We start from the raw sequence: 54,381 nt of genomic DNA, 5'->3' as shown, positions 1-54,381 counted from the left end.
CGCCACCCCGACCTTCGACAGCTCGCAGCTCTCCAGCGAGATCTCCAGCCTGGAGGCCGAGCTGGCCAACGAGCAGCAGCTGTACGCCAAACGCCCACGCATCCATCGCCTGAGCGCTGCCTCGACGATGCGTGACAAGGGCGCCTGGTACAAGGACGAATGGCGCAAGAAAGTCGAGCGCATCGGCAACCTCAACTACCCCGAGGAAGCCCGGCGCAAGCAGATCTACGGCAACTTGCGGCTGATGGTCTCGATCAACCGCGATGGCTCGCTGTACGAGGTGCTGGTACTGGAATCCTCTGGCCAGCCGCTGCTGGACCAGGCCGCTCAGCGCATCGTGCGCCTGGCCGCGCCGTTCGCCCCCTTTACCGGCGACTTGTCGGACATCGATCGCCTGGAAATCATCCGCACCTGGCGCTTTGCCCGCGGCGACAAACTGTCCAGCAACTGATCGCACGGCCTGCTCGTTTGCCGCGCCGCAGGCGCATGCCCAGCGCCCCGACCGGTCCATAGGCGACCTCGCCAGCCCGCTAGCGACAACCTGGCGCGATGACGTCCCGAAGGCAACATCGCCAGCTTGTCAGCAGGGCTCGCCACCGCCACACTAGCGTTCATGAAAAATGTCAGCCCCAGCTACCTCAAGCATCACTTCCTGATCGCCATGCCCCATATGGTCGATCCGAACTTTGCGCAGACGGTGACCTACATCGTCGAGCACAACGCCAATGGCGCCATGGGCCTGGTGATCAACCGGCCCCAGGACCTGAACCTCGCCGATATCCTCGAACAACTGCGCCCCGACGAAGAAGCGCCGCTGCTGTGCCAGCATGTGCCGGTCTTCAGCGGCGGTCCGGTACAGACCGATCGCGGTTTCGTCCTGCACCCCAACGGCCTCACCTACCAGGCCACGGTCGAACTCGAAGGCGTATCGTTGTCCACCTCCCAGGACGTGCTGTTCGCCATCGCCGACGGCACAGGGCCAGCCAAGAGCCTGATCGCCCTGGGCTATGCCGGCTGGGAAGCCGGGCAGTTGGAAGCAGAACTGGCCGACAACGTCTGGCTGACCTGCCCCTTCGACGCGGACATCCTGTTCAATACCAGCAGCGAACTGCGCCTTGAGGCAGCCGCTCGCCACCTGGGAGTCAACCTGAGCCTGCTCACCAGCCAGGCGGGCCACGCCTGATGGCTCTGAAGCTGATTCTCGGTTTCGACTACGGTACCCGGCAGATCGGCGTTGCCGTGGGCCAGGCCATCACCGGCCAGGCTCGCGAGCTGTGTACCTTGAGGGCGCAGAACGGTGTTCCGGACTGGAACCAGGTCGAAGCCCTGTTCAAGGAATGGCAACCCGATGCGGTGGTGGTGGGCCTGCCCCTGAACATGGACGGCACGCCCAGCGAGATGTGCCAGCGCGCCGAGAAGTTCGCCCGGCGCCTGAACGGGCGCTTCAACGTGCCCTTCTATACCCACGATGAGCGCCTGACCACCTTCGAGGCCAAGGGCGAACGCCTGGCCCGGGGCGGCCAGAAGGGCAGCTATCGCGACAATCCGGTGGATGCCATTGCCGCCGCCCTGCTGCTGCAGGGCTGGCTCGACGAGAACACCAGCCTGCTGAATACCTAGTAACCCCGAATCCTGAGGATGCGCGGCCTGCGGCTGCGCGCCTCCTGGCCCGACACCAGCCACAAGAACCTGCCAACGATCCAGCGAGCGATGCTCGGGCGAGTCAGGAATGGCGCAGAAAGCGGAGTTTAGGCACCTAAATGAGCATTTCGAAGCCATTTGCAACGCCCCACGAGCCAAGCGCAGCAGATCCCGGGCAGGTTCCAAGTCACCGCGCCCCGCTACCGGACAACAAGGCGCGAGCCCACGAAGGAGCCACCATGAGCCTGCCCAATCCCGCCGCCCTGATCAGCCAGATGGCCATCGATCTCAAAGCCCACCTGGCCCAGCGCGCCATCAACGAGCCTCGCTTCATCGGTATCCGTACCGGCGGTGTCTGGGTGGCCCAGGCCCTGCTGGAATCCCTGGGCAGCGACGTCCCCCTGGGCACCCTGGACGTCTCCTTCTACCGCGATGACTTCAGCCAGAACGGCCTGCATCCTCAAGTCCGCCCGTCCGAGCTGCCGTTCGAGATCGAAGGCCAGCACCTGGTGCTGATCGACGACGTGCTGATGAGCGGCCGGACCATCCGCGCGGCCCTCAACGAGCTGTTCGACTATGGCCGCCCGGCCAGCGTGACCCTGGTCTGCCTGCTGGACCTGAACGCCGCCGAACTGCCGATCCGGCCGAATGTGGTGGGCGCGACCCTGTCGCTGGCAGCCCACGAGCGGGTAAAATTGTCCGGTCCTGCGCCGCTTCAACTCGAGCTCCAAGACCTCGCCCTCTAAACCTGCCCTTTTAAAGAGTCCATTGCGATGACGCCTCTAGACGCCAAGCGCCCGCTGCAGCTCAACGATCAGGGCCAGCTGCGCCACTTCCTCTCCCTCGACGGCCTGAACCGCGAGCTGCTGACGGAAATCCTCGACACCGCCGACTCCTTCCTCGAAGTCGGCGCCCGGGCGGTGAAGAAAGTCCCGCTGCTACGCGGCAAGACCGTATGCAACGTGTTCTTCGAGAACTCCACCCGCACCCGCACCACCTTCGAACTGGCTGCCCAGCGGCTGTCGGCGGACGTGATCACCCTGAACGTGTCCACCTCCTCGGCGAGCAAGGGCGAGACCCTGCTCGACACCCTGCGCAACCTCGAGGCCATGGCGGCCGACATGTTCGTGGTACGCCACGGCGATTCCGGCGCCGCGCACTTCATCGCCGAGCACGTTTGCCCACAGGTGGCGATCATCAACGGCGGCGACGGCCGCCATGCCCACCCGACCCAGGGCATGCTCGACATGCTGACCATCCGCCGGCACAAGGGCGGCTTCGAGAATCTCTCGGTGGCCATCGTCGGCGACATCCTGCACTCGCGGGTCGCACGCTCCAACATGCTGGCGCTCAAGACCCTGGGTTGCCCGGATATCCGCGTGATCGCGCCCAAGACCTTGCTGCCCATCGGCATCGAGCAGTACGGGGTGAAGGTCTACACCGACATGGCCGAAGGCCTGAAGGACGTGGATGTGGTGATCATGCTGCGCCTGCAGCGCGAGCGCATGCAGGGCGGCCTGCTGCCCAGCGAAGGCGAGTTCTACCGCCTGTTCGGCCTGACCACCGCGCGCCTGGCCGGCGCCAAGCCCGACGCCATCGTCATGCACCCGGGCCCGATCAACCGTGGCGTGGAGATCGAATCGGCAGTGGCCGATGGTCCGCACTCGGTGATCCTCAATCAGGTGACCTACGGCATTGCAGTGCGCATGGCCGTACTGTCCATGGCCATGAGCGGGCAGACCGCCCAGCGACAATTCGAGCAGGAGAACGCCCAGTGAAGCTCAGCATTCTCGGCGCCCGCGTCATCGATCCAAGCAGCGGCCTGGATCAAGTTACCGATCTGCACCTTGAAGCCGGCAAGATCGCCGCCATCGGCGCCGCCCCGAAAGGTTTCAACGCCGTCACCGTGATCGACGGCAAGGGCCTGGTGGCCGCGCCTGGCCTGGTGGATCTGAACGTCGCCCTGCGCGAGCCGGGCTACAGCCGCAAGGGTACGATCGCCAGTGAAACCCGTGCCGCCGCCGCAGGTGGCGTCACCAGCCTGTGCTGCCCGCCCCGCACCAAGCCGGTGCTGGACACCTCGGCCGTAGCCGAGTTGATCCTCGACCGTGCCCGGGAAGCCGGTAACAGCAAGGTGTTCCCGATCGGCGCCCTGAGCAAGGGCCTGGACGGCGAACAACTGGCCGAACTGATCGCCCTGCGCGACGCCGGTTGCGTGGCCTTTGGCAATGGCCTGGAGGGTTTTCGCAGCACCCGGACCCTATGCCGCGCCCTGGAATACGCCGCCACGTTCGACCTGACGGTGATCTTCCATTCCCAGGACCGCGACCTGGCCGAAGGCGGCCTGGCCCATGAAGGCGCCACCGCCAGCTTCCTCGGCCTGCCGGGAATTCCCGAAAGTGCCGAGACCGTGGCCCTGGCCCGTGACCTGCTGCTGGTGGAACAAAGCGGGGTGCGTGCGCACTTCAGCCAGCTGACCAGCGCTCGCGGCGTGGAACTGATCGCCCAGGCCCAGGCCCGGGGCTTGCCGGTCACCGCCGATGTCGCCCTGTATCAGCTGATCCTGACCGATGAGGCGCTGATCGACTTCTCCAGCCTGTATCACGTACAGCCGCCCCTGCGTTCGCACGCCGACCGTGAGGCCCTGCGCGCAGCGGTGAAGTCCGGCGTGGTACAAGCCATCGCCAGCCATCACCAGCCCCATGAGCGCGATGCCAAGCTGGCCCCGTTCGGCGCCACCGAGCCCGGGATCAGCAGCGTCGAACTGTTGCTGCCGCTGGCCCTGACCCTGGTACAGGACGGCCTGCTGGACCTGCCGACCCTGATGACGCGCCTGAGCGCCGGCCCGGCCGAAGCCCTGCGCCTGCCAGCCGGCAAGCTGGTGGTGGGTGGCGCGGCGGACCTGGTGCTGTTCGACCCGGCCAGCTCAACCGTGGCTGGCGAGCGCTGGCTGTCCCGTGGCGAGAACTGCCCGTTCCTCGGCCATAGCCTGCCGGGCGCAGTACGCTACACCCTGGTGGATGGCCATATCAGCCACCAGGGCTGATTGACCCTGTAGCCGCTGCCACAGGCGGCGGCTACAAGGATCGTCATCACCCATGCGCCGATGAAGGGATCAAAGGCGCTTGGCGTTCTCCAGGGATACCTGGTCGTTCAGGGTCCAGAAGTCATACAGCACCCCAATGAAGAACAGGCCACCGGTGAACAGGTAGAGCACCCCGCTCAACCATTTGCCCTGGTACATGCGGTGCACGCCGAACACTCCGAGGAAGGTCAGGAGTATCCAGGCCACGCTGTATTCCAGCGGGCCCGAGGTAAAGCGCTGGTCTGCTTCACGGTCCATGGACGGGATCAGGAACAGGTCGATCAGCCAGCCAATACCCAGCAAGCCGAACGTGAAGAACCAGATCGTCCCGGTCACAGGCTTGCCGTAATAGAAGCGGTGGGCCCCGGTAAAACCGAAGATCCATAGCAGGTAGCCGATCACCTTGCTGTGGGTGTCATGGGCAGGCATGCCCTGTTGATAGGTGTTCATTGGATACCTCTTGGCGGGTGATAGATAAAAATTCTCAAAAATTTTGTGACTTTTTTACAGGCGCTCGACATGCGACCGATGCTACCTTGTCGTCCGTCAAAGCCTTGTATTGCCTGACTTCTGACGGTTTTCTGCGTCAAGTTGCCGCCTCTTTGCCGAAGTTGACCCCAAGGTTGAATCGACAAACGGCCTCGGAAATGACCTGAAAGCTGTTATAAAGTTGCGCGCTAACCAATAAGAGCCTTGCCTAATGCGTCCATTTTTCAAGACATGGCTAACCATTTGCCTATTAATGCCACTGGCCGCCCACGCCACCAACCGTGAGCAACGACTTCCCAACATCAACGGCTATACCCCGAAATCCCATGTTTCGACGGTCTCGGCCAAGCACAAGACCACCAGCCGACATTCCACCCAACTGGCCAAGGTCGACAGCAAGCTGGTGCCCCAAATGGGTACCAAGCAGAGCAGCAACGTACTCAGCCGCGCCGTCAATGCCCTCGGCACGCCTTATCGCTGGGGCGGCAGCAGCCCAAGCAAGGGTTTTGACTGCAGCGGCCTGGTGAAGTATGCCTTCAATGACGTCGCCGCCGTAGACTTGCCACGCACTTCCAATGCCATGGCCAGCGGGCACGGGCAAAAGGTCGAGCGCAAGGACCTCAAGCCCGGCGACCTGCTGTTCTTCAACATCAAGAGCCGCAAGGTCAACCATGTCGCCATCTACCTGGGCAACGATCGTTTCATCCATGCCCCACGACGCGGCAAGGCGGTGACCATCGATACCCTGAAGAAGCCCTACTGGGACAATCACTACGTGGTCGCCAAGCGGGTCCTGCCCAAGGAACAGAAGGCCCTGCGGGTCGTCCAGCGCTGATTGCGCTTCGCCGCCAGGCCAACCTGGCGGCGAATGCCTTTCCTTCAAAAACCCTCCGGCACCCGTGCCTTCTCCCGCGCTTGCTCGCGGCTGATCAAACCCTGCCCCACCAGCACTTTCAGGCTCATGTCCAGGGTCTGCATCCCCTGTGCGCCACCGGTCTGGATTGCCGAATACATCTGCGCCACCTTGTCCTCGCGGATCAGGTTCCGGATCGCGGCGGTCCCCAGCATGATCTCGCAAGCCGCCACTCGCCCACCGCCCACGCGCTTGAGCAATACCTGGGCAATCACCGCCTGTAGCGACTCGGCCAGCATCGAGCGCACCAGCGCTTTCTCCTCCCCCGGAAACACATCCACCAGGCGATCGATGGTCTTGGCCGCCGATGACGTGTGCAGGGTGGCGAACACCAGGTGCCCGGTTTCCGCAGCGGTCAACGCCAAACGAATGGTCTCAAGATCCCGGAGCTCTCCCAGCAGGATCACATCCGGATCTTCGCGCAAGGCCGCACGCAAGGCGCTGGCGAAGCTTCGGGTATCGCGCTGGACTTCACGCTGATGCACCAGGCATGCCTGTTGCGGATGGATGAACTCGATGGGGTCCTCGATGGTGATGATGTGCTGGCGGCGGCTACGGTTCAGATGATCGATCATCGCCGCCAGGGTGGTGGACTTGCCGCTACCGGTAGGCCCGGTGACCAACACCAGCCCCCTGGGCACCTCGGCGATTTGCCGGAGCACCTGGCCCAGGCCCAGCACCTCCAGGCTCTGCACCTGCGAAGGCACCAGGCGCAACACCGCTCCCGCGCCCCGGGCATGCTGGAAGGCATTGACCCTGAATCGGGCCACGCCCGGCAGTTCATAGGCGAAGTCCAGATCCTGGAGGCTGGCAAAGGCGTCACGTTGCGCCTGGCTCATCAGGGCGTGGATCATGGCCAGTACTTGCGGCCCTTCCAGGGCCGGGCTATCCAGCGGGCAGATATCGCCATCGATGCGCAACCGCGGTGCCAGGCCAGCCGATAGGTGCAGGTCGGAAGCGCCTCGGGAAACGCTCAAGAGCAGCAGCTCGGTGATGTCCATAGTGCCCTCCAATTCCAGTAGAATGCCGCGAGCTTCAGCCCCCGTTCGCCCCATCGGTTCGCTTGCGAGTGCCAGGCGATGTCCGGCGCGACCCTCGAGCAAGGCCAGGGTCGATGGACAGAGGGGCTGGTGGATTCAGCGGCGCATGGCGGCCCGGGCGGTAGACGCCCGGTCGCAGGTACTTTTGAGACGGAATCGAATGTCCACGATAGCAGACAACATTGCCCTGGTAGCCGAACGCATCCGCAGTGCCTGCCAGGCCGCACAACGTGCCCCGGACAGCGTTCGACTGCTGGCCGTGAGCAAGACCAAGCCCGCCGCGGCCCTGCGCGAAGCCTATGCCGCCGGCCTGCGCGACTTTGGCGAGAACTACCTGCAGGAAGCCCTGGGCAAACAGCAGGAACTGACGGATTTGCCCTTGAGTTGGCACTTCATCGGCCCCATTCAGTCGAACAAGACTCGCGCCATTGCCGAGCATTTTGACTGGGTGCATTCCGTGGACCGCCTGAAAATCGCACAACGCCTGTCCGAACAACGCCCGGCCGACCTGGCTCCATTGAACATCTGCATCCAGGTCAATGTCAGCGGCGAGGCCAGCAAGTCCGGCTGTACCCCTGATGAGCTACCGGCCCTGGCCAGAGCCATCGACGCCCTGCCAAACCTGCGCTTGCGCGGGTTGATGGCGATTCCCGAACCTACCGAGGATCCTGCGGCCCAACACGCTGCGTTCGCTGCGGTACAGAACCTGAACAACCACCTGCGCGGCAGCCTTGGGCTGTCCCTGGATACCCTCTCCATGGGCATGAGCCACGATCTCGAAGCGGCCATCGCCCAAGGCGCCACCTGGGTGCGGATCGGTACCGCCCTGTTTGGCGCCCGCGACTACAGCCAGTCCTGACGGAACTGGCCCTGACCCTGATAAGGACCTGTCATGAACACGACTCGTATCGCTTTTATCGGTGCCGGCAACATGGCGGCCAGTCTCATCGGCGGCCTGCGGGCCAAAGGCCTCGACGCCTCACAGATCCGCGCCAGTGACCCTGGCGCCGAGACCCGGGCCAAGGTGGCCGCCGAACACGGCATCCAGGTCTTCGCCGACAACGCCGAGGCCATTGCCGGGGTCGATGTGATCGTCCTGGCAGTCAAGCCACAAGCCATGAAGGCCGTTTGCGAAGCCCTGCGTCCGAGCCTGCAACCCCAGCAACTGGTGGTCTCCATCGCTGCCGGCATCACCTGCGCGAGCATGGGCGCCTGGCTCGGCGAGCAGCCGATCGTGCGCTGCATGCCCAACACCCCGGCCCTGCTGCGCCAAGGTGTCAGCGGCCTGTATGCCACCGACCGGGTGAGCGCCGAGCAACGCCGCCAGGCCGAAGAACTGCTGTCCGCCGTGGGCACCGCCCTGTGGCTGGAACAGGAACAGCAGCTGGATGCGGTAACCGCGGTATCCGGCAGCGGCCCGGCGTATTTCTTCCTGTTGATCGAGGCCATGACCGCCGCAGGCGAAAAGCTCGGCCTGCCACGGGAAACCGCCGCCCAACTGACCCTGCAAACGGCCCTTGGAGCAGCCCACATGGCGGTCTCCAGCGATGTCGATGCCGCCGAGCTGCGTCGTCGCGTGACCTCGCCCGCCGGTACTACCGAGGCGGCGATCAAATCGTTCCAGGCCGACGGTTTCGAGGCTCTGGTGGAAAAAGCTCTGGGTGCCGCCGCGCACCGTTCGGCAGAAATGGCCGAACAACTCGGCCGCTAATTCGCCCCTACAAAGGAATCGATAATGTTCGGACTCAACGACGCTGCCATTTTGGTGATCCAGACCCTGGGCAGCCTTTACCTGCTGGTCGTCCTGCTGCGCTTCATGCTGCAAGCGGTGCGGGCCAACTTCTACAACCCGATCTGCCAGTTCATCGTGCGGGCCACCCAACCCCTGCTCAAGCCGTTGCGCCGGGTGATCCCCAGCATGTTCGGCCTGGACATGTCCTCGCTGGTACTGGCGCTAGTGGTGCAGATGGTGCTGTTCGCCATCGTCCTGACCCTCTATGGCATCCCCTTCAACGTGCTGGGCCTGCTGGTCTGGGCACCGATCGGTATCTTCGCGCTGTTTCTCAAGGTCTGGTTCTTCGCCATGATCATCAGCGTGATCCTGTCCTGGGTCGCCCCAGGCAGCCAGAGCCCAGGTGCTGAACTGGCCTACCAGCTCAGCGAGCCGCTACTGGCGCCGTTCCGCCGCTTCGTGCCCAACCTGGGCGGCCTGGATATCTCGCCGATCCTGGCCTTCCTGGTGATCCAGCTGCTGCAACAAGGGTTGATCCCACGGCTGGCGTACTACACCTTCATGCCTCGCGAGCTGTTCGGGCTGATCTGATGAGCTATTTCCGCTGGGACGGTGACGATCTGCTGCTCGATTGTCACCTGCAGCCCAAGGCCAGCAGCGATGAGTTCGCTGGCCTGCATGGCGATCGCCTGAAAATCCGCCTCACCGCCCCACCCGTCGAAGGCAAGGCCAATGCGCACCTGATGGCGTTCCTGGCCAAGGCCTTCGGCATTCCCAAGAGCCATGTGAGCCTGGTCAGCGGTGAACTGAACCGACAGAAGCGGGTGCGCCTGCAGACGCCGAAGAAACTGCCGGAACTGCCTGGCCTGGCGCGCCCCAGCTGATTCACAGGCCGGCCATTTCCAGCAACGAATGCCGGCCTGGGCTTTGCTTGCCGCTGGGCACAGCGGTCTTTAGACTTACGCCTCATTTGAATGAGAGCAGGGTCGATGCCAACTGCCTTCCCCCCCGATTCCGTCGGTCTGGTCACACCTCAAGTTGCGCACTTCAGCGAGCCCCTGGCCCTGGCCTGCGGGCGCTCGTTGCCAGCCTATGACCTGATCTACGAAACCTACGGCCAGCTCAATGCCAGCGCCAGCAACGCGGTACTGATCTGCCATGCCCTGTCCGGCCACCATCACGCTGCCGGCTACCACAGCCCCGACGACCGCAAGCCCGGCTGGTGGGACAGCTGCATTGGCCCGGGCAAGCCGATCGACACCAGCAAGTTCTTCGTGGTCAGCCTCAACAACCTCGGTGGTTGCAACGGCTCCACCGGCCCCAGCAGCCTCAACCCGGAGACCGGCCGCCCATTCGGCGCCGACTTCCCGGTGCTGACCGTGGAAGACTGGGTGCACAGCCAGGCTCGCCTGGCCGACCGCCTGGGCATTGGCCAGTGGGCTGCGGTGATCGGCGGTAGCCTCGGGGGCATGCAGGCCCTGCAATGGACCATCACCTACCCGGATCGGGTCCGGCATTGCCTGGCCATCGCCTCGGCGCCCAAGCTGTCGGCGCAGAACATCGCCTTCAACGAAGTGGCGCGCCAGGCGATCCTCACCGATCCGGAGTTCCACGGCGGCTCCTTCCAGGAACACCAGGTGGTCCCCAAGCGCGGGCTGATGCTGGCGCGGATGGTGGGGCATATCACCTACCTGTCCGACGACTCCATGGGCGAGAAATTTGGCCGCGGCCTCAAGAGCGAAAAGCTCAACTACGACTTCCACAGCGTGGAATTCCAGGTGGAAAGCTACCTGCGCTACCAGGGCGAGGAGTTCTCCGGACGTTTCGACGCCAACACCTACTTGCTGATGACCAAGGCCCTGGACTACTTCGACCCGGCGGCCAACTTCGACGATGACCTGGCCAGGACCTTTGCCAACGCCACGGCCAAGTTCTGCGTGATGTCCTTCACCACCGACTGGCGCTTCTCCCCGGCTCGCTCGCGAGAGCTGGTGGACGCACTGATGGCTGCACGCAAGGATGTCTGCTACCTGGAGATCGATGCCCCGCAAGGCCATGACGCCTTCCTGATCCCGATCCCCAGGTATCTGCAGGCATTTGGTCACTACATGAACCGCATCACGCTGTGAGGACACGATGAGAGCCGATCTGGAAATCATCCAGGAATGGATCCCCGCCGGCAGCCGCGTCCTCGACCTGGGCTGCGGTAACGGCGAACTGCTGAGCTGGCTGCAAGAACACAAGCAAGTGACCGGCTACGGCCTGGAAAACGACGCGGACAACATCGCCCAGTGCGTGGCCAAGGGTATCAACGTGATCGAACAGGACCTGGACAAGGGCCTGGGCAACTTCGCCAGCAACAGCTTCGATATCGTGGTCATGACCCAGGCCCTACAGGCCGTGCACTACCCCGACAAGCTGCTCGACGAGATGCTGCGGGTCGGCCGCCAGTGCATCATCACCTTCCCCAACTTCGGCCACTGGCGCTGCCGCTGGTACCTGGCCAGCAAGGGCCGGATGCCGGTGTCGGAATTCATGCCGTACACCTGGTACAACACGCCGAACATCCACTTCTGCACCTTCGAGGATTTCGAAGCGCTGTGCCGCGAGCGCCAGGCCCGGGTGATCAACCGTCTTGCGGTCGATCAACAACACCGCCATGGGTGGGCCAGTAAGCTATGGCCTAATCTCTTAGGGGAGATCGGTATCTACCGCCTCAGCAGTCCCGGCCTGCAGGAGCACAAGGTCGCGGTTTAACCCACGTTGCGTCGAGGAGAACGATCATGGGACGTCTGGTTACTTTTCTACTGGCTGCCTGCCTGAGCTTCACAGCCCTGGCAGCGGACCCGATCAAGGGCGAACGCCAGGAGGTGTTCGGCGATATCACCGTGCACTACAACACGTTCAACTCCACCTACCTGCAACCTGACATCGCCAGGGCCGCGGAGCTGGTTCGCAGCAAGAACCAGGGGGTGATCAACGTTTCGCTGATCAAGGACGGCAAGCCGTTGGTCGCTCAAGTCAGCGGTACGGTCAAGGACCTGACCAGCAAGAGCATTCCGCTGAAGTTCCGCCAGATCACCGAACAGGGTGCGATCTACTACATCGCCCAGTTCCCGGTGGAACAGCAGGAAAACCGTACGTTCACCATCAGCGTCCAGACTGGCGGTGACACCAACAGCTTCAGCTTCAACCAAGAGCTATTTCCGGGCGAATGATGAATCTCACGCAACTCGTATTGGCCAGCCATAACGCTGGCAAACTCAAAGAACTCCAGGCCATGCTCGGCGCCTCGGTGCAGCTGCGCTCGATCGGCGAGTTCAGCAGCATCGAGCCCGAGGAAACCGGCCTGTCGTTCGTCGAGAACGCCATTCTCAAGGCGCGCAATGCCGCGCGCATCTCCGGCCTGCCGGCGCTGGCGGATGACTCCGGCCTGGCAGTGGACTTCCTCGGCGGCGCCCCGGGCATCTATTCGGCGCGCTACGCCGATGGCCAGGGCGATGCGGCGAACAACGCCAAGCTGCTAGAAGCCCTCAAGGACGTGCCCGAGGACCAGCGCGGTGCGCAGTTCGTCTGCGTCCTGGCCCTGGTGCGCCACGCCGACGACCCGCTGCCGATCCTCTGCGAAGGCCTCTGGCACGGTCGCATCCTCACCGCTGCCAGTGGCGAACACGGCTTCGGCTACGACCCGCTGTTCTGGGTACCGGAGCGCAATTGCTCCAGCGCCGAACTGAACCCGGTGGAAAAGAACCAGCTCAGCCACCGCGCTCGCGCCATGGCCATCCTGCGGCAACGCCTGGGCCTGCAATGAACCACGATCCAGCCGCGTCGCCACTGATCCTCGGTGGCGCGCACGCTCCCCGGGCGGCACTGCCCCAGCTGCCGCCCCTGGCGCTGTACATCCACATCCCGTGGTGTGTACGCAAATGCCCCTACTGCGACTTCAACTCCCATGCCGCCAGCCCGACGCTGCCGGAGCAAGAGTATGTGGACGCCCTGCTGGCCGACCTCGACCAGGACCTGCCCGCCGCGTACGGCCGGGAACTGAGCTCGATCTTCTTCGGCGGTGGCACCCCGAGCCTGTTCAGCGCCCAGGCCCTGGGCCGGTTGCTAGCCGGGGTACAGCAGCGTATCCCGTTCGCCAGTGACATCGAGATTACCCTGGAGGCCAACCCCGGGACCTTCGAGCAGGAGAAGTTCACCGCCTATCGCGCCCTCGGGATCAACCGCCTGTCCATCGGTATCCAGAGCTTCCAGGAGCAGAAGCTCGAGGCCCTGGGTCGCATACACAGTGGTGCCGAAGCGGTGCGGGCCGCCGACATGGCGCGCCAGGCCGGGTTCGACAACTTCAACCTGGACCTGATGCACGGCCTGCCGGACCAGTCCCTGGAGGATGCCCTGGGCGACCTGCGCCAAGCCATCGCCATGAAGCCGACCCACCTGTCCTGGTACCAGCTGACCCTGGAACCCAACACGGTGTTCTGGAACCAGCCGCCGACGTTGCCGGAAGACGACATCCTGTGGGACATCCAGGAAGCCGGCCAGGCACTGCTGGCCGAGCACGGCTACGCCCAGTACGAAGTCTCGGCCTATGCCCAGCCCGGCCGTGCGGCACGACACAACCTGAACTACTGGAGCTTCGGTGACTTCATCGGCATCGGCGCCGGCGCCCATGGCAAGCTCAGTCATCCGGACGGACGCATCCTGCGGACCTGGAAAACCCGCCTGCCCAAGGACTACCTGAACCCGGCCAAGTCGTTCAAGGCCGGTGAAAAGGCCCTGGGCAACGATGAGCTGCCGTTCGAGTTCCTGATGAACGCCCTGCGCCTGACCGATGGCGTGGATGCCGTGCTGTTCGCCCAGCGTACCGGCCTGGACCTGGCCAGCCTCGCCGAAGCCCGGCGCCAAGCCGAACAAAGCGGCTTGTTGCAGGTCGAACCGTCACGCCTGGCGGCCACGCCCCGTGGGCAACTGTTCCTCAACGACCTGCTGCAATACTTTCTGATCTAAGGAAATCACATGGATCTGGTACTCGACCTGCTTGCCACCGTGTCCCGCTGGAGCCGCAGCAATCTCTCGGAAATCTCCCTGGCGCTGGTGGGCTGCCTGTTGGTGCTGTTCGGTGCCGACATCAAGGGCTGGGTGGAGGCACGCCTGGGTGGCCTCGCCGGCGCCCTGCGGGTACCCCTGATGGCCCTGCTGTGCATGATCGGCAGCGGCCTGGCATTGATCTATGCCACGCCGTGGATCGTCCGCGGCCTGAGCCAGTTCAACAACTACAGCCTGGCGCCCGTGCTGCTGGTGGTACTGGTGCTGATCGGCGTGGTCGCCGATCGCCGCTGATGCGGGCTTGTAGCTGAACAAGGACATGTATGAGCAAGAACCCCATGGAAACCACCAGCAAGTTCCTCAGCTATGTGCTGCGCCATGAACCCCAGGCCATCGGCCTGGAACTGGACAGTGAAGGCTGGGGCGAGGTCGATGCGCTGATCGCCGGCGCGGCCAGCGAAGGCCGGCCGCTGACTCGGGAACTGATCGAGCAGGTGGTCCGCGATAGCGACAAGAAACGCTTCACCCTGTCGGCCGACGGCCAGCGCATTCGCGCCGCCCAGGGTCACTCCAACAAGGCCGTGCAGCTGCAACTGCAAGAGCGCCAGCCGCCAGCCGTGCTCTATCACGGCACCGCCACGCGCTTCATGGACTCGATCAACCAGCAGGGCCTGGTTCCGGGCTCGCGCCATCACGTACACCTGTCCCATGACCCAGACACTGCCCGCTCGGTGGGCCAGCGCTACGGCCAGGTGGTGTTGCTGCAGGTCGATACCCAGGCCATGCAGGCCCAGGGCTGCAAGTTCTACCAGGCGGAGAATGGCGTGTGGCTGACCGACCAGGTGCCGGCCAGCTGCATCACCGAGGTGTAGCGGCCGGGCCACTGCAGGGCCCGGCAAGAACCCCTCGGGAAGAGGGGCGGCAGGTCAGTCCAGCTTCTCGAACTTCAAGTCCCAGACACCATGGCCCAGGCGCTCGCCGCGGCGCTCGAACTTGGTGATCGGACGCTCGGCCGGACGCGGCACGCACTTGCCGTCCTCGGCCAGGTTGCGATAACCCGGGGCGACGTTCATCACTTCCAGCATGTACTCGGCGTAGGGCTCCCAATCGGTGGCCATGTGCAGGATACCGCCAACCTTCAGCTTGCTGCGCACCAGCTCGGCGAAGGTCGCCTGGACGATACGGCGCTTGTGGTGCCGGCTCTTGTGCCACGGATCGGGGAAGAACAGCATCAGGCGATCGAGGCTGTTATCGGCCACGCAGCGGTTGAGCACTTCGATGGCGTCGCAGTCGTAGACCCGCAGGTTGGTCAGGCCCTGGGTCAGCACGCCGTTGAGCAGCGCACCAACGCCCGGACGGTGGACTTCCACGCCGATGAAATCCTGCTCCGGGGACGCCGCGGCCATTTCCAGCAGCGAGTGACCCATGCCGAAACCGATTTCCAGGGAGCGTGGCGCCGAACGACCGAACACCTGGTCGTAATCCACCGGGGCATCGGCCAGGGGCAGCACATACAGCGCAGCCCCCTGGTCCAGGCCGCGTTGCTGGCCTTCGGTCATGCGCCCGGCGCGCATCACGAAGCTCTTGATACGGCGGTGCTGGCGTTCGTCGCCAGCTTCCGGCTCGATTGGCGTGTCGTTTGATTCAGTCATCAATGGCTCTTACTTGATCAGACCATCCAGCGGCGAGGATGCGCTGGCATAGAGTTTCTTCGGCATGCGACCGGCGAGGTACGCCAGGCGGCCCGCGACAATCGCGTGTTTCATGGCTTGCGCCATCATCACCGGCTGCTGCGCGTGGGCGATGGCCGAGTTCATCAGCACCGCCTCGCAGCCCAGCTCCATGGCGATGGTGGCATCGGAGGCGGTGCCGACACCGGCATCCACCAGTACCGGGACCTTGGCTTCTTCGAGAATGATCTGCAGGTTATAGGGGTTGCAGATTCCCAGCCCGGTACCGATCAGGCCGGCCAGCGGCATGACCGCGATGCAGCCCATTTCCGCCAGCTGGCGGGCAATGATCGGGTCGTCGCTGGTGTAGACCATCACGTCGAAACCTTCCTTGACCAGCACTTCGGCGGCCTTGAGGGTTTCCAGCACGTTGGGGAACAGGGTCTTCTGGTCGGCCAGGACTTCCAGCTTCACCAGGTTGTGGCCATCGAGCAGCTCGCGGGCCAGGCGACAGGTGCGCACGGCTTCCACCGCGTCATAGCAACCGGCGGTGTTGGGCAGGATGGTGTAGCGGTCCGGCGGCAGGATATCCAGCAGGTTCGGCTCACCCGGGTTCTGGCCGATGTTGGTCCGGCGCACGGCTACGGTAACGATCTCGGCGCCGGAGGCCTCGATGGCCAGGCGAGTTTCTTCCATGTCGCGGTACTTGCCGGTGCCTACCAGCAAACGCGACTGGTACGTCCGACCGGCCAGGACGAAAGGCTTGTCACTACGAACGTTGCTCATCGGAAATCCTCTGTTGGGGTGAGGTTCTTGCAGAATTCTTTGGTAGACCGAACGCCGCGAGGGCCTAGCGAGCGAAGGAAAGGCAAGGCAAACAGGCGAGAAAGCGAAGACCAGGGGCTGGTGGGGCATTCCAAGCTGTTTTCAATGCAAGCCTTTCTGAGCGCTGTAGTTCTCGCGGTGCCTGGCTAGCCGCCGCCGATGGCGTGGACGACTTCCACCTGGTCACCCTCGTTGAGGGTGGTTTCGGCGTGCTGGCTGCGCGGAACGATATCCAGATTGAGCTCCACTGCGATTCGGCGCCCAGTCAGCTCCAGGCTCGTCAGCAGGGCCGCAACGGTCGAGCCGTCGGGCAGTTCAAAGGATTCACCGTTCAACTGAATGCGCATGCTCGAGGCCGCCATCATTTTTAGGGGCCAGCATTCTAGCCCGATCATGACCTAAAGGTCAGCTACAAGCGTCAGGCGGCTGCTTGCAGGCGCCAGGCGGCAAGCCCCAGCAGCAACCAGCCAGCAAGGAACGAGGCGCCACCCAGGGGGGTGATGATGCCCAGCTTGCCAATCCCCGTGAGGGTCAGCAGGTACAGGCTGCCGGAGAACAGCAGGATGCCCAGGGTGAATGCCCCCCCTGCCCAGGCCACCAACCGCCCCGGAACCTGGGTGGCCAGCAGGGCTACGCCAAAGAGGGCCAGGCAATGCACCAACTGGTAAGTGACCCCGGTATGGAAAATGGCCAGGTACTCGGCGCTCAGGCGATTCTTCAGGCCGTGGGCGGCGAAAGCACCCAGGGCGACCCCGGTGAAACCGAAGAAGGCAGCCAGCATCAGGAAGCCACGCAACATGGGGAACTCCAGTCAGATTCAGCGCAAAGGGTCTGTATAATGGCGCGCTCAAACGGTTCGGCCAAGCCATCTCTATGCTGCGTTATCTGTTTCGTCGTCTGGTAAAAGCCTTGAAATGGTTCGTCATCGGCAGTATCGCGCTGGTGCTGTTGTTGCGTTTCATACCGCCGCCAGGCACGGCCTTGATGGTGGAGCGCAAGATCGAGTCCTGGATCGACAACGACCCCATCGACCTGCAACGCACCTGGACCCCCTGGGACGAGATCTCCGATAACCTCAAGGTCGCGGTGATCGCCAGCGAGGACCAGAAATTCCCCGAGCACTGGGGGTTCGACTTCGACGCCATCCAGGCGGCCCTGGCCTATAACGAGCGTGGCGGCAAGATCCGCGGCGCCAGCACCTTGAGCCAACAAGTGTCGAAGAACCTGTTCCTGTGGTCCGGCCGCAGCTACCTGCGCAAGGGCCTGGAAGCCTGGTTCACCGCCCTGATCGAGGTGCTCTGGCCAAAACAACGGATTCTCGAGGTCTACCTCAACAGCGCGGAATGGGACGAAGGCGTGTTCGGCGCCGAGGCCGCTGCACGCCATCACTTCGGCGTCAGCGCCGCCAATCTCAGCCGCCAGCAGGCCAGCCTGTTGGCCGCAGTACTGCCCAACCCCCGGGTCTGGAGCGCAGCTCGCCCCAGCACCTACGTGCTCCAGCGTGCCGGCTGGATCCGGCGGCAGATGAGCCAACTGGGCGGGGCCGCCTACCTCAATCGCCTGGACGAATCACGCCGGGCGCCCTGGGCCGAGTAGGCCAGCGATACCCACAAACGAAAACGCCCCGATCATCTCGGGGCGTTTTGCTTGGTGCCTGGCTTGGCGTTACGCGGCAATGGACAACTTCAGCTTGTTCATCGCGCTCTTTTCCAGCTGGCGAATACGCTCGGCCGAAACGTTGTACTTCTGCGCCAGGTCGTGCAGCGTCGCTTTCTCCTCTGCCAGCCAGCGCTGGTAGAGAATGTCGCGGCTACGCTCGTCCAGCACTTCCAGCGCTTCGTGCAGGTTGTTGGTGGAGTTGTCGCTCCAGTCAGCATCCTCCAGCTGCAACGCCGGGTCGTAGCGGTGATCTTCCAGGTAGTTGGCCGGCGACTGGAAGGCGCTGTCGTCGTCGGCTTCGGCAGCCGGGTCGAAGGCCATGTCCTGGCCGGTCAGGCGACTTTCCATCTCGCGCACTTCACGCGGCTCCACACCGAGGCTTTCCGCCACGCGATGGACTTCCTCGTTGTTCAACCAGGCCAGGCGTTTCTTCTGGCTGCGCAGGTTGAAGAACAGCTTGCGCTGGGCCTTGGTGGTCGCGACCTTGACGATCCGCCAGTTGCGCAGGATGAACTCGTGGATTTCCGCCTTGATCCAGTGCACGGCGAAAGACACCAGGCGCACGCCCATTTCCGGGTTGAAGCGCTTCACGGCTTTCATCAGGCCAACGTTGCCTTCCTGGATCAGGTCGGCCTGGGCCAGCCCGTAGCCGGAATAGCTACGGGCGATATGTACGACAAAACGCAGGTGGGCAAGCACCATCTGCCGAGCTGCCTCAAGATCCTGCTCATAGTAGAGACTCTCGGCCAGTTCACGCTCCTGCTCCGGCGTCAGCAGTGGAATGCTGTTCACCGTGTGCACATAGGCCTCCAGGTTTGCGCCTGGAACCAATGCGTAAGCAGGTTGCAAAGAAGTGGTCATACGAAAAAACCTCCGACTCACATAACTCGTGCAGTTCAGCACTGCGAAAATTGACCAGGAACCGCTAAACAAGTTCCCATGAACGCTGAAAGGTCAATACAAGCAAAAAGACACTACTTCGGTGCCAGCTCCCTCAGGTGGCGGGCCACCGCAATCCACGCACCGATATAACCCAACAGCACCGCCCCTAGCAAGAGCGACAGACCATCGGCAACAGGGACTCCCGCCAGGGCGAAATCACTGCCGTAGAGGCCGGCCAGGCCGACCACCGCATCGTTCAGCCAGTTAAGGCCAAAGGCCAGGACACCCCAGGACAGAATCCCCGCACCGAAGCCATACAACGCCCCCATATAAAGGAAAGGACGTCGCACGTAGCTGTCTGTGCCGCCGACGAGTTTAATCACTTCTATCTCGGTGCGGCGGTTTTCAATATGAAGACGAATGGTATTGCCTATCACCAAAAGTAATGCGGAAACCAGCAGCACCGTCAGGCCGAAGACAAAACGATCCCCCAGCTTGAGGATCGCGGCCAGCCGCTCGACCCATACCAGGTCAAGCTGCGCCAGTTGCACCTTGGGCATGTCCGCCAGGCGCTGGCGCAGGGCTTCCAGGGTTGCCTTGTCCACTTCGTCAGGGGTTACCAGGACCACTCCCGGCAACGGGTTATGGGGCAGTTCACGCAGTGCCTCGCCCAGCCCGGATTGCTGCTGGAACTCTTCCAGGGCCTTTTCCTTGCTGATGAACTCGGCGTCTGCCACGCCAGGCAGCGCCTTGATCTGCTCACTGAGCTGCTCGCCTTCGTTGGCCGATGCCCCCAGTTCCAGGTACAGGGAGATCTGTGCCGCACGCTGCCAGGAACCACCCAGGCGCTCGATATTGTTGAGCAACAGTGACAAGCCCATGGGCAAGCTCAAGGCCACGGCCATCACCAGGCAGGTGAAGAAGCTGCCAATGGGCTGCTTGCCCAGGCGACGCAAGCTGTCCATCAGGCTGGCACGATGACTTTCGATCCAGGCGTGCAACAGGGTGCCGAAATCCGGACCGTCGTCCTCACTGCCTTTTTTCTTTGGCGGCGGCGCATCGGATGCCTTGGGCGCTACGCGCTCCGCCACTTTAGGAGTACGTGTGGCACTCATACGCCAGCCTCCCCGTCACCGATCAATCGCCCGCGCTGCAGGGTCAGCATGCGATGGCGCATGCGGGCAATCAGGGCCAGGTCGTGGCTGGCGATCAGCACGCTGGTACCCAGACGATTGATATCTTCGAATACGCCCATGATTTCCGCCGCAAGACGCGGGTCGAGGTTACCGGTGGGCTCGTCCGCCAGCAGCAAGGCCGGACGGTGGACGATGGCCCGGGCGATACCCACCCGCTGCTGCTGGCCAGTGGACAGGTCGCCAGGGTAGAGCTCGGCCTTGTCCGACAGGGCCACGCGCTCCAGGGCCGAATCCACGCGCTTGGCAATCTCGGCCTTGGACAGGCCGAGGATTTGCAGCGGCAAGGCCACGTTGTTGAATACCGTGCGATCGAACAACAACTGGTGGTTCTGGAACACCACGCCGATCTGGCGGCGCAGGAACGGAATCTGCGAGTTGCTGATCTGCCCCAGGTCTTGCCCGGCCAGCAGCAACTTGCCCGAGGTCGGGCGTTCCATGGCCAGCAACAGGCGCAACAGGGTGCTTTTACCGGCACCGGAGTGGCCGGTGACGAACAGGAATTCGCCGCGCCGGACGCGAAAGCTCAGCTCATGCAAGCCAACGTGACCATTGGGATAGCGCTTACCGACCTGTTCGAAACGAATCATGAACGCTCCCGCTCGGCAAACAATGCCTGGACAAAGGGTTCGGCCTCAAAAGTACGCAAGTCGTCGATGCCCTCGCCCACCCCGATGTAGCGGATCGGCAGGCCGAACTGCTTGGCCAGGGCGAAGATCACGCCGCCCTTGGCGGTACCGTCGAGCTTGGTCAGGGCCAGGCCGGTCAACGTGACCGTCTGGTTGAACTGCTTGGCCTGGTTGATGGCGTTCTGGCCAGTACCGGCGTCCAGCACCAGCAGCACCTCATGAGGCGCATCGGCGTCGAGCTTGCCGATGACCCGACGGACCTTCTTCAGCTCTTCCATCAGGTTGTCCTTGGTGTGCAGGCGCCCTGCCGTATCGGCGATCAGTACGTCGATACCCCGGGCCTTGGCGGCCTGCACGGCGTCGAAAATCACCGAGGCCGAGTCGGCGCCCGTGTGCTGGGCAATCACCGGGATCTTGTTGCGTTCGCCCCAGACCTGCAGTTGCTCTACCGCTGCGGCACGGAAGGTGTCGCCAGCGGCCAGCATGACTTTCTTGCCTTCGAGCTGCAGCTTCTTGGCCAGCTTGCCGATGGTGGTGGTCTTGCCAGCACCATTGACACCCACTACCAGGATCACGAATGGCTTGTTCTGGGCAACGACTTTCAGCGGCTGCTCCACCGGCTTGAGCATGCCAGCCAGCTCGGCCTGCAACGAGGCATATAGCGCGTCGGAGTCGGTCAGCTGCTTGCGCGCCACCTTCTGGGTCAGGTTCTGGATGATCACCGAAGTGGCCTCGACACCAACGTCGGCGGTCAGCAGGCGGGTCTCCAGGTCTTCGAGCAGTTCGTCGTCGATGGCCTTCTTGCCCAGGAACAGGCTGGCCATGCCTTCGCCGATGCTGGCGCTGGTCTTGGACAGGCCTTGCTTGAGGCGGGCGAAGAAACCGACCTTGCCTTCATCGCTGGAACGAGCAGGCTCGGCAACGACCTCAGGCTCAGGCTCGACAACCGCCACCGGCGCCACGACAGGAGCAGGAGCAGGAGCAGGAGCAGGAGCAGGAGCAGGAGCAGGAGCAGGAGCAGGAGCAGGAGCAGGAGCAGGAGCAGGAGCGACAGGCTCGGGGGCGGCGAATACCGGGGCAACAGGTGCCTGGACGTCAGTCACCGGAGCGATCACCGGGGCCTCGACCACTGGCTCAGGCGCTGCGGCCACGGTTGGAATCGCTGGCGTCACGTGCTCGGCCTGGACATCCTCCACCAGGGCCACGGGCTCCTCGGCCACCGGCAAGGTCAACCAGGGCTTGTGCTCGGGATTCGGAGTCAAGGGCAGGTCGGGGGCAACCGGCGCGGAGGAATGCGGCTGCGCCTGGGGTTGCACCACGGGTTCGGCGACCGGAGCAACCACCGGTTCAGCCGGGATGGTGCTCGGTGCAGGCTCGATGACTGGAGCCGCTACCGGCTCGGCAGGCACTGGTGGCTGCTGGACGACGGGTTCCTGCGGCTTCTTGCGCAGCCACCCGAACAGGCCTTTCTTCTCGCCAGCCGCGGCTGGAGTCTTTTTGTCGTCGTTGGAACCAAACATGGAGACGGCTATCTCAAGGTAGCGATGCGCCAGCAGGCGCCTCGGTAAATAAATATTCGATGCAGAACAGACTATGTTTCATCCAGCTTGTTCACGCGCAACATGTTGTCGAAATGCCCGGAGGCACCTCAGGGATCGATTTTACTAAAGGACTGGAACGGCAAAATCGGCGAAACGTCGAATTTTAGCTGATAAATCAAGGATTATTGCCGGAAACTCATGCAACCTGATCAAGTTATTGCTGACCCGCGAGAACCTGATAGGCGTGGCCGCCAGTAAAACGGATCAGTATCCTAGGGCGTGTCACCCCTCATTACCAGTACCGCGTGGCCACCCGCAAGGCCCGGCCCGGTAATGAATGGCGACACGCCCCAACCTCTCGCCCGCAGGCCAAGACCCAGCGGACAGCCCAACAGGTTTAAAACGAATGAATGCTCTAGCCCGCCGCGCCGCAGGCCTGCTGCTCAGCACAGTTTGTCTGCCGCTTGCAGCCCTGGCTGCCGACCCGCAACCCACCCACGAATTCACCCTCGACAACGGCCTGAAGGTCGTTGTCCGCGAAGACCATCGTGCCCCGGTGGTGGTCTCACAGGTCTGGTACAAGGTCGGCTCCAGCTACGAAACCCCAGGCCAGACCGGCCTTTCCCACGCCCTGGAACACATGATGTTCAAGGGCAGCGAGAAGGTCGGCCCCGGCGAAGCCTCGTTGATCCTGCGAGACCTGGGCGCCGAAGAAAACGCCTTCACCAGCGATGACTTCACCGCCTACTACCAGGTCCTGGCTCGCGACCGCCTGGGCGTGGCCCTGGAACTGGAAGCCGACCGCATGGCCAGCCTGCGCCTGCCGGCCGACGAATTCAGCCGCGAAATCGAGGTGATCAAGGAAGAACGCCGCCTGCGCACCGACGACAAGCCCCTGTCCAAGGCCTACGAGCGCTTCAAGGCCATGGCCTACCCCGCCAGCGGCTACCACACGCCGACCATCGGCTGGATGGCCGACCTGAACCGAATGAAGGTCGAGGAACTGCGCCACTGGTACCAGTCCTGGTACGTGCCCAACAACGCCACCCTGGTAGTGGTTGGCGATGTCACCCCGGACGAGGTCAAGAACCTGGCCCAGCGCTATTTCGGTGCGATTCCCAAGCGTGACGTACCGCCAGCGAAGATCCCCATGGAACTGGCCGAACCCGGTGAGCGCCTGATCACCCTGCATGTGAAGACCCAGCTGCCCAGCCTGATGCTGGCCTTCAACGTGCCAAGCATCGCCACCGCCGAGGACAAGCGCGCAGTCAACGCCCTGCGCCTGGCTGCTGCGCTGCTGGACGGTGGCTACAGCGCCCGTATCCCGACCCAGCTGGAGCGCGGCGAGGAGCTGCTGTCCAATGGCTCCAGCAGCTACGACGCCTATACCCGTGGCGACAGTCTGTTCATGCTGTCCGCCACCCCCAACGGCCAGAAGAAAAAAACCATCGCCCAGGCCGAAGCCGGGCTGTGGCGCCTGCTGGAGCAACTCAAGACCACCCCGCCCTCCGCAGAAGAGCTGGAGCGGGTCCGGGCCCAGGTGATTGCCGGCCTGGTCTACGAGCGCGACTCGATCACCAGCCAGGCCACCGCCATCGGTCAGCTGGAAACCGTCGGCCTGTCGTGGAAGCTGATGGACACCGAGCTTGCCGAACTGCAAAGCGTGACCCCGGAAGACATCCAGAAGGCCGCCCGCACCTACTTCACCCGGGAACGTATGAGCGTGGCCCACGTACTGCCTGAGGAGTCCGCTCATGAATAAGCGCAAGAATGCTTCACCGATCCTGCTGGGCGCCGCATTGGCGGCCCTGCTCACCGCCGGCGGCCTGTACCTCTCGCGATCCGGCGAAAGCAATGCCAGCCAGGCCCTGGACAACGCCAAGAGCAGCCAGAAGCTGCAATCTCTGGCCGAGCTCGATGGCAAGGCTCCCAGCCACCGCAACCTCAATGTGCAGACCTGGAGCACCGCCGAAGGCGCCAAGGTGCTGTTTGTCGAGGCCCGCGAGCTGCCGATGTTCGACATGCGCCTGATCTTCGCCGCCGGCAGCAGCCAGGATGGCAACACCTCCGGCCTGGCCCTGCTGACCAACGCCATGCTCAACGAGGGCGTGGCCGGTAAGGATGTGGGCGCCATCGCCCAAGGCTTTGAAAGCCTGGGGGCGGATATCGGCAACGGCGCCTACAAGGACATGGCCGTGGTCTCGCTGCGTAGCCTCAGCGCGGTGGATAAACGCCAGCCGGCACTGAAGCTGTTTGCCGAAGTGGTGGGCAGGCCGACCTTCCCCGCCGACTCCCTGGCCCGGATCAAGAACCAGCTGCTCGCCGGCTTCGAGTACCAGAAACAGAACCCCGGCAAGTTGGCCAGCCTGGAGCTGATGCAGCGCCTGTACGGCAGCCATCCCTATGCTCACGCCAGCGAAGGCAACGCCAAGAGCGTTCCGGGCATTAGCCTGGCGCAACTGCAGGCGTTCCACGCCAAGGCCTATACCGCCAGCAATGGGGTGATCGCCCTGGTGGGCGACCTCTCGCGCAGCGACGCCGAGGCGATTGCCGCCCAGGTTTCCGCCGCCCTGCCCAAGGGCCCGGCCCTGGCGAAGATCGAGCAGCCCGTAGAACCCAAGGCCAGCGTCGGCCACATCGAGTTCCCATCGAGCCAGACCAACCTGCTGCTGGCGCAACTGGGCATCGACCGTGACGACCCGGACTACGCTGCGGTATCCCTGGGCAACCAGATTCTCGGCGGTGGCGGTTTCGGCACCCGGCTGATGAGCGAAGTGCGCGAGAAGCGCGGCCTGACCTACGGCGTCTACTCCGGCTTCACCCCGATGCAGGTCCGCGGCCCGTTCATGATCAATCTGCAGACCCGTGCCGAGATGAGCGAAGGCACCCTCAAGCTGGTGCAAGATGTATTCGCCGACTACCTGAAGAACGGCCCGACCCAGAAAGAACTGGACGACGCCAAGCGTGAACTGGCCGGCAGCTTCCCGCTGTCCACCGCCAGCAACGCCGATATCGTCGGCCAACTGGGCGCCATGGGCTTCTACAATCTGCCACTGAGCTACCTGGAGGACTTTATGCGTCAATCCCAGGAGCTGACGGTGGAACAGGTCAAGGCCGCCATGAACAAGCACCTTAGCGTCGACAAGATGGTCATCGTCAGCGCCGGCCCGACCGTCGCCCAGAAGCCGCTACCACCCCCTACTGACAAACCCGCCGAGCAACCGCTCGGGGTTCCGGAGCACTGATGGCCCGTCCAGCCCGTCCCAGCAAGAAACCCGTCCACAACCAGCACAACGGCGTGGGCCAGCTGCGCATCATCGGCGGCGAGTGGCGCAGCCGCAAGCTGAGCTTCCCCGACCTGCCGGGCCTGCGCCCGACCCCGGACCGGGTGCGCGAGACCCTGTTCAACTGGCTCGCACCCTATGTACCCGGGGCCAAGGTGATCGACCTGTTCGCCGGCAGCGGCGCGGTGTTCCTCGAAGCCCTGTCCCGCGGTGCTGCCTCGGGCCTGGCGCTCGATAGCAGCAGCATTGCGGTGTCCAGCCTGCGCGAACACCTGGGTACCCTGCGCTGCACCGTCGGCCAGGTACAAACGGCCGACGCCTTGCGTTATCTGGAAACCCAACCGGCCACCGCCTTCGACCTGGCTTTCCTCGACCCACCGTTCAACCAGAACCTGCTACCCGCGGCCTGTGCCTTGCTGGAAGAGCGTGGCTGGCTGGCGGACGATGCCTGGATCTACACCGAAAGCGAGGCAGCGCCCTCGACCCTGGGCCTGCCGGCACGCTGGCGCCTGCATCGTGAGCAAAAATCCGGGCAAGTGCATTACGCGTTGTGGCAACGTATGGCGGACAACGCCGCTTAAGCCGGCTGCAAGCACAGCCCCCGGGCTGTGCACCGCTGCCTAGAGATCCTCCCCGTGTCCGATTCGCCTGATCGCTTCACCCCTGCCTTCGGCCTTGGCAATCCGCACCTGCAGACCTTGTGGGGCCCGCTGTGGCGCCCCACCACGCACCTGGAACGCCAGCGCGAGCGCCTGTGGCTGGAGGACGGCGACTTCCTCGATCTCGACTGGCACGGCCCCCATAGTGCCGATTCACCCTTGGTACTGGTACTGCATGGCCTGACCGGCTCCTCCAACTCACCCTACGTGGCCGGCCTGCAACAGGCGCTCGCCGCCCGCGGCTGGGCCAGCGCCGCGCTGAACTGGCGTGGTTGCTCGGGCGAACCCAACCTGCTGCCGCGCAGCTATCACTCCGGTGCCAGCGAAGACCTGGCCTCGGCCATCGCCCACCTGCAGGCCAGGCGTCCCCAGGCACCGCTGTACGCCGTGGGCTACTCCCTGGGGGGCAACGTGCTGCTCAAGTACCTGGGGGAAACCGGCAGCGCCAGCCCACTGCAAGGAGCCGCGGCGGTCTCGGTACCCTTTCGCCTGGACCAGTGCGCCGACCGGATCGGCCAGGGTTTCTCCAGGGTCTACCAAGCGCACTTCATGCGCGAGATGCTGGCCTACATCAAGGACAAGCAGCGCCAGTTCCAGCACGACGGCCGCCATGACGGACTGGCGACCCTGGCACAACTGGGACCGCTGACCAAGATGCGCACCTTCTGGGATTTCGATGGCCGGGTCACCGCACCACTGCATGGTTTCGCCGACGCCCAGGACTATTACCGGCGCGCCTCCAGCCGCTACTTCCTGGGGGAGATCCGCACCCCGACCCTGATCATCCAGGCTGCGGATGATCCTTTCGTCTTCCGCCACAGCCTGCCCGAAGCCAGCGAGCTGTCGGCCAGTACCCACTTCGAGCTACAAGCCAGGGGCGGGCATGTCGGGTTCGTCGAAGGCACCCTCAAGCACCCCGGCTATTACCTGGAGCGGCGCATTCCACAATGGCTGGCAGGCCTGGGGCGCCATGGATAGTCCCGCCCGCGAATCGATCCGATTCTGGCAGACCGCCCCGCTGACAGGCGTCGAGCTGCTCTCGGCGCGCTACATCGAGCATCGTTTCGTACCCCACGTGCATGACGGTTTCGTGATCGGCATGATCATGGCCGGGGCCCAGCGCTACCGCTATCGCGGCGCCGAGCACCTGGCGGGTAGCGGCACCCTGGTGCTGATCAACCCCGACGAACTGCACACCGGGGCCAAGGGTACCGAGGACGGCTGGCTGTACCGAGCCTTCTACCCAGACAACCAGCAGGTGCTCGGCCTGCTCGGCGAACTGGGCCTGCCCAACAGCAACCTGCCGGCATTTGGCGCGACCCTCTACCGCGACCCGGACCTGGTCAAGGGATTCACCTGCCTGCACCACTTGCTGGAAAGCCCTGCCACGGCTTTGCAACAGCAGACCCAATGGCGTGAAATGCTGCTCCTGCTGCTCCAGCGTCATGCCAGGGTCAAGGCGCCGAAGGCGCCTGGGCAGGAGCACCGGGCCATAGTCCAGGCCAAGGAACTATTGCGTGAGCAGTTGGCAGCACCGCCGTCCCTGGAAGAGCTGGCTGCGGCAGTGAACCTGTCGCCCTTCCACTTTGCCCGGGTGTTCCGCCATGCCACCGGCATTCCTCCCCATACCTGGCTGATGCAGCAACGCATCGCCAAGGCTCGGGCCCTACTGCGCGAAGGCTGTTTGCCACTAGAAGTGGCGACGCAACTGGGCTTCGCCGACCAGAGCCACCTCAGCCGGCAGTTCAAGCAGGTCTATGGGGTCGCGCCTGCGGCCTACCGCAGTGCCCTGCAAGGCCACTGAACCCGGCCGTGCCTGGTGAGGCTCCGGCCGGTATCAGCTCGCGCACTCCACAAACTTGCGCAATGAGAGGCGAACTCTGGCAATAGCGGGCTCAGTCGCCCGTGGCAATGGCCCGCGCAGGATCGGTGATCCACTCGCTCCACGAGCCGGCATACAGCCGGGCCAGCGGGTACCCGGCCAGACACAGGGCGAACAGGTTGTGACAGGCCGTCACACCGGAGCCGCAATAGGCCACCAATTGCTCCGGTGAACGCCCAGCGAGTTTCTCGGCAAAGCGCTGCTTGAGCTGTGGCGCTGGCAGGAAGCGGCCATCGCTGCCCAGGTTGTCGGTGAACGCGGCGCACTGTGCCCCGGGAATGTGCCCGGCCACCGGGTCGATCGGTTCCACCTCGCCACGAAAACGAGGCAATGCCCGAGCGTCCAGCAGGGTCAGCTCCGGCTGGCCCAGGCGTCGCTGCAAGTGCTCGGCATCCAGCAACAGGCTGTGGTCAGGCTGGCCGCTGAAGTGCCCCTGGACATGGGGCGGGGCATCCAGGCTCAGCGGCAGGCCAGCGCCATGCCAGGCCTTGAGGCCGCCATCGAGGATAAACACGCCCTCACGCTTGCCCAGCCAGGCCAGCAGCCACCAGGCGCGGGCGGCATAAGCGCCGGGGCCATCGTCGTACAGCACGATGTCGCTGTCGTTATCGATCCCCCAGGCTTGCAGGCGCTCCACCAGCCGGGCCGGGTCCGGCAACGGATGCCGGCCCGTCACGCCCTTGGTCACCGGCCCACTGAGATCCCGGTTCAGGTCGGCGAAATGCGCCCCGGCCAAATGCCCCTCGGCATAGCAACGCTGCCCGTAGTCCGGGTCTTCCAGGGCAAAGCGGCAATCCAGAATCACCAGGCCAGGCTGTTGGCGCTTCTGGTCCAGGGCTAGCGGGCTGATCAATTGCGCAAGGGGCATAGCGGGCTCCTGTGAATGAGGGTCGAAGCTGGATCCTACTGCACTTCTTCCAGGGCTTGGGCCAGAGGCACGTAAAACTCCTCGAACAGTCCGTTGACCGCTTCCCGGGCCTGCTCGGTGACAAAGCCGGCTTCCAGCACCAGCACCTGGTAGACGCCACGCTTGATCGCCTCCTCGCTCAGGTGCGTGGAGTTCTCGCGAGTCGTGCACAAGAAACGCACCCAGGAGGTGAGGATGATCCAGGCATTGAGGGTCAGGGATTCGATCTGCACCCTGTCCATGGCGATGATCCCGGCATCGACGAAACGCCCATAGATGGCCATGCCCTGGATCAGGCAGCGCTGCGAGAAGCGCCGATAACGCGCCGCCAGCTCAGGGTCGCTGTCGAGCAGGTGCTCCAGGTCCCGGTGCAGGAAGCGGTAGCGCCACATGGCCGCCAGCAGGGCCTGCAGGTAGTAGCGCTTGTCCTCTACGGTGACCGCCCGCCCGGGAGGCGGACGCAGGAAGCTGTCCACCAGGCTTTCGTACTCGGCGAAGAGTACGGCGATGATCGCCTGCTTGTTGGGGAAGTGGTAGTACAGGTTGCCCGGGGATATCTCCATATGCGCGGCAATGTGATTGGTGCTGACATTGCGCTCGCCCTGCTGGTTGAAGAGCTCCAGGCTGAACTGGACGATGCGTTCACGGGTTTTTATACGTGGGGCCATGGATGTGGGCTTTAATTCGGAAGACTGGGTGCATTTTACGACCTATTCCCCCTGGGGATAAATCGCGACCGGCACGGGATGGTAATTGACAATTTAGAGCATAAGCTCTAAAAAACTAGCCACCTCACAAAAACCGGAGCCCGGTCATGTCTGCCGAAATCGCCTACCTACAGGATTCCCTTCAGCAACAGGACGGGCTGCTGGAGCTGTTCGAAGCCCAACGCCGGGCCTATGCCGCCAACCCGATGCCCCCTGCCGCCCAGCGCGACCAATGGCTCAAGGCATTGCAGGAGCTGCTGAGCAATGAACGCCAGGCGCTGGTCGACGCCATCAGCCAGGACTTCAGCAACCGCAGCGCCAATGAAACCCTGGTGGCAGAAATCATGCCCAGCCTGCATGGCATCCACTATGCCCGCAAACACCTGAAGGGCTGGATGAAACCCTCCCGCCGCGCCGTCGGCCTGGCCTTCCAGCCGGCTTCAGCCAAGGTGATCTACCAGCCGCTGGGCGTGGTGGGGGTCATCGTGCCCTGGAACTACCCCCTGTTCCTGTGCATGGGCCCACTGACCGGAGCCCTGGCCGCCGGCAACCGGGTCATGCTCAAGCTCAGCGAGTCGACCCCCGCCACCGGCCTGCTGCTCAAGCAACTGCTGGCGCGGATCTTCCCCGAAGACCTGGTGTGCGTGGTCCTGGGCGAGGCGGAGGTGGGCATGGCCTTTTCCAAGCTGCCCCTGGACCACCTGCTGTTCACCGGCGCCACCAGCATCGGCAAGCATGTGATGCGTGCCGCAGCGGAAAACCTGACCCCGGTGACCCTGGAGCTGGGAGGCAAGTCCCCGGCCATCGTCTCCCATACCGTGCCGCTCAAGGATGCTGCCGAGCGTATCGCTTTCGGCAAGACCATGAACGCGGGCCAGACCTGCGTCGCCCCGGACTATGTGCTGGTGCCGGAGGAGCGCGTGGACGCCTTCGTCGAGGCCTATCGCCAGGTAGTGAACCGCTTCTTCCCGACCCTGGCGGACAACCCCGACTACACCGCCATCATCAACCAGCGCCAGTTGGCGCGGCTCAACAGCTACCTGAGCGACGCCACCAGCAAAGGCGCGCAGGTGGTGTCGCTGTTCGATCAGGGCCAGGAACGCCGCCTGCCCCACAGCCTGCTGCTCAATGTCACCGATGACATGACAGTCATGCAGGATGAGATCTTCGGGCCGATCCTGCCCGTGGTGCCCTACAAGACCCTGGACCAGGCCCTGGCCTATATCACCGAACGGCCTCGCCCCCTGGCGCTGTACTACTTCGGCTACGACAAGGCCGAGCAGCAGCGCGTGCTCACCGAAACCCATTCCGGTGGCGCCTGCATGAACGACACCTTGTTGCACGTGACCCAGGACGACCTGCCGTTCGGCGGCATCGGCCCTTCCGGCATGGGGCACTACCATGGCCATGAAGGCTTCCTGACCTTCAGCAAGGCCAAGGGGGTATTCATCAAGCAGCGGTTCAACGCCGCTCGCCTGATCTATCCACCCTATGGCACATCGATCCAGAAGCTGATCCAGAAGCTGTTCATCCGCTAGGAGCCGTTGAAAGCAGAGCGGCTGCCAGCGCGGTCGCTTTTCGAGAGACCTCAACCAGTAGATCGCAGGGTAATAACAACAATGACCCCTAGCCTGACCGAAACACCCGCGCTGTCACGGCGCGGCCTGCTGAAAATCGGCCTGTGCGCCAGTGCTTTCCTGGCCACCGCCGGCCTGGGTGCCAGCCTCAGTGGCTGCTCCGCCAGCACACCGGCCAACGGTTTCGCCATCTTGCGCAACAATGAACTGCCGTTTCTGAGGGCGTTGATCCCGGTGATGCTCGAAGGCGCCGTGGCAGCGGACAGGATGTCCACTGCCATCGACGCTACCCTGGTAAACCTGGACAACGCCCTCAACCATCTGTCGCCGGAAATGCTCAAGCTCACCCAGCAGCTGTTCGACGTGCTGGGCATGGCCGTGACCCGGGGGCCACTGACGGGGATCTGGGGCAGCTGGGAGAATGCCAGCGCAGACGATATCCGCAACTTCCTCAAGCGTTGGGAGAACAGCTACCTGTCGCTGCTGCGCATGGGCCACGCCTCGTTGCTGCAGCTGGTGATGATGGCCTGGTATACCCGTGCCGAATCCTGGGCGCACTGCGGCTACCCCGGGCCACCCAAGATCTGATCCAGCCAGCCGCCACCGGTCGCATCAGGGAGATGTGCGGCCCCAGTACCTTTGCGCCACGACCTCAATAATAAGAGAGCACCCGCTATGCCCGTACCTGATCTGTTCCGCGAAGGCCTGAACCGTGGCTGGAAAACCTACAACGGCTCGCAACTCGAGCAGGACCTGACGCTTGAAGCCGACGTCGCCATCGTCGGCAGCGGTGCGGGAGGCGGCACTACCGCCGAGATCCTCAGCGCCGCCGGCTACAAGGTGCTGCTGATCGAAGAGGGCCCGCTCAAGACCAGCGACGACTTCAAGATGCTCGAGGACCAGGCCTACACCAGCCTGTACCAGGAGGGCATCGGCCGCATGAGCAAGGACGGCGCCATCACCATTCTCCAGGGCCGTGCCGTCGGGGGCACCACCCTGATCAACTGGACCTCGAGCTTCCGCACTCCCGATCCGACCCTGGAGCACTGGGCCCGCGAGCACGGGGTCGTGGGCCACAGCTCGGCCGAGATGGCGCCCTGGTTCGAGAAGATGGAGCAGCGCCTGGGCGTCGCGCCCTGGGCCATGCCGCCCAATGCCAACAACGATGTGATCCGCAAGGGCTGCGAAACCCTGGGCTACAGCTGGCACGTGATTCCGCGCAACGTGCGTGGTTGCTGGAACCTGGGCTATTGCGGCCTGGGCTGCCCGACCAACGCCAAGCAATCGATGCTGGTGACCACCATCCCCGCCACCTTGGAAAAAGGCGGAGAGCTGCTGTACCTGGCCCGTGCCGACCGCCTGCAGATCAGCGGCGACAAGATCACCAGCCTGCAATGCCAGGCCATGGACGAGCGCTGCGTGGCCCCTACCGGCCGCAAGATCACCGTCAAGGCCAAGCACTATGTGCTGGCCGGTGGCGGCATCAACAGCCCGGCCCTGCTGCTGCGTTCCGATGCGCCGGACCCGCACTCGCGGCTGGGCAAGCGCACCTTCCTGCACCTGGTGAATTTCTCCGCTGGACAGTTCGACGAGGTGATCAACCCGTTCTATGGCGCCCCCCAGTCGATCTATTCCGACCATTTCCAGTGGCAGGACGGCACCACCGGCAAGATGTCCTACAAGCTTGAGGTACCGCCTCTGCAACCTGCCCTGGCCAGTACCCTGCTGGGCGGCTTCGGCCCCCAGAGCGGCCTGACCATGGAGCAACTGCCGCACACCCACGCCATGCTGGCGCTGCTGCGGGACGGCTTTCATCCCGATAGCACCGGCGGCAACGTCGAACTGCGCGGTGATGGCAGCCCGGTGCTCGACTACCAGGTCTCGCCCTACGCCTGGGACGGCCTGCGCCGGGCCTTCCATAGCATGGCGGAGATCCAGTTCGCCGGTGGCGCCAAGGCCGTCAAGCCGCTGCACAGCGACGCACGCTTCGCCAAGACCCTGGCCGAGGTCCGCACCCAGATCGACGGCCTGGACCTGGCCCTGTACCGCACACGCCTGGGCAGTGCCCACGTGATGGGCGGCTGTGCCATGGGCGAGGACCCGAAAACCGCAGTCACCGACAGCCAGGGTCGCCATCACCAGCTGCGCAACCTGTCGATCCACGACGGCTCGCTGTTTCCCACCAGCATCGGCGCCAACCCGCAACTGTCGGTCTATGGCCTGACCGCACAACTGGCCACGGCCCTGGCGGAACGCTTGAAATCGGCGTGAAGGAACTCGGTATTCGTGGCGTCTATAGTGCTTTGTAAGCCAAAAGGCGACTTGGCCGACCGGAAAGGCTGCGATACCATCCGACTCCCCAACGGATTCCCGCCAGGACGACGCGATGAACCGAGTGCTGTACCCAGGTACCTTCGACCCTATTACCAAGGGCCACGGCGATCTGGTCGAACGCGCCTCGCGGCTGTTCGACCACGTCATCATCGCTGTTGCGGCCAGCCCCAAGAAAAACCCGCTCTTCCCCCTGGAACAGCGCGTGGAGCTGGCGCGAGAGGTGACCAAGCATCTGCCCAACGTCGAAGTCGTCGGCTTCTCGACGCTACTGGCGCATTTCGCCAAGGAGCAGAACGCCAATGTCTTCCTGCGCGGCCTGCGGGCGGTTTCGGACTTCGAATATGAGTTCCAGCTGGCCAACATGAACCGGCAACTGGCCCCGGACGTGGAGAGCCTGTTCCTCACGCCGTCCGAGCGCTATTCGTTCATTTCCTCGACGCTGGTCCGTGAAATCGCAGCCTTGGGCGGTGACATCAGCAAGTTCGTCCATCCGGCCGTCGCCGAAGCCCTGACCCTGCGCTTCAAGAAGTAGAGCCCCGGGCCCCGCCAGGGGCCACGGCTCGCTGTCAGCCATCGCGCCCGCGTGCACTGTGGGCGCCAATACGGCACAATTGCGCGCATTCGTTTTTACATGCCCGGGCCTGCCGCCCAGGCCGGAGTACCCCATGTCCCTGATCATCACCGACGATTGCATCAACTGCGACGTCTGCGAACCCGAGTGCCCTAACGCGGCCATCTCCCAAGGCGAAGAAATCTACGTCATCGATCCGAACCTGTGCACCCAGTGCGTCGGCCACTATGACGAACCGCAGTGCCAGCAAGTGTGCCCGGTGGATTGCATTCCCCTGGACGAGGCCCGTCCGGAAACCGAAGAAGAGCTGATGGCCAAATACCGCAAGATCACCGGCAAGGCCTGATCCGTTTGGGGCCATGGCGGCCCCGGTGTTTGCCAAGGCACGACTGGATGGATATTGCCAGGTGAAGCAGGAATCAGCTCTGGCAGCGTGGGCAGTAGACGCTGGCGCGCTGGCCCAGCTTGATTTCCCGCAATCCCGTACCGCAGACCTTGCAGTGCTCCCCGCCCCGCCCGTAGACGAACAGTTCCTGCTGGAAGTAGCCGGGCTGGCCATCGCCGCCGATGAAGTCGCGCAAGGTGGTACCACCCTGCAAGATCGCCGCCGCCAGGATCCGCTTGATCTCGATCGCCAGCTTCAAGTAGCGCGCCCGGGAAATGCCCTTGGCCTCGCGACGTGGGTCGATGCCTGCGGCGAACAGCGCCTCGGTGGCGTAGATGTTGCCCACCCCCACCACCACGGCGTTGTCCATGATGAACGGCTTGACTGCCATGGAGCGCCCACGGGACAGCTGGAACAGGCGTTCGCCGTCGAACAGGTCGGTCAGTGGCTCCGGGCCCAGCCGCGCCAGCAGCTCGTGGTTCAACGGATCGAGGCTCCAGAGCATGGCGCCAAAGCGCCGCGGATCGGTGTAGCGCAGCGCCAGGCCCGACTCCAACTCGATATCCACGTGTTCATGTTTGGCCGCCGGCAGGCCGACTTCCACCAGCCGCAGGTTGCCCGACATGCCCAAGTGGCTGATCAGGGTCCCGACCTCGGCATTGATCAGCAGGTACTTGGCCCGTCGGTCCACCTGGACGATACGCTGTCCGGACAGGCGCACGTCCAGGTCCTCAGGGATCGGCCAGCGCAGGCGCCGGTCACGCACGATCACCCGGCTGACCTTCTGGCCCTCCAGGTGCGGCGCGATCCCGCGGCGGGTGGTCTCTACCTCCGGTAATTCCGGCATCAGTGGGCGCCCAGTTCGCGCACGGTTTCCTTGAGGTTCTCGAAGTCGTAATCCGACAGGCCGACATAATCGAGAATCAGGTGGCCGATGCTGTTCCACTCGTGGTCTTCGACCTGGTTGCCCAGGACCCGGTGCGAAGCGCAGATGTGCTCGGCCATCTTCAGGATCGCCAGCAGGTTCTTCAGCTGGCTGTTGCGCGAGGACTCATCGCTGAAGATCGCCAGGGCGTTGTGATGGTTGGCAATGGCGTTGGTCACGTGTTCCGGCAGGCGCCAGGACTTGGCTGTGTAGTAGCCCACCACCGCATGATTGGTGTTGAAGGCACGGTTCTCGGTATCCACCACCCGACGCTCGGGGCCGGCGCTGCCGTAGGCTTCTTCCAATACCGTCATGTAGTCGGGGAAGCGCTTGAGCATCAGTGGCACGCCGCAATCGTGGAACAGGCCCAGTGCATAGGCCTCGTCCACGGCCTGGGCGCCGGTGCGCTTGGCCAGGGTCAGGCAGGTCATGGCCACGTCCTGGGCGGTGTCCCAGAAACGGTTGAGGGTGACGATGGTTTCATCGCTCATCTCGCCCTTGATCGACTGCGCGTTGATCAGGTTGATGATCGAGCGGCTGCCCAAGAGGTTAACCGCGCGCTGGATCGAGGCGATCTTGTTGCTCAGGCCGTAGTACGGCGAATTGACGATCTTCAGCAGCGCGCCGGACAGCCCCGGGTCCTGGGATATCAGCTTGGCGATCACCTCCAGATCGGGATCGGGCATGTACTGCTCCATCTGCAGATCCACCATGATCTGCGGCTGGGGCGGCACGCTGATGCCTTGCAGGGCCTGTTGAATCTGTTCGGCTGATAGCTCTTGGGACATAAGTACACACTCTGGGTCAGGCGGCGATTCTACCCCCTATCTCGGCAATGATGGGCAAACCCGCAGGAACTTTACCTTGCACATTTAGCCGCAGGTCCAATGGCCCTCACCGAATGCGTCCGAAGGGGTATAATCGCGCCCTTTTTTCCGGAGCGACGTCATGTCCCTGCCAAGCCTGCGCCTCAAAGCCAACGCCGATCGCCGCCTGCGCGCCGGCCACCTGTGGGTCTACAGCAACGAGATCGATGTAGCCGCCACTCCTCTGCATGGCTTCAAGGCAGGCGACCAGGCGCTGCTGGAAGCCGCCGGTGGCAAGCCCCTGGGCATCGTGGCCATGAGCCCCAACAACCTGATCTGCGCCCGCCTGCTGTCGCGCGATGTACGGTTGGCCCTGGACAAGTCGCTGCTGGTCCATCGCCTGAACGTGGCCCTGTCCCTGCGCGAGCGGCTGTTCGACAAACCCTTCTACCGCCTGGTGTACGGCGATTCCGACCTGCTGCCGGGCCTGGTGGTGGATCGCTTCGGCGACATTCTCGTGGTGCAACTGGCCTCGGCCACCATGGAGCGTCACAAGGACGACGTGATCGCCGCCCTGGTCCAGGTGCTCAAGCCCAGCGGCATCCTGTTCAAGAACGATTCCGCCGCCCGTGATGCCGAGGGCCTGGAGCGCTACGTCGACACGGTGTTCGGCGTGGTGCCGGAGTGGGTCGCCCTGGAAGAGAACGGCGTGAAGTTCGAAGCCCCGGTGATGGAAGGCCAGAAGACCGGCTGGTTCTACGACCACCGCATGAACCGCGCGCGCCTGGCGCCCTACGCCAAGGGCAAGCGCGTGCTGGACCTGTTCAGCTACATCGGTGGCTGGGGCGTGCAGGCTGGCGCATTCGGCGCCAGTGAAGTGTTCTGCGTCGATGCCTCGGGCTTTGCCCTGGACGGCGTGGAGCGCAACGCCGCGCTGAACGGCATCGCCGACAAGCTCACCTGCATCGAAGGCGATGTGTTCGAGGCCCTCAAGGAGCTCAAGGCCGCCGAAGAGCGTTTCGACGTGATCGTTGCCGACCCACCCGCCTTCATCAAGCGCAAGAAGGACCTGAAGAACGGCGAAGGCGCCTATCGCCGCCTCAACGAACAGGCCATGCGCCTGTTGACCAAGGACGGCATCCTGGTCAGCGCCTCGTGCTCGATGCACCTGCCCGAGGACGACCTGCAGAACATCCTGCTCACCAGCGCCCGCCACCTGGACCGCAATATCCAGTTCCTGGAGCGTGGCGGCCAGGGCCCGGACCACCCGGTGCATCCAGCCATCCCGGAGACTCGCTACATCAAGAGCATCACCTGCCGCCTGCTGCCCAACAGCTAAGGCCGCCGGCCGGCCCTTGCCCCGGGAAACGGCCAGCCGATAGCGTTTGACTTTGCAGGGCCGCGACTCGATCCTCGGAACCACCTCAAGGATCGAGTTCGCCGCCCCATGGACCACGCTGCCAAACCTGCGCAAAAGACCCCGGCCATCATCCTGCTGATGACCATGACGCTGCTAGGCGTCTTCCCCCTGGACGTCATCCTGCCCTCCTTCCCTGCCCTGGCCGAACGCTTCCAGACGTCGAGCGCCGATATCGCGCTGTCCGTCAGCCTGTTCGCCATCGGCCTGTCCTTTTCCCTTTTGGTGGTCGGGCCGCTGTCCGACTCCCTGGGCCGCAAGAAGCTGCTGCTGGCGGGCATGAGCGTGGCGATCGCCGGCGCCGCTGGTTGCATCATGGCCAGTGAATATCCGTGGTTCCTGTTCTTCAGGGTGATCCAGGCCATTGGCTGCGGCTGTTTTGTCCTGTCCCAGGCGCTGGTGCAGGACCTGTTCGTGGGCAAGGAGCAGGAGCGCCTGCGCATCGCCCTGGTCACCGCCAGCGGGATCTTCATTTCCTTCTCGCCACTCTTGGGCACCTGGTTGCAGGAGCAACTGGGCTGGCAAGGCAGCTTCGAGGTCTTCATCGCCATCGGCCTGCTGGTGATCCTCAAGGCCTGCCTGCTGCTGGAGAACACTTCGGGCACCGCGTCATCCCGGCACAGGAACATTCTCGCCGCCTACTGGCTGGTCTGCTCGGAGCCGCGATTCGTGGGTTACTGGCTGATCTCGGCCCTGGCCTTCGCCTGCCATTTCTCGTTCATCGTCATCTCGCCGATCATCTTCATGGAGCAGTTGCAGCTCTCGCCCTACCAATACGCCCTGGCGCTGTTGATGTACGGCGCGGCCTATGTGCTGGGCGGTTTTGCCGCGGGAGTGATGAATCGGCACATGCAGGCCAGCACCCAGATCATCACCGGACTGTTGCTGATCGCCCTGTCCGGCCTACTGATGCTGTTCCTGCTGCAATCGAGCATGAGTGCGATCACGGTGCTCCTGCCAATGATCGTCTGCACCGCCGGCACGACCATCACCCGGCCGGTCGCCACGTCCCGGGCCATGGGCCTGTTCCCGCAGAACGCGGGGACCTCGGCTTCGGCCGGCAACATGATCATCTTTACCTGTGGCGGCCTGATCAGTGCGTTCATCAATCTGAGCGCCAGCAACCTGATCATGGCCCTGGGCTTGTGCTTCCTGGTATTGAGCGCAAGCGCCCTGACCCTGAACAGCCTGGTCAATCGGCACAATCAGCGGGCCTGCGCCTGAATCCCCTGGCCCGCCACGAGTGGCCGAGAAACAGCGCAACCGAGAACGCCAGGGGCGGGCCGGTGAAGAAGGCCAGTGACAGGAGCCCATCCTTGAAAGGGTCCAGGTGCCGATAGGCAAGCCACGCCTTGAACAGCCTTTGGACCAGCCAGGGCCACGGCAGCGCCAGTAGCAGCCACAGGCCGTTATCGAGCAGCCGGCGTCCCAACCGGGGCCCGCCCTGCGCCAGGGTGGCGCCCAGGAGCGCGATCAGCAGCAAGGCAGCACCGACGCCATAGACCACCAGCATGGTCGAAGGCAGTGCCAGGCATGCGAGCGCCAGTGCCGCCGCAACCAGGCCCACCAGCAGCACGGCGACCCCGCTGCGCAACCGGCGCCATTGCTCGCCCTGAAGCTGCAGCGTCGTGCCGCCCGCCAACAGGACAGCGGCCAGCACCGCCATGGCGCTAAAGGTCCAGCCGCTATGGAGAAGCAGCCACATCAGTACGCCCCCCTGCAACACGCCAACAGCCAGGTACAACTTCACGGATCGAAAGGGGGCAGGCATTCCAGTTCCATTGGAGGTAGATCGAAGGAACGCGAGTCTAAAGCAATCCTTCGGCCCAGGTGACCTAGAGAGCAATCGATATCGCACCGTGGCCTCGGCATTCCTTCCTGACGCCAGCGGTGTAGAATCGCCAGATTCATCGCCAGTCATCCCCCGGCGGGTTTATGAGCTCAGGCTGAGTCTCGCGGCGATCCCGCGGTGTCATCGGCAGCTTCGGACACACGGCCATTTCTGAGTGTTCCCGAGGTCAATAGAAGCTCACTCCCCATTTGTCACCTGATTAGCCGCCCGGAGTGCTCCATGCCTGATTACCGCTCGAAAACGTCCACCCACGGCCGCAACATGGCCGGCGCCCGCGCCCTGTGGCGCGCCACGGGGATGAAAGATGCCGACTTCAAGAAGCCGATCATCGCCATTGCCAACTCCTTCACCCAGTTCGTCCCGGGGCACGTGCACCTGAAGGACCTGGGCCAGCTGGTCGCCCGCGAGATCGAACGCGCCGGTGGCGTGGCCAAGGAATTCAATACCATCGCCGTGGACGACGGCATCGCCATGGGCCATGACGGCATGCTGTACTCGCTGCCCAGCCGCGAGATCATCGCCGACTCCGTGGAGTACATGGTCAACGCCCACTGCGCCGATGCCATCGTCTGCATCTCCAACTGCGACAAGATCACCCCCGGCATGCTGATGGCCGCCCTGCGCCTGAACATCCCGGTGATCTTCGTGTCCGGCGGGCCGATGGAAGCCGGCAAGACCAAGCTCGCCTCCCACGGCCTGGACCTGGTGGACGCCATGGTCATCGCCGCCGACTCCAGCGCTTCTGACGAGAAGGTCGCGGAGTACGAGCGCAGCGCCTGCCCGACCTGCGGTTCGTGCTCCGGCATGTTCACCGCCAACTCCATGAACTGCCTGACCGAGGCCCTCGGCCTCGCCCTGCCAGGCAACGGTTCGACCCTGGCCACCCACAGCGACCGCGAACAGCTGTTCCTGCAGGCCGGACGCACCATCGTCGAGCTGTGCCAGCGTTACTACGGTGAGAACGACGAATCCGTGCTGCCGCGCAACATCGCCAACTTCAAGGCATTCGAAAACGCGATGATGCTCGACATCGCCATGGGCGGTTCGACCAACACCATCCTGCACTTGCTGGCTGCCGCCCAGGAAGCCGAGATCGATTTCGACCTGCGCGACATCGACCGTCTCTCGCGCAGCGTGCCGCAACTGTGCAAGGTCGCGCCGAACATCCAGAAGTACCACATGGAAGACGTGCACCGTGCCGGCGGCATCTTCAGCATTCTCGGTTCGCTGGCCCGTGGCGGCCTGCTGCACACCGACCTGCCGACCGTGCACAGCCGCAGCATGGAGGAAGCCATCGCCAAGTGGGACATCACCCAGACCACCGATGAAGCGGTGCACCACTTCTTCAAGGCAGGCCCTGCCGGCATCCCGACCCAGACGGCGTTCAGCCAGTCGACCCGTTGGGAAACCCTGGACGACGACCGTGAAAACGGCTGCATCCGCAGTTTCGAACACGCTTACTCGAAAGAAGGCGGCCTGGCCGTGCTGTACGGCAACATCGCCCTGGACGGCTGCGTGGTGAAGACCGCCGGCGTCGACGAGTCGATCCACGTGTTCGAAGGCAATGCCAAGATCTTCGAAAGCCAGGACAGCGCGGTACGCGGCATCCTCGCCGACGAGGTGAAGGAAGGCGATATCGTGATCATCCGCTACGAAGGTCCCAAGGGCGGCCCAGGCATGCAGGAGATGCTGTATCCGACCTCCTACCTGAAGTCCAAGGGCCTGGGCAAAGCCTGCGCCCTGCTCACCGACGGCCGCTTCTCGGGCGGCACCTCGGGCCTGTCCATCGGCCATGCTTCGCCGGAAGCTGCCGCTGGCGGCGCCATCGGCCTGGTACAGGACGGCGACAAGGTGCTGATCGATATCCCCAACCGCTCGATCAACCTGCTGGTCAGCGACGAGGAGCTGGCTGCCCGTCGTGTCGAACAGGACAAGAAAGGCTGGAAACCTGCGGAAGTTCGCCCACGCAAGGTGACCACCGCCCTGAAGGCCTATGCCCTGCTGGCCACCAGCGCCGACAAGGGTGCGGTCCGCAACAAGGCCCTGCTCGACAGCCTGTGATCGCCACCGGCAAATGAAAATGCCCCGCCATGTGCGGGGCATTTTTTTACCTTGCGCCAGTGCAGGCTCAGGGCATGCGCTCGCCCAGCTGCGCGCGCAGGAAGCGATACAACCCGTCGGCGCTCTTGCGATAGCCGTCGGCGGTCAGGTGGACCAGGTCGTTGCGTGCCAGGTCGCTGGCCTGCCAACGACTGATGGAGCAATCGCCGCCCATGAACGCCTGCCAGTCCCAGAACAGCGTGCGGCTGTTTTTCGCCACGTCCTTCTGGATCTGGATGATCTGGCGCAGTGGCTGAGGTTGCGAGGCTGCACAGCTACCGGCATTGCGGCGCTTGATGGAATCCGGCGGGCCGACCAGCAGGATCACCGTCTTGGGCAGGTTCTTGCGCAACAGCGCGACCTTCTCCTGCAACTGGCTGCGATACAACTGCAGATCGATATCGTCATCGAAGGCCTCGTTGGTGCCATAGGCCAGCACCACCATGTCCGGGCGCAGGGCCTTGAGGGCCTCCAGCCAGCCGGACTGCCACTTGTCCAGCACATCCAGGCGCGCGCCGTTGATACCCAGGGCGGAATAGATCACCCCGGCGCTCTTCTGTCCGAGAATGTTCCAGCCACCCAGGGCCAGGCCCTGGCTGTTGGCCACATTCAGGTCCAGGGGCAGGGTCAGGTTGTTGAACGGAGGGCTCATGCGCCATTGCCCGCCAGTGGCAGCCAGCATGCGGCTGCTCTTGTTGAGGTTGTCCCGGGCGGTCAGGGTATTGTTGCTGGCCGCCTGGTACAGCGCAGAGATGCGGTATTGCTGGTTGCTCGCCTCGCGCTCGGCGATGTGCACCCGGGCACCCGGGGTCATCGGCAGCGACAGGTAGCCACCCAGGGGAAACTGCGTGCTCTGCTGGTTGCGCGCCGACACCAGCGACCACTGGCGCTTGGCGGCGCTCAAGATCACGCGCTCGTAGCGGGTCCCGGGTACCGGCGTGGCCGCTACGAAGCCAATGCCGCCATCGCCATATTGCGCCTGCAGCAGGCGTCGCATCTCACCGCTGAACAGGTCGGCCGCGGTATGCGAGTCGCCCAGTTGCACGATGCTGATCGGCGTACGGCTGGAAGTACTGAACTTGCGCGCCAGCAGTGCCAGGTTCGGGTCACTGCCGGCGGTCACGACCTTCTTCTGGCTCGGGCCAGACTTGGCCAGTGCCGAGGCAGGAGTGGCCTGGACCTCGGTGGTCGGGCTGCAACTGCTCAGCAAGGTGATGCCCAGCAACAGCGCAATACCTTGCAGTCGCCCCATATCAATGCTCCGTTAATTGTTGACTGGGAAAATTGATCATCGAGATCACACGCTCAGCGATCAGCTTCTGCCCAGTGGGTGTGAAGTGAATACCGTCATCGACCCGGGTCTTGACCTTCTGGCCATCGGCGGTGGTGCGGTAGTAGGAAAACTCGTCGTTGCGGTAGCCGAGAATCTCGTTGGCCGAAACGAAGTGCTGGTGGTACTGCTCGATCTGGCTCTTGTACAGATCGCTCAGGTAAGCCATTGCCGTAGACAGCTTGGCTTTCTCCATGTTCGGCGGGCCGACCCAAATCACCTGCACATTATGCGCCTGGGCGGTGTCGAGGATCGAATCGATGCGCTGGCGATAGGTCTGTTCCCAGTCCGGCGTCTTGAAACGCAGGAATGGCTTGCCCTTGACCACAGGCATGTCCCAGGGATCGTTGGGCCCCAGGAAAATCACCATCAGGCGGATATTGGGATTGCCGGCCAGGGTGTTCTCGACGGTCTTGGGCCAGTTGAAGAAGCTCGGGTAGGCAAGGCCGGTACTCTGCTTGCTCAGGTTCAGGCTCTTGACGTTGTAGCGCTTGCGCAAGGTGTTGGCCATGTGGGGCGCCACGCCTTGCATCAACGAGTCCCCGACGAAGAACACTTCGTCGCCGCTGCCGAGGCTGGCCATTAGCGGCGCCGTCACCGGTTGCCCGGGCTCGGCCATATGCCTGGCCGCAGGCGCCGCGACCACCGGCTGCGCAGCCGCGACGGCCAGTTGCGGCGGACTCGGGTGAGCGCTGGCCACCGGAGCCTGGTGCGCCGGAGCAGGCGGCGTGACGACTGGCGCGACTGGCTCAGGCTCTACCTCCACAGCGGCCTGGGCCTGGGCTACCAGGTTCACCTCGCCCTGCACGGCAAAACTGTCGACGAAGGCCACCCGGGCGTTTTCCAGGGCCTGGTTGAGCTGCGCGCCAAAGCGCCACTGCGGATTCTGTGACAAGCCTGGAATCTCACAGGCTTCATGGTATTTCTGCTGGCAGTAGAGACGGATCGACTGCTGGTTGAACCACACCAGCAGCACGCTGGTCACCACCAGGGCATAGAGCACCTTGGCCGCACTGCCAAAGCCTTTCGACAGGGACGAACGGTTAGAAACTGGCATAGATGAACCCCGGCACGCCCGACGGTGAGGCGAAAATGACCACGCAGATAAACAGCCCCAACGGCACTGGATACAGCAGCCATGGCAAGCGGGTGGCCGCATCGAACAGGCGGCGCAGCAGCGCTACGATCCGCGGGTAGAAGGCCACGAACAGCAGGCAGCCCACCAGCGACAAGGCACTGCCGGCCAACCCCGCCAGGGACAGGCCGCCCAGGCCACCAAGCATGTCCAGGGCATCGGGCAGGGTCGCGCAGCGGAAGAAGATCCAGGCCAGCGCCACATAGTGGAAGGTCAGCAGGCGAGCCAGCAGGTCGGACCGGACCCAGGCCGGGCCCCGCGCCAGCAATGGGCTGCACAGTTTGTACAGCGCCAGGCCGACGCCATGCAGTGCCCCCCAGATAATGAAGTTGGCACTGGCGCCATGCCACAGGCCGGAGATCAGCATGGCCAGCAGCATGTTCAGGTTGCCGCGCCAGACCGGGCCACGGTTGCCTCCCAGCGGGATGTACACATAGTCGCGGATGAAGGTCGACAGACTGATGTGCCAACGCCCCCAGAATTCCTTGAGGTTGCGCGCCGCATAGGGGTAGTTGAAGTTCTCAGGCAGGCGGAACCCCAGCAGCAGGGCGATACCGGTCACCAGGTCGGTATAGCCGCTGAAGTTGAAATAGATCAGGAACGAGTAACCATAGACCGCCCGCAGGATCTGCTCGGCGGAATAGGCCACGGGGCTTTCGAATACCGGGTCGACCCATTCGTTGGCCAACCACGAGCTGAGGAAGAACAGCTTGACCACCGCCACCGCGATCAGGCCCAGCGCCCGTTGCGGCTCCAGCACCTGGCGCAGCTGTGGCGGATTGATCTGCCCCAGCATTGGCACCGCCCGATTGACCGGGCCGGCTACCAGGCTGGGGAAAAAGGCCAGGTACAGCGCCAGGTCGAAGGGCGAGCCAGGCGTCAGCTCGCGCCGGTTGATCGACACCAGGTAGCTGACCGAGTGGAAGGCATAGAACGACAACCCCACGGGCAGCAGCACCTCCAGCAACGGCAGGGATACTTCCACGCCGAACTGGGCGAAAACGCCCTGCACGCTACTGGTGAAGAAATCCTGGTACTTGAACAGGTAGAAGGCTCCCAGCACCAGCAACAACATCAATCCGTTGACCCAGCCGCGTCCAGGGTAACGCTGGCTGAGCAGGCCCAGCAGGTACACCAGGGCGGTATAGCCCAGCAGGATATAGAGGAAGTTCAGGCTGAAGCTGGCCAGGATGGCGTAGCTGGCGGCCAGCAGCAGGACGTTCTGCAAGCGCAGACTGAAGCCCAGGCTCCAGTACAGCATGAAGAACAGGATGAAGCAGAGGCCGAATTCGATCGAGAGATAGCTCACAACGTAGTCCATTACGTGCAGACGGGGGCGAACCCGGCACAGGGAGAGCAGGCGGGAGAGTATAAACGGGCGCGATTATGGCAGAGGGGCTTTGCCTGTCACAAGTTGAAACACTCGCCCTTCCAGGGCTCTGCGGCCCTGGCGGCAGTGCGGATGGGCCGCGGGAGAAAGCGCCGGTGAAAACCTTTCTCCCCGGCGCACAGCGCCTTACTGGATATCTTCGGGCTTGACGATTACCCAGTTCTTGTCGGCAGTCACCGCCAGCCCTTCCTTGGCCTGGGCCGCGGCATGCTTGGCGATCATGCCGTTGAGCTGGGTCATGTACTTGTCCTTGCGATTGACCCACAGGTGGATGCCGCCCTTGGCCACGTCCACATCGTGGAACAGCATGTAGCCATCGCTGGTGGGGGTATCGCCGCCTACCAGCACCGGCTTCTTCCATTCATCGATGTAGGTCATGATCGCCGCGTGCTTGCCGGCCATCCAGGTAGCCGGAGTCCACAGGTAGGGCGTCAGCTCCAGGCCCAGGTTGGCCTTCTCGTCATACTTGCCCTCGGCGATCTGCTTGCGGGCGGTGGTCAGGGCGCCGGTCTTGCGGTCCTTGAGCAGGGTAGTGACGCCGATGACGTTCTGCGGCTTGACGTTGTAGCCGTACTTGGGGTCCGCGGCGACCATGCGCACCAGCTCCTCGGAAGCGGCGGTCATCACGTAGACCTCGATGCCGTTCTCCATCAGCTTGTTGTACAGCTCGGCCTGGCCAGTGAAGACCTTGGGCGGGTTGACCTCGATGGTCTTGACCACATCGCCGTCGTAGTAGGTGCTCGATACCGGCTTGCCGGAGGCCATCAATTCGTCCACATGGCCCTTGAGTTCCTTGAGGGTGAAACCTGCAAATACCTGGGCGACCCAGGGGTAGCAGACCATGTCGTCGATCTCGCAGAGCCGGTAGTAGTAGCTGAACAGGCTCTCCTTGTGCTCGGCGGTGTCCTTGAACGGGATCAGCTTCAGCGACGGGTCGAGGGTGTCGCGGGTGATCAGGCCCTTGTTTTCCAGGTAGGGCAGCAAGGACTCTTCCAGGTCGTAGCGGTAACTGGTGTTGTCCATGTCGAACACCGCGTAGTTACCCTTGTTGGCGTTGGCTGCGATCATCGCCTCCAACTGCTTGGCCTGTTCTTGCGGCCAGTGTTTCAACTCGGTGGCGAAAACCTGGCCGGCGAGGCCCAGGCAAAGGGCGGCGGCGAGCAGTTTGGGTGCGAATTTCATCGGCGATTTCTCCCTGGGTGAAAGTCATCGACGCTAACAAATCCTTGTGACAGTTCTCGTCTGTGCGCGACTTTTCGTGTCCCATGAGCGCCAACCCCATGTGCTATAGCGTCACCGGCTTATTCCAAAAACGACGGTCGACATGCGATATCGTTATTAATTCAATAGATTTCAAGCTGTTAGGCTTGCCGGTTCGCAATCGCCCCGAGCCGCGATTGGCACATGTTTACCGGAGCCCCAATGAATCTGCCGCTGATCCTCAACCTGCTGGTGTTCCTGGCCCTGCTGCTGGGCCTGGCACAAACCCGCCACACCACCTGGAGCCTGGCCAAGAAGGTCCTGCTGGCACTGGTGCTGGGCGTGGTGTTCGGTATCGCCCTGCACAGCATCTACGGTGCCGGCAACCCGGTCCTCAAGGCCTCCATCGGCTGGTTCGACCTGGTGGGCAACGGCTACGTGCAATTGCTGCAAATGATCGTGATCCCGCTGGTGTTCGCCTCGATCCTCAGCGCCGTGGCCCGCCTGCACAATGCCTCGTCCCTGGGCAAGATCAGCTTCCTGACCATCGGCACCCTGCTGTTCACCACGGCCATCGCGGCCCTGATCGGCATCGGCCTGACCAACCTGTTCGGCCTGAGCGCCGAAGGGCTGGTGGCCGGCACCCAGGAACTGGCTCGCCTGCAAGTGATCCAGAGCGACTACGCCGGCAAGGTCGCCGACCTCAACGTGCCGCAATTGCTGCTGTCGTTCATCCCGCAGAACCCCTTCGCCGACCTGGCCCGGGCCAAGCCGACCTCGATCATCAGCGTGGTGATCTTCGCGGCGTTCCTGGGCGTTGCAGCACTGCAACTGTTCAAGGACGACGCTGATAAAGGCCAGAAGGTGCTCAATGCCATCGACACCCTGCAAGCCTGGGTGATGCGCCTGGTGCGCCTGGTGATGAAGCTCACGCCCTACGGCGTGCTGGCCTTGATGACCAAGGTGGTGGCGGGCTCCAACCTGCAGGACATCATCAAGCTGGGCAGCTTCGTGGTGGTGTCGTATATCGGCCTGGGCCTGATGTTCGTGGTCCACGGCCTGCTGGTCGCCCTGGCCGGGATCAACCCGCTACGCTTCTTCCGCAAGGTCTGGCCGGTGCTGACCTTCGCCTTCACCAGCCGCTCCAGCGCCGCGAGCATTCCCCTGAGCATCGAGGCGCAGACCCGGCGCCTGGGCATCCCGCAGTCCATCGCCAGCTTCGCTGCTTCGTTCGGCGCCACCATCGGCCAGAACGGCTGCGCCGGCCTGTATCCGGCCATGCTGGCGGTGATGGTCGCCCCGACTGTAGGCATCAACCCGCTGGACCCGCTGTGGATCGCCACCCTGGTGGCCATCGTGACCTTGAGTTCGGCCGGTGTGGCCGGCGTCGGCGGCGGCGCGACCTTCGCCGCGCTGATCGTACTGCCGGCCATGGGCCTGCCGGTATCCCTGGTGGCCCTGCTGATCTCGGTGGAGCCGCTGATCGACATGGGACGTACCGCGCTGAACGTCAGCGGCTCGATGACCGCCGGCGCCATCACCAGCCAGGCGATGGGACAGACCGACAAGGCCCTGCTGGACGCCGACGAGCACGAAGACCTGGCCCACGCCTGACGGCTCCGTGTGGCCGCTGCCGCAGGCTGCGCATGGCCCGCAGGGCCACGGGGACATCGAAATCGCTGAAGGTCCTGCGGACCTTTACGCGGCCTCGCAGGCTCGGCAGCGGCTACAACTCAGGCTCGTTCCCAGACTTCGAAGCTGTAGGCCGGCTTGTCGCCTTCCGCCGGGTTGGGCAGGTCGGACACCAGCTTCCAGCGCTGTTCATCGAACTCTGGGAACCACGCATCCCCTTGCGGGCTCAAGGCCACTCGCGTCAGGTACAGGCGATCCGCCTGTTCCAGGCCCTGGGTGTAGAGCTGCGCGCCACCAATCAGCATCAGCTCGCTGGCGCCCTGTTCCAGGGCCCATTGCTCGGCACGCGCCACCGCAGCTTCCAGCGACGGGTACACCTCGGCACCTTCGAGCGCCAGATCGGTCTGACGACTGACCACGATGTTCAATCGCCCGGGCAACGGCCGGCCAAGGGAGTCCCAGGTCTTGCGCCCCATGATGATCGGCTTGCCCAGGGTCGTGGCCTTGAAGTACTTGAAATCCCCCGGCAGGTGCCAGGGCATGCTGTTGTCGATGCCGATCACGCGGTTTTCAGCGAGTGCCGCGATCAGGCTCAGAGGGAGTGATTTTTTCATGCCGGCGAGCATACCAGAGGGCCGGGGATCTGTTCCCGCCCCACGGCGAATCCCGGCGATCTAACCCGACCAACGCTGCAGCAGTTATGCTCAGCGCACTCTTGAGCGATGGAATGACGCGTGACTGCAATGACTCCCCTGCAACGACTGTGGCTGACCGAAACCGTGCGCCTGCGCGAGGAACACGCCGGCCCCCTGGATGACCAGGAAGCCAACCGCGTGGCCCGGCAACAGGGTGGCGACCTGGCCAGCCGGATCCAGGCCCGGGCCCTGTGGCTGGCCCGGCGCGACGGCTTGGACAGCGCGCTGCTGCACTGGTGGCAAGGGGCACGCCTGGCCTTCCTGGTCCTGGCGGTGCTGGCGGTCCTCAGCGGGGCCGGCCTGGCCTTCAGCGCCCTGGGCAACACCCGGGAGCCGGTGAATGTGTTCTGGGCCCTGGGCAGCCTGCTGGGGATCAACCTGCTCCTGCTGCTGGGCTGGCTGGCCGGGTTGCTGCTGTTCGGCGGCCACGATTCCGGGCTGGGCCGCCTGTGGCTGTGGCTCAGTGAAAAATGCTCGCGCGATGCCAAGGCCGCCCAGTTGCCGCCGGCGTTGCTGCTCCTGCTGCAACGCCACAAGCTCAACCGCTGGGCCCTGGGCACCCTGGTCCACGGCCTGTGGCTGCTGGCCCTGCTCAGCGCCATGAGCATGCTGCTGGCGCAACTGATTACCCATCGCTACGACTTCGTCTGGGAGAGCACCCTGCTGGGGGCCGACGCCTTCGTCTCGATCACCAACTTCCTGAGTGCCGGCCCACGGGCCCTGGGCTTCGGCGTACCGACCGTGGAAATGATCCAGGCCAGTACCCGGGACGTCTACAACACCGAACTGGTGCGCCAGTCCTGGGCGGTGTGGCTGGTGGCGTCGCTGGTGATCTACGGCGTGCTGCCGCGCCTGGTGCTGATGCTGCTTTGCCGCTGGCGCTGGGTCCACGGCCGGGCCCGCCTGCAACTGGACCTCAAGCTGCCCGGCTACGCCCAGCTGCGCGAGCGCCTGATGCCCAGCAGCGAACGCCTGGGGGTCAACGACCTGGCGCCGGAACACCTGCATCAGATCGCCGGCGGCAGCAGCAGCCTGGACAGCAGCGGTGCCTTGCTGGTGGCCATCGAATTGGACGACCAACGCACCTGGCCGCCGCAGTTGCCCGAAGCGGTCAAGGACGCCGGGATCCTCGACAACCGCGAATCGCGCCACCGCCTGCTGGAGCAGATGAGCCGCTTCCCCCCTGCCCGCCTGCTGATCGCCTGCGACCCTCGGCGCTCCCCCGACCGCGGTAGCCTGGGGTTGATCGCCGAACTGGCCCGCAATGCCGGCGCCACCCGCATCTGGTTGCTGCAGGCCCCAGCCGGCCAGGCCCTGGACGCTGATCGCCTGGGCGACTGGCACGCCGCCCTGGAGCGACTGCAACTGCCGTTCGCCGACTGCGCGCCCTTCAACTGGCTGGAGACCGGCCATGACTGATGCCCGCACCCGGCCGCTGACACTGGCGGTGGTCGGCCACACCAACGTCGGCAAGACCTCGCTGCTGCGCACCCTGACCCGGGATGTGGAGTTTGGCGAGGTATCCCATCGCCCCAGCACCACTCGCCATGTGGAAGGCGCGCGGCTGTCGGTGGATGGCCAGCCGCTGCTGGAGCTCTATGACACCCCGGGCCTGGAAGACGCCATCGCCCTGCTGGACTACCTGGAACGCTTGGAGCGGCCCGGCGAGCGCCTGGATGGCCCGGCGCGCCTGGCACGCTTTCTCGATGGCAGCGAGGCGCGCCAGCGCTTCGAGCAGGAAGCCAAGGTCCTGCGCCAGCTGCTGGCCTCGGATGCCGGGCTCTATGTGATCGATGCCCGGGAACCGGTCCTGGCCAAGTACCGCGACGAACTGGAAGTGCTGGCCGGTTGCGGCAAACCGCTGTTGCCGGTGCTGAACTTCGTCAGCAGCGCCACCCAGCGCGAAGCTGACTGGCGCGAAGCCCTGGCCCGCCTGGGGCTGCACGCCTTGGTGCGGTTTGACAGCGTGGCCCCGCCGGAAGACGGCGAACGGCGCTTGTACGAAAGCCTCGGGCTGCTGCTCGAACAGGCCCGCCCGGCGCTGCAGCGGTTGATCGACGACCAGCAGGCCCAGCGCCTGGCACGCCGCCACAGCGCAGCACGGCTGATCGCCGAGCTGCTGGTGGATTGCGCGGCATGCCGGCGCAGCGTGGCCAGCGACGCCGAGCAGGAGCGCCAGGCCGTCGCCACCCTGCGCCAGGACGTACGCCAGCGCGAGCAGCGCTGCGTCGAGGCCTTGCTCAAGCTGTACGCCTTCCGTCCCCAGGATGCCTGCGCCAGCGACCTGCCATTGCTGGACGGGCGCTGGGGCGATGACTTGTTCAATCCTGAAACCCTCAAGCTGCTGGGTGTCCGGGTCGGGAGTGGGATCGCCGCTGGCGCGGCGGCCGGGGCCGGAGTGGACCTGCTGGTGGGTGGCCTGACCCTGGGCGCGGCGGCCATCGCCGGGGCCATCGCCGGCGGCGCCCTGCAAACCGCCCGCAGCTACGGCAACCGCCTGCTGGGCAAGCTCAAGGGCCAGCGCGAACTGACCGTGGACGATAGCGTGCTACGCCTGCTGGCCCTGCGTCAGAAACAGCTGGTGCAGGCCCTGGACCTGCGCGGGCACGCAGCGCTGGAGAGCATCCAACTGGCCACCCCCGAGGATAAAAGCTGGCGCGAGGGCAAGCTGCCGCAAGCCCTGGACAAAGCCCGGGCCCACCCGCAGTGGTCGTCCCTCAACCCCGGCAAGCGCCTGGAGCAGGCCGAACGCCAGGAGCAGATCGAAATCCTGGCCCAGGACCTGTAATCCTGCGTGTAGCCGCTGCCGCAGGCTGCGCATGGCCCGCAGGGCCACGGCGGCTGCAAGATCGCTGAAGGCCTGGCGGCCTTGTCGCAGGCTCGACAGCGGCTACAGGGGTTGCAGCAGGGCTGCGGCCTTGTCCTTGAGGATCTGCAGGTCCATCACCGGCACCCACTCCTGCTTGGCCTGTTCGTCCCACTGGCGCAGGCGCAGGCTCAGCGCACACAGCGGGTCCTGCTCGAATGCCGTGGCTTCCTCGGCCGTCATCACCCCGCCCTGGTACTCCAGGGTGCGGCGACTGGCCTCGCTCAGGCGCTGGAAATACCCCGGCTCCTTGAAGGTCAGGTAGCGCTTGGCCTGCACGTGGTACTCCACCAGTTTCGCCATACGCTCGCTGAAACCGGCCCGGCGCAGGTAGTCGGCCCCCAGCCGTTCATGGCTGACCACACCAAAACCGCCCATGCTCTCAGCATTTTGCTGGCAGATATGCCCGATATCGTGGAAGAACGCCGCCAGTACCACTTCATCGTCGTGCCCTTCGGCCAAGGCCAGCTGCGCGGCCTGGGACATATGCTCGATCTGTGAGATTGGCTCGCCGATGTAGTCATGGTCGCCAAAACGCTCGTACAGGCCGAAGACCTCGGCGATCGCCCGTTCGCGGTCCATCAGGCTTCCTCCAGCAACTGGGCGATGTTGCGCTCGGCCAGCGCCGGGCCGACGCTCATGCCGACGCCGGTGTGCATCAACGCCGCATGCACCCCGGGCATCGCTTGCAGGAATGAGAACGGCCCCGGTCCACGGGCGCCATAGACACCCTGCCAACGCTCCACCACCTGGACCTTGCAGCCCAGGGTCTGTTCGGCCAGCTCCAGCAGCCAGCTGTCCACCTGTTCGCTGTTGAAAGGCGACGGATCGCTGCCGTAGTCATGGGAATCGCCGATGATCAGCTCGCCATAAGGCGTCGGACTGATCAGCAGGTGGATACCGTGCTCATGCAGATGCGCAGCCTCGCGCAGGATCTGCGCCTGTACCGCCTCCGCCTCGGGCAGGTCAGCGAAGGCGCCGTAGTGCACGCAACTCAGGCCGGTGAGCAGGGCATGCTGAAGGTTCAGGTTGACCTGGGGCCGGGCGCGCAACATTTGCAGGCGGCAGATCTGCGGCTGCAGGGCGGCGATCTGTTCGGCCAGCAGGGTCTGGTAGTCATGCCCCGAGCACAGCAGGATGCGCGGTGCCTGGAAGGTCCCGGCGGTGCTGCGCAGCAGGCCTGGCTCGATATCGCGCACCAGAGTCGAAAAGTGGAACTGCACGCCCAAATCCCGGCGCAGGTAGTCGATCAACATCGGCAGTGCTTCGCGCGAATACAGCTGCTGGTCGTCCAGACCGTGCAAGGCAGCGCGGTGATGACGGAACTGGCCGCCGTACAAATCGTTGAGCGCCGCCCCCTGCAACAGTTCGACCCGATAGCCATGCTCCCGCGCGCGCCCGGCGCAAAAGGCTTCCAGCAGTTGCTCCTCGGCCTCCGTACGGGCGAACAGGTAGGAACCATTGCGCTTGAGCTGCAGCCCGGCCAGTTGCTGCCAGTCGGCCCAGATCTCACGACTGGCCCTGGCCAGATCCAGCATGGTGCCCGGCGGCTGGCCGGTCACCAGGGCCTGGCCGAAGTTGCGCACCGACGCCCCCTGGGGCGTCGTGCTGCGCTCGAATACGTGCACCCGCAAACCGCGCTTGGCCGCCGCATAGGCGTGGGACAGGCCCAGGATGCCGGCGCCGACGATCAGCAGATCGCTGTGGTTGGTCATGTTCATGTCTCGTTGGTTATGGCGAGGGAGCAAGCTCCCCCGCCACGGCAAGTACCTGTCGTTATTGCGCGGCGACCTTCTCCGACTTGCCGTCATAACGCTTGCGCCACTCGGCGAGGATCTCGTCGCGGTTCTTCGAGGCCCAAGTGAAGTCGTTCTTGATCAAACGCTGCTCGTAGTCCGCGGGCAGTTCGGTCTGCGGCCTGGCGATACCCGGCTGGGCCAATACGGCAAAGTTTTCCTTGTACAGCTCCATGGCCGCTGGGCTGGCAGAGAAGTCGGCAAGTTTCTTGGCCGCTTCCTCGTGGGCGGTACCCTTGATCACCGCAGTCGCCTCGATTTCCCAGCCCAGGCCTTCCTTGGGCAGCACGATGTCCAGCGGTGCCCCTTTGCGCTTGAGCTGCACGGCCGGGTACTCGAAGGAAATGCCGATGGGGAACTCGCCGGCGGCGGCCAGCTTGCACGGCTTGGAGCCGGAGTGGACGTACTGGCCAATGTTCTGGTGCAGGTCATCCATGTATTTCCAGCCCTGCCTCTCGCCGAAGGTCTGCAACCAGGCACTGACATCGAGGAAACCGGTGCCCGAGGAGGCCGGGTTGGGCATGACGATCTTGCCCTTGTACTCAGGCTTGGTCAGGTCTTGCCAGCTCACCGGCTTGCTCAA

At 64.1% G+C, this 54,381-nt stretch carries 58 protein-coding genes (2 of these 58 only partly in view); 35 read left to right on the top strand and 23 right to left on the bottom strand.

The genetic code is table 11. The annotated features are described in order from the left end of the window. From C4K39_RS18925 to C4K39_RS18900, 6 genes are all read left to right on the top strand, one after another. Positions 1–451, top strand: the 3' portion of a protein-coding gene (locus tag C4K39_RS18925; RefSeq protein ID WP_068576672.1) for an energy transducer TonB. 449 nt of this gene lie to the left of the window's left edge; only the last 451 of its 900 coding nucleotides appear in the window; its start codon lies off the left edge, out of view; it ends in the stop codon at positions 449–451. 162 nt (positions 452–613) lie between these two features. Then, complete coding sequence (locus C4K39_RS18920; protein ID WP_124347174.1) at positions 614–1,183, top strand: YqgE/AlgH family protein; 570 nt, start codon at positions 614–616, stop codon at positions 1,181–1,183. Continuing rightward, a complete protein-coding gene (gene ruvX / locus C4K39_RS18915; RefSeq protein WP_068576668.1) occupies positions 1,183–1,620 on the top strand; it encodes a Holliday junction resolvase RuvX in 438 nt (145 codons plus the stop codon). Before C4K39_RS18920 ends, ruvX begins: the two co-directional genes overlap by 1 nt. A gap of 260 nt (positions 1,621–1,880) precedes the next feature. Then, positions 1,881–2,387 carry a bifunctional pyr operon transcriptional regulator/uracil phosphoribosyltransferase PyrR gene (gene pyrR / locus C4K39_RS18910; RefSeq protein ID WP_124347173.1) on the top strand — a complete coding sequence of 169 codons (507 nt, stop codon included), beginning with the start codon at positions 1,881–1,883 and terminating at the stop codon, positions 2,385–2,387. A 27-nt stretch (positions 2,388–2,414) separates the two neighbouring features. Continuing rightward, positions 2,415–3,419: an aspartate carbamoyltransferase catalytic subunit gene (locus C4K39_RS18905; protein WP_022641617.1), complete on the top strand. Its 1,005-nt coding sequence runs from the start codon at positions 2,415–2,417 to the stop codon at positions 3,417–3,419. Beyond that, the gene (locus C4K39_RS18900; protein ID WP_124347172.1) at positions 3,416–4,687 is read left to right on the top strand and encodes a dihydroorotase; all 1,272 of its coding nucleotides are present in this window, start codon (positions 3,416–3,418) and stop codon (positions 4,685–4,687) included. Before C4K39_RS18905 ends, C4K39_RS18900 begins: the two co-directional genes overlap by 4 nt. 69 nt (positions 4,688–4,756) lie before the next feature. Here the strand turns inward: C4K39_RS18900 and C4K39_RS18895 are convergent, their stop codons facing one another. Then, positions 4,757–5,176, bottom strand: coding sequence for an NINE protein (locus tag C4K39_RS18895; RefSeq protein WP_068576663.1), 420 nt, complete (start codon positions 5,174–5,176; stop codon positions 4,757–4,759). A 250-nt stretch (positions 5,177–5,426) separates the two neighbouring features. Here C4K39_RS18895 and C4K39_RS18890 point away from each other — a divergent pair, with 250 nt between their 5' ends. Continuing rightward, positions 5,427–6,050: a C40 family peptidase gene (locus C4K39_RS18890; protein ID WP_068576661.1), complete on the top strand. Its 624-nt coding sequence runs from the start codon at positions 5,427–5,429 to the stop codon at positions 6,048–6,050. Between the two features lie 44 nt (positions 6,051–6,094). Here the strand turns inward: C4K39_RS18890 and C4K39_RS18885 are convergent, their stop codons facing one another. After that, on the bottom strand, positions 6,095–7,129 hold the full coding sequence (locus C4K39_RS18885) for a type IV pilus twitching motility protein PilT (RefSeq protein ID WP_124347171.1): 1,035 nt from the start codon (positions 7,127–7,129) through the stop codon (positions 6,095–6,097). 199 nt (positions 7,130–7,328) lie between these two features. Between C4K39_RS18885 and C4K39_RS18880 the strand changes: the two genes are divergently transcribed. The 11 genes from C4K39_RS18880 to C4K39_RS18830 all read left to right on the top strand — a co-directional run bounded on the left by C4K39_RS18880 (position 7,329) and on the right by C4K39_RS18830 (position 14,821). After that, on the top strand, positions 7,329–8,027 hold the full coding sequence (locus tag C4K39_RS18880) for a YggS family pyridoxal phosphate-dependent enzyme (RefSeq protein WP_068575486.1): 699 nt from the start codon (positions 7,329–7,331) through the stop codon (positions 8,025–8,027). 33 nt (positions 8,028–8,060) lie between these two features. Continuing rightward, a complete protein-coding gene (gene proC / locus C4K39_RS18875; protein WP_068575485.1) occupies positions 8,061–8,879 on the top strand; it encodes a pyrroline-5-carboxylate reductase in 819 nt (272 codons plus the stop codon). 24 nt (positions 8,880–8,903) lie between these two features. Then, a complete protein-coding gene (locus tag C4K39_RS18870) occupies positions 8,904–9,491 on the top strand; it encodes a YggT family protein (protein ID WP_068575484.1) in 588 nt (195 codons plus the stop codon). Beyond that, positions 9,491–9,784 (top strand): DUF167 domain-containing protein, encoded by a 294-nt coding sequence (locus C4K39_RS18865; protein ID WP_068575483.1) that lies wholly within the window; start codon positions 9,491–9,493, stop codon positions 9,782–9,784. The genes C4K39_RS18870 and C4K39_RS18865 overlap by 1 nt, the downstream gene beginning before the upstream one ends. A gap of 105 nt (positions 9,785–9,889) precedes the next feature. Beyond that, positions 9,890–11,029, top strand: a complete 1,140-nt coding sequence (gene metX, locus C4K39_RS18860; RefSeq protein WP_068575482.1) for a homoserine O-succinyltransferase MetX — start codon at positions 9,890–9,892, stop codon at positions 11,027–11,029. Between the two features lie 7 nt (positions 11,030–11,036). Next, positions 11,037–11,657 carry a methionine biosynthesis protein MetW gene (gene metW / locus C4K39_RS18855; protein ID WP_068575481.1) on the top strand — a complete coding sequence of 207 codons (621 nt, stop codon included), beginning with the start codon at positions 11,037–11,039 and terminating at the stop codon, positions 11,655–11,657. Between the two features lie 26 nt (positions 11,658–11,683). Further along, positions 11,684–12,118 (top strand): DUF4426 domain-containing protein, encoded by a 435-nt coding sequence (locus tag C4K39_RS18850; RefSeq protein ID WP_068575480.1) that lies wholly within the window; start codon positions 11,684–11,686, stop codon positions 12,116–12,118. After that, a complete protein-coding gene (rdgB, locus tag C4K39_RS18845; protein WP_083235652.1) occupies positions 12,115–12,711 on the top strand; it encodes an RdgB/HAM1 family non-canonical purine NTP pyrophosphatase in 597 nt (198 codons plus the stop codon). The genes C4K39_RS18850 and rdgB overlap by 4 nt, the downstream gene beginning before the upstream one ends. Then, positions 12,708–13,910: a radical SAM family heme chaperone HemW gene (gene hemW, locus C4K39_RS18840; protein WP_124347170.1), complete on the top strand. Its 1,203-nt coding sequence runs from the start codon at positions 12,708–12,710 to the stop codon at positions 13,908–13,910. Before rdgB ends, hemW begins: the two co-directional genes overlap by 4 nt. A 9-nt stretch (positions 13,911–13,919) precedes the next feature. Next, positions 13,920–14,243 carry a DUF3392 domain-containing protein gene (locus C4K39_RS18835; protein ID WP_022641629.1) on the top strand — a complete coding sequence of 108 codons (324 nt, stop codon included), beginning with the start codon at positions 13,920–13,922 and terminating at the stop codon, positions 14,241–14,243. Positions 14,244–14,272: 29 nt separating this feature from the next. Beyond that, a complete protein-coding gene (locus tag C4K39_RS18830) occupies positions 14,273–14,821 on the top strand; it encodes an RNA 2'-phosphotransferase (protein ID WP_068575477.1) in 549 nt (182 codons plus the stop codon). Positions 14,822–14,875: 54 nt separating this feature from the next. Here C4K39_RS18830 and trmB read toward each other — a convergent pair whose 3' ends face one another. The 4 genes from trmB to C4K39_RS18810 form a co-directional block, all read right to left on the bottom strand. Then, the gene (gene trmB, locus C4K39_RS18825; RefSeq protein WP_068575476.1) at positions 14,876–15,601 is read right to left on the bottom strand and encodes a tRNA (guanosine(46)-N7)-methyltransferase TrmB; all 726 of its coding nucleotides are present in this window, start codon (positions 15,599–15,601) and stop codon (positions 14,876–14,878) included. A 9-nt stretch (positions 15,602–15,610) separates the two neighbouring features. Continuing rightward, complete coding sequence (locus C4K39_RS18820) at positions 15,611–16,405, bottom strand: thiazole synthase (protein ID WP_068575475.1); 795 nt, start codon at positions 16,403–16,405, stop codon at positions 15,611–15,613. Positions 16,406–16,590: 185 nt separating this feature from the next. Continuing rightward, entirely contained in the window at positions 16,591–16,791 is a 201-nt protein-coding gene (gene thiS, locus C4K39_RS18815) for a sulfur carrier protein ThiS (protein ID WP_164487305.1), read from the bottom strand. 71 nt (positions 16,792–16,862) lie between these two features. Then, positions 16,863–17,243, bottom strand: coding sequence for a DUF423 domain-containing protein (locus C4K39_RS18810; protein WP_068575474.1), 381 nt, complete (start codon positions 17,241–17,243; stop codon positions 16,863–16,865). Positions 17,244–17,317: 74 nt separating this feature from the next. On the opposite strand from C4K39_RS18810, the gene mtgA reads away from it, so the two are divergent. Next, the gene (mtgA, locus tag C4K39_RS18805; protein ID WP_124347169.1) at positions 17,318–18,040 is read left to right on the top strand and encodes a monofunctional biosynthetic peptidoglycan transglycosylase; all 723 of its coding nucleotides are present in this window, start codon (positions 17,318–17,320) and stop codon (positions 18,038–18,040) included. Positions 18,041–18,109: 69 nt separating this feature from the next. Here mtgA and rpoH read toward each other — a convergent pair whose 3' ends face one another. From rpoH to ftsY, 4 genes are all read right to left on the bottom strand, one after another. Next, positions 18,110–18,964, bottom strand: a complete 855-nt coding sequence (rpoH, locus tag C4K39_RS18800) for an RNA polymerase sigma factor RpoH (protein ID WP_068575472.1) — start codon at positions 18,962–18,964, stop codon at positions 18,110–18,112. Positions 18,965–19,077: 113 nt separating this feature from the next. Beyond that, a complete protein-coding gene (gene ftsX / locus C4K39_RS18795; protein ID WP_068575471.1) occupies positions 19,078–20,100 on the bottom strand; it encodes a permease-like cell division protein FtsX in 1,023 nt (340 codons plus the stop codon). Then, positions 20,097–20,768 (bottom strand): cell division ATP-binding protein FtsE, encoded by a 672-nt coding sequence (gene ftsE / locus C4K39_RS18790; protein WP_068575470.1) that lies wholly within the window; start codon positions 20,766–20,768, stop codon positions 20,097–20,099. The genes ftsX and ftsE overlap by 4 nt, the downstream gene beginning before the upstream one ends. Further along, positions 20,765–22,327 (bottom strand): signal recognition particle-docking protein FtsY, encoded by a 1,563-nt coding sequence (gene ftsY / locus C4K39_RS18785; RefSeq protein WP_124347168.1) that lies wholly within the window; start codon positions 22,325–22,327, stop codon positions 20,765–20,767. The genes ftsE and ftsY overlap by 4 nt, the downstream gene beginning before the upstream one ends. Positions 22,328–22,754: 427 nt before the next feature. Between ftsY and C4K39_RS18780 the strand changes: the two genes are divergently transcribed. From C4K39_RS18780 to C4K39_RS18760, 5 genes are read left to right on the top strand one after another with little or no spacing between them, the layout of a single operon-like run. Further along, positions 22,755–24,110: a M16 family metallopeptidase gene (locus tag C4K39_RS18780; protein WP_068575468.1), complete on the top strand. Its 1,356-nt coding sequence runs from the start codon at positions 22,755–22,757 to the stop codon at positions 24,108–24,110. Further along, entirely contained in the window at positions 24,103–25,593 is a 1,491-nt protein-coding gene (locus C4K39_RS18775) for a M16 family metallopeptidase (RefSeq protein WP_124347167.1), read from the top strand. Before C4K39_RS18780 ends, C4K39_RS18775 begins: the two co-directional genes overlap by 8 nt. Then, positions 25,593–26,213, top strand: coding sequence for a 16S rRNA (guanine(966)-N(2))-methyltransferase RsmD (gene rsmD, locus C4K39_RS18770; RefSeq protein ID WP_124347166.1), 621 nt, complete (start codon positions 25,593–25,595; stop codon positions 26,211–26,213). Before C4K39_RS18775 ends, rsmD begins: the two co-directional genes overlap by 1 nt. Positions 26,214–26,267: 54 nt before the next feature. Continuing rightward, positions 26,268–27,269: a hydrolase gene (locus C4K39_RS18765; RefSeq protein WP_124347165.1), complete on the top strand. Its 1,002-nt coding sequence runs from the start codon at positions 26,268–26,270 to the stop codon at positions 27,267–27,269. Continuing rightward, positions 27,262–28,095: an AraC family transcriptional regulator gene (locus C4K39_RS18760; protein ID WP_068575464.1), complete on the top strand. Its 834-nt coding sequence runs from the start codon at positions 27,262–27,264 to the stop codon at positions 28,093–28,095. Before C4K39_RS18765 ends, C4K39_RS18760 begins: the two co-directional genes overlap by 8 nt. Positions 28,096–28,186: 91 nt before the next feature. Here the strand turns inward: C4K39_RS18760 and C4K39_RS18755 are convergent, their stop codons facing one another. Both C4K39_RS18755 and C4K39_RS18750 read right to left on the bottom strand, forming a co-directional pair. Continuing rightward, a complete protein-coding gene (locus C4K39_RS18755; RefSeq protein WP_068575463.1) occupies positions 28,187–29,041 on the bottom strand; it encodes a sulfurtransferase in 855 nt (284 codons plus the stop codon). A 35-nt stretch (positions 29,042–29,076) separates the two neighbouring features. After that, positions 29,077–29,748: a TetR/AcrR family transcriptional regulator gene (locus C4K39_RS18750; protein WP_068575462.1), complete on the bottom strand. Its 672-nt coding sequence runs from the start codon at positions 29,746–29,748 to the stop codon at positions 29,077–29,079. A 146-nt stretch (positions 29,749–29,894) separates the two neighbouring features. On the opposite strand from C4K39_RS18750, the gene C4K39_RS18745 reads away from it, so the two are divergent. From C4K39_RS18745 to C4K39_RS18725, 5 genes are all read left to right on the top strand, one after another. Beyond that, the gene (locus C4K39_RS18745; RefSeq protein WP_068575461.1) at positions 29,895–31,325 is read left to right on the top strand and encodes a coniferyl aldehyde dehydrogenase; all 1,431 of its coding nucleotides are present in this window, start codon (positions 29,895–29,897) and stop codon (positions 31,323–31,325) included. Between the two features lie 81 nt (positions 31,326–31,406). Then, positions 31,407–31,952 (top strand): twin-arginine translocation pathway signal protein, encoded by a 546-nt coding sequence (locus tag C4K39_RS18740; protein ID WP_124347164.1) that lies wholly within the window; start codon positions 31,407–31,409, stop codon positions 31,950–31,952. Between the two features lie 87 nt (positions 31,953–32,039). Then, positions 32,040–33,635 (top strand): GMC family oxidoreductase, encoded by a 1,596-nt coding sequence (locus C4K39_RS18735; protein ID WP_124347163.1) that lies wholly within the window; start codon positions 32,040–32,042, stop codon positions 33,633–33,635. 115 nt (positions 33,636–33,750) lie between these two features. Then, positions 33,751–34,230, top strand: coding sequence for a pantetheine-phosphate adenylyltransferase (gene coaD / locus C4K39_RS18730; protein ID WP_007953414.1), 480 nt, complete (start codon positions 33,751–33,753; stop codon positions 34,228–34,230). Positions 34,231–34,363: 133 nt separating this feature from the next. After that, positions 34,364–34,615, top strand: a complete 252-nt coding sequence (locus C4K39_RS18725) for a YfhL family 4Fe-4S dicluster ferredoxin (protein WP_011064042.1) — start codon at positions 34,364–34,366, stop codon at positions 34,613–34,615. A gap of 73 nt (positions 34,616–34,688) precedes the next feature. Here the strand turns inward: C4K39_RS18725 and mutM are convergent, their stop codons facing one another. Together mutM and C4K39_RS18715 are read right to left on the bottom strand one after the other, a co-directional pair. Then, positions 34,689–35,501 (bottom strand): bifunctional DNA-formamidopyrimidine glycosylase/DNA-(apurinic or apyrimidinic site) lyase, encoded by an 813-nt coding sequence (gene mutM / locus C4K39_RS18720; RefSeq protein WP_068575458.1) that lies wholly within the window; start codon positions 35,499–35,501, stop codon positions 34,689–34,691. Next, a complete protein-coding gene (locus tag C4K39_RS18715; RefSeq protein ID WP_164487358.1) occupies positions 35,501–36,313 on the bottom strand; it encodes an HDOD domain-containing protein in 813 nt (270 codons plus the stop codon). Before C4K39_RS18715 ends, mutM begins: the two co-directional genes overlap by 1 nt. A gap of 214 nt (positions 36,314–36,527) precedes the next feature. On the opposite strand from C4K39_RS18715, the gene C4K39_RS18710 reads away from it, so the two are divergent. Further along, on the top strand, positions 36,528–37,724 hold the full coding sequence (locus tag C4K39_RS18710; protein ID WP_124347162.1) for a class I SAM-dependent rRNA methyltransferase: 1,197 nt from the start codon (positions 36,528–36,530) through the stop codon (positions 37,722–37,724). A 108-nt stretch (positions 37,725–37,832) separates the two neighbouring features. Then, positions 37,833–39,026 (top strand): MFS transporter, encoded by a 1,194-nt coding sequence (locus tag C4K39_RS18705; protein ID WP_068575455.1) that lies wholly within the window; start codon positions 37,833–37,835, stop codon positions 39,024–39,026. Here C4K39_RS18705 and C4K39_RS18700 read toward each other — a convergent pair. Then, a complete protein-coding gene (locus C4K39_RS18700; RefSeq protein ID WP_124347161.1) occupies positions 38,995–39,573 on the bottom strand; it encodes a hypothetical protein in 579 nt (192 codons plus the stop codon). The two genes, C4K39_RS18705 and C4K39_RS18700, sit on opposite strands and share 32 nt — an antisense overlap. Positions 39,574–39,873: 300 nt before the next feature. On the opposite strand from C4K39_RS18700, the gene ilvD reads away from it, so the two are divergent. After that, the gene (ilvD, locus tag C4K39_RS18695; RefSeq protein ID WP_068575453.1) at positions 39,874–41,715 is read left to right on the top strand and encodes a dihydroxy-acid dehydratase; all 1,842 of its coding nucleotides are present in this window, start codon (positions 39,874–39,876) and stop codon (positions 41,713–41,715) included. Between the two features lie 67 nt (positions 41,716–41,782). On the opposite strand, the gene C4K39_RS18690 is transcribed toward ilvD, so the two are convergent. From C4K39_RS18690 to C4K39_RS18675, 4 genes are all read right to left on the bottom strand, one after another. Continuing rightward, positions 41,783–43,006, bottom strand: a complete 1,224-nt coding sequence (locus C4K39_RS18690; protein ID WP_124347160.1) for an SGNH/GDSL hydrolase family protein — start codon at positions 43,004–43,006, stop codon at positions 41,783–41,785. 1 nt (position 43,007) lies between these two features. After that, the gene (locus C4K39_RS18685) at positions 43,008–44,141 is read right to left on the bottom strand and encodes an SGNH/GDSL hydrolase family protein (RefSeq protein ID WP_068575451.1); all 1,134 of its coding nucleotides are present in this window, start codon (positions 44,139–44,141) and stop codon (positions 43,008–43,010) included. Continuing rightward, positions 44,128–45,528: an MBOAT family O-acyltransferase gene (locus C4K39_RS18680; protein ID WP_068575450.1), complete on the bottom strand. Its 1,401-nt coding sequence runs from the start codon at positions 45,526–45,528 to the stop codon at positions 44,128–44,130. The genes C4K39_RS18685 and C4K39_RS18680 overlap by 14 nt, the downstream gene beginning before the upstream one ends. Before the next feature lie 207 nt (positions 45,529–45,735). Further along, positions 45,736–46,791, bottom strand: a complete 1,056-nt coding sequence (locus tag C4K39_RS18675) for an HAD family hydrolase (RefSeq protein ID WP_068575449.1) — start codon at positions 46,789–46,791, stop codon at positions 45,736–45,738. Between the two features lie 240 nt (positions 46,792–47,031). On the opposite strand from C4K39_RS18675, the gene C4K39_RS18670 reads away from it, so the two are divergent. Continuing rightward, a complete protein-coding gene (locus C4K39_RS18670) occupies positions 47,032–48,423 on the top strand; it encodes an L-cystine transporter (protein WP_022641662.1) in 1,392 nt (463 codons plus the stop codon). A gap of 119 nt (positions 48,424–48,542) precedes the next feature. On the opposite strand, the gene C4K39_RS18665 is transcribed toward C4K39_RS18670, so the two are convergent. After that, positions 48,543–49,055 carry a dihydrofolate reductase gene (locus C4K39_RS18665; protein ID WP_124347159.1) on the bottom strand — a complete coding sequence of 171 codons (513 nt, stop codon included), beginning with the start codon at positions 49,053–49,055 and terminating at the stop codon, positions 48,543–48,545. Positions 49,056–49,175: 120 nt separating this feature from the next. Between C4K39_RS18665 and C4K39_RS18660 the strand changes: the two genes are divergently transcribed. Then, a complete protein-coding gene (locus C4K39_RS18660; RefSeq protein ID WP_124347158.1) occupies positions 49,176–50,555 on the top strand; it encodes a DUF2868 domain-containing protein in 1,380 nt (459 codons plus the stop codon). Then, positions 50,548–51,924: a GTPase/DUF3482 domain-containing protein gene (locus tag C4K39_RS18655; protein ID WP_124347157.1), complete on the top strand. Its 1,377-nt coding sequence runs from the start codon at positions 50,548–50,550 to the stop codon at positions 51,922–51,924. The genes C4K39_RS18660 and C4K39_RS18655 overlap by 8 nt, the downstream gene beginning before the upstream one ends. Positions 51,925–52,026: 102 nt before the next feature. On the opposite strand, the gene C4K39_RS18650 is transcribed toward C4K39_RS18655, so the two are convergent. From C4K39_RS18650 to C4K39_RS18640, 3 genes are all read right to left on the bottom strand, one after another. Then, on the bottom strand, positions 52,027–52,584 hold the full coding sequence (locus C4K39_RS18650; RefSeq protein WP_124347156.1) for a phosphonate degradation HD-domain oxygenase: 558 nt from the start codon (positions 52,582–52,584) through the stop codon (positions 52,027–52,029). Continuing rightward, the gene (locus tag C4K39_RS18645; RefSeq protein ID WP_124347155.1) at positions 52,584–53,717 is read right to left on the bottom strand and encodes a TIGR03364 family FAD-dependent oxidoreductase; all 1,134 of its coding nucleotides are present in this window, start codon (positions 53,715–53,717) and stop codon (positions 52,584–52,586) included. Before C4K39_RS18645 ends, C4K39_RS18650 begins: the two co-directional genes overlap by 1 nt. Before the next feature lie 61 nt (positions 53,718–53,778). Next, on the bottom strand, positions 53,779–54,381 hold the 3' portion of the coding sequence (locus C4K39_RS18640) for a putative 2-aminoethylphosphonate ABC transporter substrate-binding protein (protein WP_068575444.1). 423 nt of this gene lie beyond the right edge of the window; only the last 603 of its 1,026 coding nucleotides appear in the window; the start codon falls outside the window, past its right edge — the gene reads right to left on this strand; it ends in the stop codon at positions 53,779–53,781.

The organism is Pseudomonas sessilinigenes, from assembly GCF_003850565.1.
Taxonomy (GTDB): Bacteria; Pseudomonadota; Gammaproteobacteria; order Pseudomonadales; family Pseudomonadaceae; genus Aquipseudomonas; species Aquipseudomonas sessilinigenes.
This window is presented reverse-complemented; position numbering and strand designations above follow the sequence as displayed.

Excerpts from the sequence above, each read along its gene's own strand:
- C4K39_RS18920 (WP_124347174.1), top strand. The coding sequence starts at position 614 with ATGAAAAATGTCAGCCCCAGCTACCTCAAGCATCACTTCCTGATCGCC.
- ruvX (WP_068576668.1), top strand. The coding sequence starts at position 1,183 with ATGGCTCTGAAGCTGATTCTCGGTTTCGACTACGGTACCCGGCAGATC.
- pyrR (WP_124347173.1), top strand. The coding sequence starts at position 1,881 with ATGAGCCTGCCCAATCCCGCCGCCCTGATCAGCCAGATGGCCATCGAT.
- C4K39_RS18905 (WP_022641617.1), top strand. The coding sequence starts at position 2,415 with ATGACGCCTCTAGACGCCAAGCGCCCGCTGCAGCTCAACGATCAGGGC.
- C4K39_RS18895 (WP_068576663.1), bottom strand. The coding sequence starts at position 5,176 with ATGAACACCTATCAACAGGGCATGCCTGCCCATGACACCCACAGCAAG.
- C4K39_RS18890 (WP_068576661.1), top strand. The coding sequence starts at position 5,427 with ATGCGTCCATTTTTCAAGACATGGCTAACCATTTGCCTATTAATGCCA.
- C4K39_RS18885 (WP_124347171.1), bottom strand. The coding sequence starts at position 7,129 with ATGGACATCACCGAGCTGCTGCTCTTGAGCGTTTCCCGAGGCGCTTCC.
- C4K39_RS18880 (WP_068575486.1), top strand. The coding sequence starts at position 7,329 with ATGTCCACGATAGCAGACAACATTGCCCTGGTAGCCGAACGCATCCGC.
- proC (WP_068575485.1), top strand. The coding sequence starts at position 8,061 with ATGAACACGACTCGTATCGCTTTTATCGGTGCCGGCAACATGGCGGCC.
- C4K39_RS18870 (WP_068575484.1), top strand. The coding sequence starts at position 8,904 with ATGTTCGGACTCAACGACGCTGCCATTTTGGTGATCCAGACCCTGGGC.
- C4K39_RS18865 (WP_068575483.1), top strand. The coding sequence starts at position 9,491 with ATGAGCTATTTCCGCTGGGACGGTGACGATCTGCTGCTCGATTGTCAC.
- metX (WP_068575482.1), top strand. The coding sequence starts at position 9,890 with ATGCCAACTGCCTTCCCCCCCGATTCCGTCGGTCTGGTCACACCTCAA.
- metW (WP_068575481.1), top strand. The coding sequence starts at position 11,037 with ATGAGAGCCGATCTGGAAATCATCCAGGAATGGATCCCCGCCGGCAGC.
- C4K39_RS18850 (WP_068575480.1), top strand. The coding sequence starts at position 11,684 with ATGGGACGTCTGGTTACTTTTCTACTGGCTGCCTGCCTGAGCTTCACA.
- rdgB (WP_083235652.1), top strand. The coding sequence starts at position 12,115 with ATGATGAATCTCACGCAACTCGTATTGGCCAGCCATAACGCTGGCAAA.
- hemW (WP_124347170.1), top strand. The coding sequence starts at position 12,708 with ATGAACCACGATCCAGCCGCGTCGCCACTGATCCTCGGTGGCGCGCAC.
- C4K39_RS18835 (WP_022641629.1), top strand. The coding sequence starts at position 13,920 with ATGGATCTGGTACTCGACCTGCTTGCCACCGTGTCCCGCTGGAGCCGC.
- C4K39_RS18830 (WP_068575477.1), top strand. The coding sequence starts at position 14,273 with ATGAGCAAGAACCCCATGGAAACCACCAGCAAGTTCCTCAGCTATGTG.
- trmB (WP_068575476.1), bottom strand. The coding sequence starts at position 15,601 with ATGACTGAATCAAACGACACGCCAATCGAGCCGGAAGCTGGCGACGAA.
- C4K39_RS18820 (WP_068575475.1), bottom strand. The coding sequence starts at position 16,405 with ATGAGCAACGTTCGTAGTGACAAGCCTTTCGTCCTGGCCGGTCGGACG.
- thiS (WP_164487305.1), bottom strand. The coding sequence starts at position 16,791 with ATGCGCATTCAGTTGAACGGTGAATCCTTTGAACTGCCCGACGGCTCG.
- C4K39_RS18810 (WP_068575474.1), bottom strand. The coding sequence starts at position 17,243 with ATGTTGCGTGGCTTCCTGATGCTGGCTGCCTTCTTCGGTTTCACCGGG.
- mtgA (WP_124347169.1), top strand. The coding sequence starts at position 17,318 with ATGCTGCGTTATCTGTTTCGTCGTCTGGTAAAAGCCTTGAAATGGTTC.
- rpoH (WP_068575472.1), bottom strand. The coding sequence starts at position 18,964 with ATGACCACTTCTTTGCAACCTGCTTACGCATTGGTTCCAGGCGCAAAC.
- ftsX (WP_068575471.1), bottom strand. The coding sequence starts at position 20,100 with ATGAGTGCCACACGTACTCCTAAAGTGGCGGAGCGCGTAGCGCCCAAG.
- ftsE (WP_068575470.1), bottom strand. The coding sequence starts at position 20,768 with ATGATTCGTTTCGAACAGGTCGGTAAGCGCTATCCCAATGGTCACGTT.
- ftsY (WP_124347168.1), bottom strand. The coding sequence starts at position 22,327 with ATGTTTGGTTCCAACGACGACAAAAAGACTCCAGCCGCGGCTGGCGAG.
- C4K39_RS18780 (WP_068575468.1), top strand. The coding sequence starts at position 22,755 with ATGAATGCTCTAGCCCGCCGCGCCGCAGGCCTGCTGCTCAGCACAGTT.
- C4K39_RS18775 (WP_124347167.1), top strand. The coding sequence starts at position 24,103 with ATGAATAAGCGCAAGAATGCTTCACCGATCCTGCTGGGCGCCGCATTG.
- rsmD (WP_124347166.1), top strand. The coding sequence starts at position 25,593 with ATGGCCCGTCCAGCCCGTCCCAGCAAGAAACCCGTCCACAACCAGCAC.
- C4K39_RS18760 (WP_068575464.1), top strand. The coding sequence starts at position 27,262 with ATGGATAGTCCCGCCCGCGAATCGATCCGATTCTGGCAGACCGCCCCG.
- C4K39_RS18755 (WP_068575463.1), bottom strand. The coding sequence starts at position 29,041 with ATGCCCCTTGCGCAATTGATCAGCCCGCTAGCCCTGGACCAGAAGCGC.
- C4K39_RS18750 (WP_068575462.1), bottom strand. The coding sequence starts at position 29,748 with ATGGCCCCACGTATAAAAACCCGTGAACGCATCGTCCAGTTCAGCCTG.
- C4K39_RS18745 (WP_068575461.1), top strand. The coding sequence starts at position 29,895 with ATGTCTGCCGAAATCGCCTACCTACAGGATTCCCTTCAGCAACAGGAC.
- C4K39_RS18740 (WP_124347164.1), top strand. The coding sequence starts at position 31,407 with ATGACCCCTAGCCTGACCGAAACACCCGCGCTGTCACGGCGCGGCCTG.
- C4K39_RS18735 (WP_124347163.1), top strand. The coding sequence starts at position 32,040 with ATGCCCGTACCTGATCTGTTCCGCGAAGGCCTGAACCGTGGCTGGAAA.
- coaD (WP_007953414.1), top strand. The coding sequence starts at position 33,751 with ATGAACCGAGTGCTGTACCCAGGTACCTTCGACCCTATTACCAAGGGC.
- C4K39_RS18725 (WP_011064042.1), top strand. The coding sequence starts at position 34,364 with ATGTCCCTGATCATCACCGACGATTGCATCAACTGCGACGTCTGCGAA.
- mutM (WP_068575458.1), bottom strand. The coding sequence starts at position 35,501 with ATGCCGGAATTACCGGAGGTAGAGACCACCCGCCGCGGGATCGCGCCG.
- C4K39_RS18710 (WP_124347162.1), top strand. The coding sequence starts at position 36,528 with ATGTCCCTGCCAAGCCTGCGCCTCAAAGCCAACGCCGATCGCCGCCTG.
- C4K39_RS18705 (WP_068575455.1), top strand. The coding sequence starts at position 37,833 with ATGGACCACGCTGCCAAACCTGCGCAAAAGACCCCGGCCATCATCCTG.
- C4K39_RS18700 (WP_124347161.1), bottom strand. The coding sequence starts at position 39,573 with ATGCCTGCCCCCTTTCGATCCGTGAAGTTGTACCTGGCTGTTGGCGTG.
- ilvD (WP_068575453.1), top strand. The coding sequence starts at position 39,874 with ATGCCTGATTACCGCTCGAAAACGTCCACCCACGGCCGCAACATGGCC.
- C4K39_RS18690 (WP_124347160.1), bottom strand. The coding sequence starts at position 43,006 with ATGGGGCGACTGCAAGGTATTGCGCTGTTGCTGGGCATCACCTTGCTG.
- C4K39_RS18685 (WP_068575451.1), bottom strand. The coding sequence starts at position 44,141 with ATGCCAGTTTCTAACCGTTCGTCCCTGTCGAAAGGCTTTGGCAGTGCG.
- C4K39_RS18675 (WP_068575449.1), bottom strand. The coding sequence starts at position 46,791 with ATGAAATTCGCACCCAAACTGCTCGCCGCCGCCCTTTGCCTGGGCCTC.
- C4K39_RS18670 (WP_022641662.1), top strand. The coding sequence starts at position 47,032 with ATGAATCTGCCGCTGATCCTCAACCTGCTGGTGTTCCTGGCCCTGCTG.
- C4K39_RS18665 (WP_124347159.1), bottom strand. The coding sequence starts at position 49,055 with ATGAAAAAATCACTCCCTCTGAGCCTGATCGCGGCACTCGCTGAAAAC.
- C4K39_RS18655 (WP_124347157.1), top strand. The coding sequence starts at position 50,548 with ATGACTGATGCCCGCACCCGGCCGCTGACACTGGCGGTGGTCGGCCAC.
- C4K39_RS18650 (WP_124347156.1), bottom strand. The coding sequence starts at position 52,584 with ATGGACCGCGAACGGGCGATCGCCGAGGTCTTCGGCCTGTACGAGCGT.
- C4K39_RS18645 (WP_124347155.1), bottom strand. The coding sequence starts at position 53,717 with ATGACCAACCACAGCGATCTGCTGATCGTCGGCGCCGGCATCCTGGGC.